The sequence below is a fragment of the Acinetobacter sp. YH12201 genome (assembly GCF_013418145.1).
Classification (GTDB): Bacteria; Pseudomonadota; Gammaproteobacteria; order Pseudomonadales; family Moraxellaceae; genus Acinetobacter.
In genome coordinates this window covers 1-57,671 of sequence record NZ_VPCP01000007.1, presented here as the reverse complement: position 1 = coordinate 57,671, position 57,671 = coordinate 1, and the positions used below count along the sequence as shown (strand labels likewise).

Below are 57,671 nucleotides of genomic sequence, written 5' to 3'. Positions count from 1 at the left end.
TTAGAACAAGTGTCGCAGCAAAACGTATAAAAATGATGATTTAGAGCTTACACCATGACTTTACTCTCTGTTGTACAAATGAATTCCCAGGATGATATTGAAGCCAATTTCATCGTGATCGAGTCATTGGTACAACAAAGTAAAGCCGATGGTGCAGAGCTGATTGTTTTCCCGGAAAACTTCGTCTGTTTTGCAGGTGTAAAACAACGCGATACCGCAGCACAGTTTGAAAGCCTTCAGCAACGTCTGGAAAAACTGGCACATCAATATCAAATCTGGATTGTAGCAGGAACACTTCCCTGCCCATTCCGCCCAGATGGTTCCATCATTAGTGATGGCCGTGTACGTACCGTCAGTTTATGTATTAGTCCTGAAGGGACTGAAGCACGTTATGACAAGATTCACCTGTTTGATGTACAAGTGGGTGATGTTGTGGGTGGCTATCAGGAATCTCGATTCTTTGAACCGGGTACTGATGTAGTGATTGCCAAAACCCCGTTTGGTAATATTGGCTTAATGGTGTGTTATGACTTGCGTTTTCCAGAACTGGCTTTAACCTTACGCAGTCAAGGTGCAAACATACTTACCGCACCATCAGCCTTTACCTACACTACCGGCCAAATGCACTGGCAATTACTGCTACAAGCCCGTGCGATAGACAGCCAATGCCAGGTTTTAGGTGCAGCTCAACAAGGCTGGCATGGTGAAAAACGCCAAACTTGGGGGCATGCAGGCGCTGCTAACTCACGCGGGCAGTTGTTGGCAATAGTAGAGAATGAAGGCACTCAACTAATTACCGTACCGTTTGATTTAGCCGAACAAACCAAAATCCGTGAGTCAATGCCTTTGATGCAGCACCGTCGTTTGCTGCAATTCTAAACTTAGATTTTTTAATACCCATAAAAAAGGTTGATCAACAAATACGATCAACCTTTTTAATTTTAAGCTCCGTGCCGCAAAGCTTTACAGATAGTTTTTACTATTACAGATGATCAGTCATGATCCCACTTATTCGGCAGCTTCATTGGTCACACGAAGTACTTCTTCTAAAGTGGTTTTTCCTGCCAGCACTTTACGCAAGCCATCATCGCGGATTGAACCGGACTGTTTACGCGCATAACTTTCCAGCTCATATTCCGCAGCATTGCCATGAATCAAACGGCGCATCGGCTCATCCACAGGGACAATTTCATAAATCGCTGTACGCCCCATAAAACCGCTATGTGAACAGTGATCACAACCTTTCGGTTTCGGTAACTTCAGTTCAGCTCCAACATCCAAATGCCTGAAAATTTCGGTTTCAAACGCATCTGCATCATGCCATGTGGCACAGCGTGGACATAAGGTTCGAACCAAACGCTGGGCAATCACTCCAATTAGGGAGCTGGCCAGCAAGAACGGTTCGATGCCCATATCTTTTAAACGGGTGACTGCACCAATTGCGGTATTGGTATGTAGTGTCGATAAAACCAAGTGACCGGTTAAGGATGCCTGAACGGCAATTTCGGCGGTTTCCAGATCACGAATCTCCCCGACCATCACCACATCCGGGTCTTGTCGCAGCATGGCTTTTAAAGCACGGGCAAAGGTCATGTCTACTTTACTGTTGACCTGGGTTTGTCCGATACCTTCCAGTTGATATTCAATTGGATCTTCAGCCGTCAGAATATTTTTTGAGCCATCATTCAGGTCAGACAAAGCTGCATATAAAGTCGTGGTTTTACCCGAACCGGTTGGTCCGGTCACCAAGATAATACCGTGCGGACGATGTACCAGATGGGTTAGGCGCTCATAATCCGGTTGCATTAAACCCAGATGGGTCATATTCAGACGTCCGGCCTGCTTGTCGAGTAAACGCATGACCACACGTTCCCCATGTGATGAAGGCAGCGTCGAAACCCGCACATCCACTTCACGTCCAGCCAGTCTTAAAGAAATACGGCCATCTTGTGGAATACGCTTTTCAGCAATATCCAGTTTGGCCATAACCTTGATTCGTGATACCAACAACGGTGCCAGTTCACGGCGTGGCTGCACAATTTCACGCAGCTGCCCATCGACACGCAAGCGTACTGACAGTTTTTTCTCAAAGGATTCAATATGAATATCAGAAGCCCCCACGCGGATGGCTTCCGACAGCAAGGCATTAATCAGCCGGACAATCGGTGCATCATCTTCCTGATCCATTAAATCTTCAGCTTCGGGTACCGAATCTGCCAGACTGAGTAAATCGGGATGATCCTCCAGACCAGCCGCTACCTGTTGCGACTCACCGGTATCACCAGCAAAACTGGAACTGAGTAACTGATGAAATTCCTGCTCAGAACACAACTGGTGCTGTGCCGGATGCCCCAAATAGCGACGTGCTTCCTGTATCGCCAGCAAGGGCGTATTTTCACGGCGTACAATAAAAGCCTGATTGCCCTCGTAGCGCAGCAATACGCCATGACGCTTGGCAAAACTATATGGTATTTGTAATTGTTTAAGTACTTGCATCAAAGTTTATAATGATGAATAAATTGATTTGAGTGTACTCTAAGCATAAGACAGCGTGAAGTCTGTTTTTAATGATTAAGCTATAAAGGAAATATGCCGTTGTCTAAAAACGATAAACTGATAGATGCAGAGCAGCCCAATTTAATCAAATGGTGGGGCGAACAAAGCTTTGAATTGAATCAGCCTAAGGCCTGGCAGTTTGGTTCACTGTTATTTCGTCTGACTCGTGGTCTGCAAGAATGGCGCATGGAATATCATCGTCCACAGGTGCAGTACGACTATGAACAGAAGTGGCATGCGATTGAAGATCCGAATTTTGCTTTTCCGCAACCGCTGAAAGTTGAACGTTATATGTTCAAGTCCACTCACAATAAATTACAGCTGATGCCGCGTCTGGCCGATCGTTCTGTGGTGATTAAACCGGTCGATCCGATTTATATTCCGGCAGGACAGCGCGGTACGCTGTATATCAGCACCCCTTTATGGATTGCAGGCTTTGTCGAAAGCCAAAAAGACCCGCTGTTTGATATTCCGGTGATTCTGCCCAAAGATACCTGGTTCGGACCCAATCATCGTATCGGTGAAATTTGTTATGCCACCGCGGTTGATGGCCGTACTGAACTGCATCAGCTCAAGCCACGTGCCTTTCGCGCGGTGACTCCAATTGAATTTCATAATACCAGCCATCAGCAGTTACGTTTTGACCGGATGAATGTGCCGGTTTCTGCACTTCCCCTATTCTATAGTGAAAGTACCGGTCGCTTATGGACTTCACAGATTAAAGTCTTGCATGAAGGGTTGGATAAACCGCCACGAATTCGAATTGAAAACCGTACCCCTCCTCATGCAGGTGAAGTGATGTATGTACATCCACCACGTGAACAGGCAAGTGCTTTGTTCAACATGTTTGATTCATTTTTCTAGGACGGCAATATGGCAGATTCGAATATCCCGAAAGAAATTACCAGCAGCCTCAAAAGTATTTTTACCAATATCAATACAGAACGCCTGACTGAAATTATCGTTGCAGTGGTACTGTGTCTTATTGGTTTTTTAATTGCACGTTTTGTCTCCAACACCTTTATCCGCACTGTTGGCTCACGCTTTAATGCTCATCAAAGTCTGGTTTGGCGCCGTGGTATTTTTTATTTCATCTTCCTGATTTTTGTGATGGCCAGCCTGAAAGAAGCCGGTTTTAAACTGAGTGTATTTTTGGGTGCGGCCGGTATTTTAACCGTGGCGCTGGGTTTTGCTTCGCAAACCTCTGCTTCCAACCTGATCAGCGGTTTATTCCTGATTGGGGAAGGTTCTTTTGAAATTGGCGATACCGTGCAAATGACTCTGATTCGCGGACATACCATTGAAGGTGAAGTGATTTCAATTGATCTGCTTTCAGTGAAACTGCTGACTCAGGACAATGTCTATGTCCGTGTGCCGAATGAACAGCTGATTCGTGCACCGGTCTACAACCTGTCCAAATTCCCAATTCGGCGGATTCCCATCACTTTAGCGATTAACTTCCATGAGGACATCATTAAGGTTCGGGAAGTATTATTGGATGTAGCCAATAAATACCCGCTCGTGTTAGCCGATCCAAAACCTGCAGTGACTGTAACTGCCTTCCGTGAATCATCGATTGAACTGTTATTTGCCGTCTGGTGTAACCGTGAAAACTTTTTAAAAGTGCGTGACGAAATGCAGGAACGTATCCGCAACGGTTTTGTCGCCAATCAGATTGAAATTCCAGTACCGAAAATGGGCTTTGTTGATCGCCCTACAGCTGTTCAGCCTTTAAATGAGGAAGATATTGATCAGTATGCGAATGCCAAAGAAGTGAAACGTGAGGCGGGGTTAAAATAATTCTCTTAATCATTTAATCCTCCCCATCCCTCCTTTTAAAAAGGAGGGATGGGGAGGATTAAATTGTAGACTTCATTCATAAATCATTTTTCAATGACTACAAGTTGTTTGTCATACCAAAATAAAAAAATAGATTTTCGCAGGTATTTAATTTATGAGTGTGGCATGGATGCCACACGTTACCCATCACAACAAGGACGTTGTGTATGGGTAACAAAGGCTTTTGCTTACTTTTGGCCTTTCAAAAGTAAGACTTCGCCTACACAAATGCATTTCAACTTTATTTAAAAATTGTGGCAGTGAAAACTTCTAACTTAAATAAGATAATTTTAAACATTCGTATAAGCAAAGAATCACGGGATATAACTGCTATTTGATTTGAGAAAAGATCCTTTACCTAAAAGAAATTTAGGGGAATTTTTTAACCAAAGAACCCTCTGGAATCGGTGCAATATAGGCAATCAGCAACATCACAAAACCAGCCCCCAGAAATGAAATCACCCGGGTTAAAGTGCCGATGTGGGATAAGTCAAACAGCACCAGTTTCAAGGTCACAATTACCAGAATACTGCCGCCTAAAATCCAGACTGAACGCAACTGTTTTCGGCTGGCGAAGCTCATGGTCATAAAAGCCAAACTTACCCACAGGAAAGTCAGACTCAGTTGAACGGTCGCATTGCCCCACAAAGCCAGTTGATTAAATGGCGTACCTAAATAAATATGCAATGCTCTTAGCACGATATAACTGCTGAGCCAGAGCAAACTCAGCACCATCAGCACGGCAACCATGCCTTTATCCAGTCCCAATTTCAGCTGCAAGGACAACATCCAGATAAAACCTGCCAGCATGGCAATACTGACCAGATCAAAAGGATTGATGATCGGTAGAATATAGCCCTGAAAAGCTTGCTGGGTAAACAATTGCGAACAGACAATCCAGGTTGCCATCAGCACCAAACTGCTGCGGGCTTGCCAGAACATTTTCCAGTCTGGATTATCTAGCTGCCAATAACACCAGGCACAGAACAGTAAAGGCAGAACCACCACACTGATATAAGGCATGCCCGGAAGCAGGGTTAAGCTGGTCATGGCCAGACTGGTCAGGGTGCCAAAACTGACCCACTCTTTTTCAGTTCGCACACCCAACATCGGGCGCAGCCACAATGCAGTCAACATCAATCCGGAAAGTGCAAAACCCAGACGGTCAAACATGGTCGGCCAAATAATGATGCCCTGCTGACTTTGATCAATCACAATAATCAGGGCAAAAACAAACACCGGAATCAGCCCCAGCCATTTAGGAAATAACCACGACCACGTGGCTTTGCAACGCAGCATCAACTCATTCATCAGCAGATAGAAGCCACTGACAATCAACAGACTCATCACCTGCTGTTGAGGGCCGTCAATTTCATCCAGCAACAATACAATCAACATCGTAGTTGCAGACAGCATTTGCAAACAGTGAAAGGCTATCGTGGAACTGCTCAGTTGCTGCCTAAAGGACTCCCGGCTATTTGCTACCACAACCACGGCAAAATAGCTCAAGCATAAGCCCCAATACATTTCACGTGGAAATTCATTCAGCTCTACCAAGTAATACAAACTAGACAAGCCGGCAACAATCATCAGCCCCATGGCAAGATAGCGACTGATCTCTGACTGGCGATACAAGGCATAAATAAAAATGATCAGTCCTTCCACAGCCCAGCCGATCACACTCCATTGCTCGGTTAAAAGAATGGGTGGGATCAGGACCAGGAAAATCAGCATTAAACTGAAATAACTTTGTGAAATCAGCTGCACTGCCTGATGGCATTTTGACAGTTGATACAAGCCTGCATACACGGCAGCAAAGGCCAGACTCGCTCCAGCTTGCCAGCGCGTTTCTTCAAAATGCATTAAATAAATAAAAATATAACCGACCAGAGGCGCACCAAAAATCAGGGCAATATCCAAAGCAGGTTTCAGCTTGAACTGAGCCAGATCTTCTTTGGCCAGCAGCTGACTAAAACGAAAACTCAGCCAGACAAAAATTGCCGTATGCACCGCCACCAATAAGGTTAAAGCATTTAGTTCAGATTCCTCTCCACGATAAAAAGCATAACCACCGCCAACTATGACTGTCATTAAAAATGCGATTTGATTCAGCATTTTCCAGGGACGTAAGGTACTTAAGATAGCAACGGCGAGATTGATCACCACATAATAAGCAGTCAGTTCAATCGCTGTCGCATTGCGGACTGGCAAGGTAAAAGGGGCAATATAGGCAATGATCATCGCCATCAGGGCCAGTTCAATGGATTGCTGTTTTAGGCTGAGAATCAGGGTCACACCCATGATCAGGGCAAAACATAATCCAGCGATGGCGAGTGTCGGAATCACCGCATTGTAATAGGCAAAGAATAAGGTCAAAAATAAAGCTGCTAAGCCCAAGCCTTCTAAGGCCAGTGCAAAACTGCGGTTTTTAGCCTGCAACCAGTAACCGAGTCCGGTCACTGCGGCACTAACACTGGCAACAATCGCCAGTTTCATCGCCAAACTGAGTTGCCAATGTTCGGTGGCAAAACGTAGCAACAAGATGATGCCAATGACCAGCACCAAGATGGCCACTTTTAAAACTGGATTACCTTGAAAAATCCACTGCTTTAACTGATCAATCAGCTCTAAAGAAGGTGAGGCAGTTTGAGATTCAGGAAGTTGAGGGGGTGGATTTTCAACAGTAGAAGATAGGTTTATTGGCGTCTGATGTAATCGCGTTTGTACTTGGTTTAACAAACCTTCTAAACGGCGCAACCATCTCAGAAAGAAAAAAATCCACGCCGTGATGCCCAGTCCCACGACAAAATGCCATTCCATTACCCCACCGACAAGGGCAATAATTGAACAAATATATAAAGGAACTTTAGAGCTTTCTTGAATCGAAGAATTTGTTTCTGCAGCAATTTTTACTGCCGGTGTCTGAATGGCATCGACATATTGCATCACGCTCATGACAAAGGCTAAGCTACATAAATAGGTGAATATGCGTACCTCTAAAAACCAAGACCCCACCCCGACAATAATCAATCCCATCAGCCAAATCATCCGGATTTCGCTCTGCCCTTTGTGCATCTTTTCTTTATCTCAATCCTTTTGACCTGATCATACAACAGCTCGGACTTTGATTTTTAAGCATTCATCAGATATTCGGTAACATGCTTGTTTGATGATGTGTCTATGTTCATGGGCAAAATCACGTACAATAAGGCCGATATTTGAATTAGGAATCCTTCAATGCCACCATTTGTTTTGGTCGATGGCTCATATTTTTTATTTCGTGCATACCATGCACTGCCACCACTAACCACTTCGACTGGTTTACAGACCAACGCAATTCGTGGTGCCATTTCTGCGATTCAAAAGTTGATGCGTCGTATTCAACCGACCCATATGGCGGTGATTTTTGATACCCCTGAACCGACTTTCCGTCATCAGCTTTCACCGATTTATAAAGGTGACCGCCCAAGCATGCCGGATGAACTGTCGCAGCAGATTCCCTATCTCCACAACCTGATTCGTGCTTTGGGCATTCCTTTACACACCCTTCCCGGTGCTGAAGCAGATGATGTGATTGGAACTTTGGCTAAACGTGCCGAAGCCAAAGGCTATCAAGTGCTGATCTCGACTGGTGATAAAGACATGGCGCAGCTGGTCACCGACAAAGTGACTTTGGAAGACAGCTTTAAAGACAAGCCGATGGATGTAAACGCTGTCTTTGAAAAATTTGGCGTATGGCCGAATCAGATTATCGACTATTTAACCTTGATGGGCGATGCGTCGGATGGCATCCGTGGCGTACCCGGCGTCGGTGCAAAAACCGCGGCCAAACTGTTGACAGAATACGGCTCCATTGGCGGCATTCTGGAAAATGTCGATAAAATTAAAGGCAAAGTCGGTCAAAGTATTAAAGACAATGTCGAAGGTATTACCCTGGATCATCAGCTGGCCAGTATCGTTTGCGACCTGGATATGGGTCTTTGTTATGAAGACCTGAAACTCGGTGATCCGAATGTGGAAGAATTACGTCACCTATATACCGAACTTGAGTTCCGTAACCAGTTACAATCCCTTGATCATCCGAATAATCCAAACAATTCAGTTTATAAACAGGCGGCTAAGAGTATTGAAACTGAGATCAATACCACTGCTGTCATTAATACTGAAGATGAGGCAGAACTGACCAGTGTGGATGATCAACTAGGCAAAGCCACTTATCATACCATTTTAACTCAAGCGGACTGGGACAACCTGTTCCAGCGTTTAAGCACTGAAAAACGCTTTGCCTTTGACACCGAAACCACCAGTCTGGATTATCGCGTAGCGGAAATGGTTGGCTTTTCACTGGCTTTTGATGCCAACGATGCCTATTACATTCCGCTGACCCACGACTATGAAGGTGCACCGGAACAGCTGAATCGTGAAACTATCCTGGCGCAAATCAAACCGATTTTAGAAAATCCTGCGGTTGAAAAAATTGGTCATCATTTAAAATATGATGCCCATATTCTGCAAAATCACGGCATCGAACTGCAAGGCTGGTATTTCGATACTATGCTGGCATCCTATGTTTTAAATTCTGTGGCGACCCGTCATGGCATGGATGATGTTGCTCGTGTGTATTTGAGTCATTTGACCACCACCTTTGAACAAATTGCAGGCAAAGGCGTTAAACAGAAGACCTTTAACCAGATCGACATTGAAACAGCGGCGCATTATGCGGCGGAAGATGCACATGTCACCTATCGTCTATACGAGGTATTGTCGAAAAAATTGCAGGCCATTCCTGAGCTGAACAATATTTTGCACAATATTGAAATGCCGGTAGCGCGTGTGCTGACCATCATGGAAGAAAACGGCATCGAGCTGGACCTGAAATTTTTAGATCAGTTGAGTGTCGATTTCTCCAATACCATTCAAGACCTGGAAAACCAGATTGTTGAAATGGCCGGTCAGCCGTTTAATGTCAGCTCGCCGAAACAGGTCGGTGAAATCCTGTTTGACAAACTCGGTCTGAAAGGCGGCAAAAAAACAGCAACCGGTCAATACAGCACCAGTGAAAGTATTCTGGAAAAAATCGACCACCCGATTACTGATTTAATTTTGCAGTATCGCGGTCTTTCCAAACTGAAAAGCACCTATACCGATGGCTTGCAAAAACAGGCCAACAATGACAGCAGGCGTGTGCATACCAGCTACCATCAGGCTTTAACGGCAACAGGTCGTTTGTCCTCAACCGATCCCAACCTGCAAAACATTCCGGTACGTGAAGAAATTGGCCGTCAGATTCGTAAAGCCTTTATTGCACCTGAAGGTCGGGTTTTGCTAGCTGCCGATTATTCACAGATTGAACTGCGTTTAATGGCGCATCTTTCCCAGGATGAAGCTTTGGTTGATGCTTTTAAGCATGGTCAGGATGTACACCGCCGTACTGCGGCTGAAGTTCTGGGTATTGCACTGGAAGACGTCACCAATGACCAGCGTCGTCAGGCCAAAGCCGTTAACTTCGGTCTCTTATATGGCATGTCCGAATTTGGTCTGATTCGTCAATTGGGCTTTACCCGTGAAGAATCGCAAAACTATATCAAGCAATATTTCCATCGTTATCCGGGCATTTATGAGTACATGCAACGTACGCGTCAGGTGGCTTTGGAACAAGGTTTTGTGGAAACCATTCTAGGTCGCCGTTTATATACGCCGGATATTGATGCCCGTAACATGATGGTACGTAAAGGTGCCGAACGTGCGGCCATCAATGCTCCGCTTCAAGGCAGCGCTGCTGACATTATTAAAATAGCCATGATTGAAGTGGATAAAATGTTGCCTAAAGATCAAGCTAAAATGCTGTTACAAGTACACGATGAATTGGTGTTTGAAGTCGATGCCGACATTGCCGATGAACTGGCACCGAAACTGGCAGAAGTGATGCAATCGGTGATCCAGCTTTCAGTACCGCTAATTGTCGAAGTGGGTAAAGGCAATAACTGGGATGAGGCGCACTAATCCAGAAATTTCCCCTCTTTTATAAAGAGGGGTTAGGGGAGATTCATTTTTCATCTTTATAGATGATGAGCCTCATCAAAATGTATTTTCAATCCAAAAGAGAGAAGTTCTTTAATCAACTTGAAGAACTTTTCCATTTAAACTACATAAACGATATAGCGTAAAAAATCCTTTTTATTCAATCCAATATATTTTATTTCATCATAGAAAAAGATTATAAATCAATAAATCGGGTTACTCCTACACGCTGATCAAACTCTACCTGCTGTTCTGCAGAAAGCTTGGAACGCTGATGGCGTAATGAATATCCTCCTATCATTTCCCCATTCTGCTTTAAAATATACCAATCCAAAAGATCAAACTCACTGAATTTCAGCCACTGTCCAATCTGAATCCATGTAAATTCTTCTGGCAATTCAAAAGGACGTGCAAAGCAAAAGTGATCTTCAAAAAATGGCGTCATCAGCCAGATATTCGCACCCTCTTCGGAATCAAGGCTAACTGGAATATAAAATTTGACGCATGCAAAATCACCTTCAGATACTTTTTCTAAATTTTCTTTAAAAATATCCAATAATTCTCTTGCGATTTTTATCGTTGCCAAATATGCATCAGCTTCATGATCAATAAGCATAAATTGAGGTTCAAGTTCGCTATTCATCCACTAATATCCTGATTTAAAATTATTTTATTTCACAATAAAAAAAGGACTCAAAGAGAGTCCTTTTTTACTACCTGAATGTTATAGCCCAGTCAGAAGTACAATCGCCACTTCATTCATAATAATTTCGGCAATATACAATGCCAAGAAGGCAACAATTGGCGACAGGTCAATCATACCCATATTCGGCAAAATACGGCGGAACGGAGCCAACAATGGTTCTGCCAGCTCTTGAATGACTTCAATATACGGTGAGCGAGATTGAGTAAACATCACCACCCAGCTTAAAATAATCGTTGCAAAAATCAGGTAACGACAGAAGCGGATCAGATCCTGAATCATGGTGACAAAGGTCAAAATCACCAGATGTACCGGACTGTTCGGCATAGCACCTGAAAGGTACATTACCCCAAAAATCTTGAGTAAATATAAAAGCACCACCAAAGCCAAGGCTGCCGAATTGACACGACCTTTTGCCAAGGTGGGAAAAATACGCCCAAACAGATCGACGATTTTTGTCGCTTTCACAGTAGACATGACGACAGGATTATAAGCATTCACCGCTGCAAGCTGCATCAGAAAACGAAAGAATACGAGCAAAATCGCTACGTTAATAATAATGCCAAAAATCAGCGCAGAATTTGCACCCATACTGGAACTTTCCTAAATAAAAACGAGTTATTTGCTACTTTCACTTAGCTCTTGAGCAAGTTCTTGACTGCGCTTTTGCGCGGCAGCCAAAGCGGCCTGAATATTTTGAGAGATTTGCGCACGATCGAATATTTCCAGTGCAGCTTGAGTCGTACCATTTGGAGAGGTCACATTTTTGCGCAATTCTGCAGGTGTATTTGAACTGGTAATCGCCATTTGTGCGGCACCCAATGCTGTTTGCAATGTCAATGCAGTCGCCACTTTTTCATCCAGACCCAGGTTTTTGCCTGCACGAATCATGCTTTCCATCATATAGAAGAAATAAGCCGGACCAGAGCCAGATACTGCCGTTACAGCATCAATTTGTGCTTCTGAATTGACCCAAATGGTTAAACCGGTTGCAGCCAAAACCTGACTGGCCAATTCACGATCCTGTGCATTCACCGCTTCCGTTGCATACAGGCCATGTGCTCCTGTTTGCACCAAAGCAGGTGTATTGGGCATAACACGAACAATTCGATTGGTTTCTAGCAGGTTGGCAATAGTCGCGATTTCAGCCCCAGCCACAATCGACATCACCAGTTTGCCTTCAAACAAACCTTTAAGCGGTTTTAATACGCTGGCCAGTACTTGCGGTTTCACTGCAAAAAGTACGATATCGGCATCACGAATGGCAGCAATATTGTCATCCGTCACATGTACATCTTTTTCTGTTAATAAAAGACGGACTTTTTCGACCGGATCAGAAACTGTAATACGTGTTGGCGGCAAGCCACGCGAAATCAGCCCGCCAATCAAGGCTTGGGCCATATTACCGCCACCAATAAAACTAATATTACAATTTAAAGCTGCACTCATGGATTCATACTCGACTTAGAATTTTTTAACTAAGAGATCAAATTTGGTTGCCATCCACCGATTTCACAATATTCAGATTGGGCTAACCAAAACCCTTTTGGTGTAAAAACACCAAGCATAACATTATCTATGCTTAATATTTGAATTCTATAACGCTGCCAGGGAAAAATTTGTGCTTCCTGAATGGCTTTTTTTAATGGCCAGGCACCGACTCGCCCATATAAATGAATTTTTTCTCCACCTTTGCGCATCACCAGATCCAGTTTTTTGCCCAGCAATGCTGCTGACAGACCTATTTTTGCAGTTTCAGCAAGATAATCTCCTGAAAGAGTTTCTATCTTTTGCCCTAACGCTACACAGATGGTTTGTTCGGAACTATTCGATTGATTTTTTTCAGCCAGATATTCTGCGGCACTTAAGCGGAAAATTTTTTGCTGATAACGCACATAATAATATTGATTCCAGTGCAATGCCGCCTGTGCATCAGATTTGGAGCCAATCACTTCAAGCAACAAGCGTTGCACCATTTCAAAACTCGGGCGATAAGTATCCTGCCCTTTCATCCAGGCAGAGAGCAATTGCTTTTGCCGTGCACTTGATAATTGGGATAACTTTTCTAAATCTAGTTCAGTTGCCGATCCGCAATGGTTTAAATCCTGCTGTAATACGTCCAGCAAAATATCTTCCGCATCCTGCATGAGATAACTGGTGCGGCTGAGTGCCTGTTGCATTTTTGGATAACGTTGTTGCAACAGCGGCCACAATTCATGACGGCACCAAGCCCGATCGTAATGGGTATCTAAATTGGTGGGATCTTCAATATTTTGCACATTCAGCTGAGTGGCCCATTGGCCAATCTGCTCACGGGAAATATCGAGCAGTGGTCGCCAAATGGTGAATTGCTTTCGTACATCGACCTGCTTCATGGCGGATAAACCATGTACGCCGGCACCCGAAAGCAAGCGTAGCATCAAGGTTTCGGCCTGATCTTGCTGATGATGCGCCAAGACCAAGATATCATTGGCTTTTAAATGTTTTGAATAAGCTTGATAACGCGCGTTACGTGCCTGATGTTCCAGGTTGCCATCTTGCACTTCAACGGCTTCAACAATACACGGTACATTCAGCGCTGCACATTGATCAGATACAAATTCCCCCCAGTCTGCACTATTTTTTTGCAACTGGTGATCGACATAGATCGCACGGATTTTTTCAGGAAATAAATCAGACATTAAACGCAATAGCAGCATGGAATCCATGCCGCCACTACATCCAATCAAGAAAGTGCTTTCAGGAGAAAAGCACTGGATTTGTTTTAAGATGCCAGACCGGAATTGTCGCTGCCAAACTTCATTAAGCGCTGGTAACGTGCTTCGCATCTCTCATTCGCATCCATCGATTGCAATTCTTCTAAAGCCTGTTGTAACACATCTTTAAGATCTTGCATCACTTTTTCAGGCTGCAAATGTGCGCCTTCACCTTCATCCACCACATATTCAACAATACCAAGTTGTTTTAATTTCTCTGCAGTTAATGCCAAGGCTTCGCTGGCTTGTTCCGCTTTCTCTGCTGTTTTCCATAAAATGGATGCACAACCTTCAGGAGAAATCACCGAATAGATACTGTGAGACAACATCACCACGCGATCCGCCACACCAATACCGAGTGCGCCACCTGAACCGCCTTCACCTAAAACGGTCGCAACTACCGGAACTTTCAGGCTTGAAAGCTGTGCAAGGCTAGTGGCAATCGCTTCTGCCTGACCACGTTCTTCCGCACCGACCCCAGGATATGCACCCATGGTATCGATAAAAGTGAATACTGGCAGTTTAAAACGTTCAGCCATGTCGAGTAAACGCTGTGCTTTACGGTAACCTTCGGGATTACTCATACCGAAGTTGTGTTGCAATTTTTCACGAGTGCTGCGACCACGATGTTGCCCAACAATCATCACTGGCTGACCATTAAAACGTGCCAAGCCACCGATCATCGCACCATCATCACCAAATACCCGATCTCCATGTAAAGCATCGAATTCAGTGAAGATTTCACCAACATAATCCAGGAATTGCGGACGTTCTGGATGACGCGCAATTTGAACCGTTGTCCATGCTTTAGATTGAGCAGCTTTATTTTTCATAGGTCGACCATTATCCCTAAATTAACAATACCTTGTTAACCAATCACTTGTTAATAGATAAATTGTTCCGACTGAATATTCAATTCAATATCCCAATGCTTAAACTGCATCTGTTCATCATGCAAGTCTGCTACAAGCAAAGGCCATTGTTTGGCATCGCCAGAAACGCTGAGCTGCCATTGTTGCTCATTGATGATACTTAATTCAATGGCAGGAAGCATCTCATCACTACGACTATGATTCAGTAAAACTGCTAAACGCAGCAATAGACATAAGTACACAAGTTTGCTACCACCGACCTTAGCAACATCAACCCGTGCATCGCCACGAAGTTTACGACGGTGATGAGCGACCAAATGTGACAAATGGTTTTGGTCAATTTGCGAGAAACCCGGAATATCCGAATGCTGCAATAAATAAGCCCCATGGCGATGGTAACCACTGTGACTAATCGCCAGGCCAATCTCATGCAAATATGCAGCACGACGCAGTAAGTCACTGTCATCATTAGTTAAATTTAATGATTGTGCAACGCCATTAAACAATTGCTGTGCCGTATTGACTACACGCTCAGCCTGTTTGCTATCTGCGTTATAGCGTCCCATTAAAGCATGCACAGAACGGTCGCGAACGTCTTCATGCTGGAAACGACCAAGCAGGTCATACATGACACCTTCACGTAACGCACCATCTGAATAAACCAGTTTGTCCAGCCCCAGCACATCAAATACCGCATATAAAATGGCAATCCCTGCTGGCAAAACTGCTCGGCGGTCTTCTTTCAGGCCATCAAATTCCATTTCGGTCACGTGCTTGTATTTGAGCAGCTTGTCTTTGAGTTTTTCCAGACCTTCACGGGTGAGCTCTTCTTTTTCATTGCTCCAGCCCATATTCACGGTAATCTGACGACAAGCTTTAATTGTTCCGCTTGAACCCACCACAGTATCCCAACCGGCGGCTTTATAGGTATTGGCAATGCCTGAAATTTCCTTACGGGCAGCGGTCACCGCTTTATCGAAACTTTTCTGATTGATCTCACCCTCCATAAAATAGGCTTTGGTGAAGGCCACACATCCCATTTGTACAGATTCAGTATGGATCGGCTCGAATGCCTCGCCGATAATCAGTTCAGTTGATCCACCACCAATGTCAATCACCAGGCGGCGGCCACTATTGGCCATGGTATGCGATACACCTAAATAAATCAGACGAGCTTCTTCACGACCGGCAATAATTTCGATCGGTTTAGGTAAAATCTCTGCTGCTTTTTGAATAAATTCATGACCATTCTTGGCCTGACGTAAAGCATTGGTGGCGACAATACGCAACCGGTTGGCCTGTACAGAACTTAAACGCCCGACAAAACGTGCCAGACAGGCTAGACCTCGTTGCTGTGCCGCCTCAGTCAAATTTTTGTTTTCATCTAAACCCGCGGCCAATTGTACTTTTTCTGACATTGAAGCCACTTTTTTTACTTCGCCATGATCTACACGTGCAATCGCCAAGTGAAAGCTGTTCGACCCCATATCGATGGCAGCAAGTAACTCTTCATCAATCAAAAAATCAGACATTATTCAAACAAACCTATAAGAATTGTGCTTAGAGTAATTCACATGCATGCAATTTAAAAGCCATTTATCAGTTCAACTGAAGCAGTTTTTAATTTTTTTAATCGCTTAAACAATTGTAGGACACGATAATCAATATCGTGAGCATCAATTAGACAAACTCAATATAATGATTGAAAATTTACATATCCCTCTACATAGTTAAACGAGGCTATGTAATACTTATAGTTATAGAACTAACTTAAAATTTATTTGGAGCATTCCATGTCTGGCAATATCGTAAACACAACTGATGCGAACTTCGAAGCTGACGTTTTACAATCTGACATTCCTGTACTTGTCGATTTCTGGGCAGGCTGGTGTGCACCTTGTAAAGCTATTGCACCTGTACTTGAAGTATTATCTACAGAATTCGAAGGCAAAGTAAAAGTTGTTAAAGTTGACGTAACTGCTTGTGAAGCGACTGCCGTAAACTACAATATCCGCAACATTCCTGCACTATTGATGTTTAAAAATGGTGAAGTTGTCGCTCAACAAGTCGGTGCTGCGCCAAAATCTAAATTAACTGCTTTTATTGAAGAAAATATCTAATTTAAAAACAGTGTAATTGAATCCAATGCGCTATCACCAGATAGCGTATTTTTTTCGTCTATAAATTGACAAAAACTTGATTAGCTCTTATATTGCTTGTTCAAGGAATAAAGGATTTCTAATCCGTCATTTTCTTACAAGACACAACACATAAGATCGCCGCTCGGCAACAGAAATTGTTTTTACACTTTTCTCTTCGAAACAATGAATCAGACCTCTGGATTGTTATTGTGCAAATACAATTGCGTTACGTTTATTGCGTGTAAGCGGCTGAATGTTGCTCCCTTTTCTCATCTCTATCCCAGAATTTTAATTCTATCTGACCCCCTATGAATTTAACTGAACTCAAGAAAAAACCGATTGGCGAACTCATCAAAATTGCCGAGTTTATGGGCCTGGAAGGAATGGCTCGTAACCGCAAGCAAGACATCATTTTTGCCATCTTAAAACGCCATGCAATGAATGGCGAAGAGATTTTTGGTGATGGTGTTCTGGAAATTCTGTCTGATGGTTTTGGTTTCCTCCGCTCAGCAGCGGGCTCTTATCTTGCAGGCCCAGATGACATTTATGTCAGCCCATCGCAAATTCGCCGTTTCAACTTACGCACCGGTGATACCATTACTGGCACAATTCGCCCACCCAAAGAAGGCGAACGCTATTTTGCGCTTTTAAAAGTTAATCAAATTAACTACGACACGCCTGAAAACTCGCGCAACAAAATCCTGTTTGAAAACTTGACCCCATTGTTCCCGACTGAACAATTGGTGATGGAACTGGGTAACGGTACGACTGAAGATTTGACTGCACGTGTAGTGGACTTGGTGGCCCCGATTGGTAAAGGCCAACGTTCTATTATCGTTGCGCCACCAAAAGCGGGTAAAACCATGTTGTTACAAAACATCGCACAGTCGATTGTCCGTAACAATCCTGAATGTTTCCTGATCGTGCTGCTGATTGACGAACGTCCTGAAGAAGTAACCGAAATGGAACGTACCGTTCGTGGTGAAGTGATTGCTTCAACTTTTGATGAATCCCCAGCACGTCACGTACAAGTGGCTGAAATGGTCATTGAAAAAGCAAAACGTCTGGTAGAACACAAGAAAGATGTGGTAATTCTACTGGACTCGATTACTCGTTTAGCGCGTGCCTATAACACTGTCATCCCTTCTTCAGGCAAGGTGTTGACTGGTGGTGTGGATGCGCATGCCTTAGAGCGCCCAAAACGTTTCTTCGGTGCTGCACGTAACATTGAAGAAGGCGGCTCATTGACCATCATCTCTACTGCCCTGATTGAAACCGGTAGTAAAATGGATGAAGTGATTTACGAAGAATTCAAAGGAACCGGTAACCAGGAAATTACGCTTGATCGCCGCATTGCCGAAAAACGTGTATTCCCTGCAATGAATATCAAAAAATCCGGTACTCGCCGTGAAGAACGCCTGATGTCTGAAGACAACTTACGTAAAGTATGGATTTTGCGTAAATTGTTGCATACTCAAGATGAACTGGCTGCCATGGAATTCTTGCTGGATCGTATGAAAGAAACCAAAACCAATGATGATTTCTTCGATCAAATGAAGCGTAAAGCGACCAACTAAACACAGCATTATTCTTTTTTTCTATAAAAGGCTATCTCTAACGATAGCCTTTTTATTTGGTTGACTTTATTTACATAAAGCTACAATCAAGTCTTTTCTTTGTAAACTTAAGGGAAAATTTCATACCTGTTAAAAATATTAACTTTAAAAAACCATAATTTTTAGCGAGTTATTTAGTATTTATCCAATATAAACTCTCCGATTGATTGTTATTTTCTGTTAAAAAAACGCTCATTTTTTATCTTTTTTTGCATTTTTTACTAGCCCCCTAGTAGCAATTCAAAATGCGCAGTGATAGCATATTCGCAGACCAGTTAGACTGCCTCTGCATTGTTACTGCCTAACAGATTTTAGGAAGAATAAAAGCACTCAACAGGCTAACATAGGTTTTTTTTAATCTCATATTTTAGAGAGTGATGCCATGTTATTCAAAAAAATCGCTATTGCTGCTGCAGTTGCTACTACTTTAGCTTTCGTTGGTTGTGCTAAAAAAACTGAAGAAGCTCCTGCTGCTGATGCTGCTGCATCTCAAGCTACTGTAGCCGCTTCTGAAGCTACTGCTGCTGCTTCTGCTGCTACTGTTGAAGCTTCTGCTGCTACTGAAGCTGCTGCTTCTGCTGTTGACGCTGCTCCAGCTTCTGAAGCTGCTGCTTCTGCTGCTAAATAATCTTTACGATTATTCAGTACAAAAAAGAGAGCCATTGGCTCTCTTTTTTTATGACTAAAATAAAGTTCAATTCTATAAAAACAATTGTACCTCTCCCTATTCTAAGTACAGAATTGATTTCTAATCCCGATTGTCAATTAAATTACAAAGGGCTGAATCTCTCAAATACTTAGGCTCTACTCCACAAATAACGCTTTTATATACAAATCTTATAGCAAAAAAAGAGCAGATCAATCGATCTGCTCATTTCCTACACGCTGGCGGAATTTCTGCCCTGCGCGGAATGTGACTACACGGCGTGCTGAAATTGGAATTTCCTCGCCAGTTTTCGGGTTACGGCCTGGACGTTCACGCTTGTCACGCAACTCAAAGTTACCGAACCCCGAAAGTTTAACCTGTTCGCCCGAGATTAGCGCTTGGCTAATCTCATCAAAGAACAATTCGACCATTTGTTTAGCTTCACGACGGTTTAAACTCGTGAGCTCACTTAAATGATCAGCCATTTCTGCTTTTGTTAGTGCTGTCATGAAGCCCTCAATGTCGCTTGGTAAGTGTTTTCCAACACTTGAAGGATATTATCCATACCTGATTTAATTTCAGCATCTTCCAATGTACGGCTTGGATGCTGCCAGAGAAGGGCAAATGCCAGTGAGCGTTTCCCTTCTTCTACCCCTTGTCCAGTATACACATCGAATAACCATGTCGAGTCTAGCAGCTCCCCACCTGTTTTTTCGATAAGTCCCTGAATTTCGCTGACATTAATCTTATCACTAATTAAAAGCGCAATATCACGTCTTACTGATGGAAAACGTGATAATTCTGTAAAATTAGATACATAAGTTTGCAAAACAGCCTTTTGATCAAGTTCGGCAACCCAAGTCATGCCCAAATCAAGTTCGTCTTCCAAAGAGGGATGTAAACGACCCAGATAACCAACAGACTGACCATCAACCAGAATTTCAGCTGATTGTCCAGGATGCAACCAGCTACGCTCTGAACGAACATATTCCACTTGAACCCGTCCAGCTGCCAGAATTTCCTCAACTTCACCTTTTAAGTCAAAGAAATCCATCGGTAGAGCCTTACCATGCCAAGATTCAGTTGTTTTAGCACCGACTGCAATTAAAGCCAAAGTCGGAATCTGTTTTAGATCATGAATGCTTTGTGCATCCTGATAATCAAAACGTAAACCCAGTTCAAAGAAACGTACGCGGTTTTGCTGACGGTTAATATTGTATTGCACACATGGAATCAAGCTGGATAACAAAGTCGAACGCATTGCCGCCAGTTCGCTTGAAATCGGGTTGGCCAACATCAACGGATTGACCGCAGGATTCAACTGTTTTTCAAGTTTAGCATCGGCAAAGCTGAAACTGATCGCTTCCTGATAACCTAAAGTCACCAGGGTTTGACGAAGTTGTGGCAATTCAAACTGATCTTGATGTTTGGCAAGTTTTACATCAATCACTGGCAAGCTGATCTGAATGTTGTCATAACCATGAATACGGGCAACTTCTTCAATCAGGTCTTGGTAAATCGCCATATCGTAGCGATGTGATGGAGGAACTACAGTCCACTCACCTTGTGCTTTTACAGTCACCACACAACCTAAGCGTTGCAGTGCATCGGTAATAAAGTCAGATTCAACTTTGTAACCCAATAACTGATCCACTTGAGCTTGATTCAGCTCAATCGCTTCACGTTTTGGTAAAAGCTCCGTTTTTTCTGCAACAGTAATTGGACCAAACTCACCACCAGCAAGATCAGCAATCAGCTGTGATGCGCGGTGCATGGCAATAAGTGGTAATTCAAAATCTACGCCACGTTCATAGCGCTGAGATGCATCGGTATGTAAACCAAAGCTACGTGCACGACCCGCAATATGTAAAGGCGCAAAGAAAGCAGATTCCAGGAAGATTTCCGTGGTTTCATCGGTAACAGAAGAAGATAAACCACCCATGATGCCGGCAATTGCCAATGCTTTCACATCATCAGCAATCACCATTACATCATCAGATAACTCAACTTCTTGTTCATTGAGCAACACCAGTTTTTCAGCAGTAGTGGCTTGACGTACATGCACTGAACCTTGAACCTTGCCACCATCAAATGCGTGTAATGGTTGACCCAATTCAATTAAGACATAGTTGGTGATATCGACCAAAATGCTGTGCTGACGGATACCTGAACGAGCAAGTGCACGTTCCATCCATACCGGGGTCGCTGCTTTGGTATTGACGTTTTTAATCACACGACCCAAGTAACGTGGGCAGCCTTCTGTCGATACTACAACTTTCTTTTCATCTACGATGGTTGCAGCGACTTCCTTGATTTCAGGTGCAGTCACAGCAAGCTGGTTAATGACACCAATTTCACGTGCGATACCACGAATACTGAAACAGTCACCACGGTTAGGCGTGATACTGATATCAATGACATTGTCATCAAGGTCTAGATATTCACGGATATTCATGCCAACGGGTGCATCCGCAGGTAGTTCTAGAAGGCCATCAATTTTATCTTCAAGATCAATTTCAGAAGCACCACACAGCATACCTTGGGATTCGATACCACGAAGCTTACCTTTCTTGATTTTGAAATCACCCGGTAAAACTGCACCAATGGTGGCTACAGGTGCTTTCATGCCAGCTCGTACATTCGGTGCACCGCAGACAATCTGTAAAGGCTCACCTGAACCGATGTTGACTGTAGTCACACGTAAACGGTCTGCATCCGGATGCTGTTCTACAGTGAGTACTTCACCCACAACCACACCCGTAAATGGTTTTGCCGCTGGCGCCAGTTCATCCACTTCCAAACCGAGCATGGTGAGTTGGTCAGATAAGGTATCGCTGTCAATTGCTGGGTTGACCCAGGTGCGTAACCAATTTTCGCTAATTTTCATTTCTATAAAAACCTATAAATCTAATTTTTTGAATCCCTCTCTAACTCCAATCATTTCACGGAGTTCTCTCCTTTTTTAAAGGAGATGAGAAGCACTGCTTCGCAAGAGAGGTTAATAAATTCGTTTAAGCAAATTGGCGTAAGAAACGCACATCATTCTGGTAGAACATACGCAAATCATTAATGCCATAACGCAGCATGGCAAAACGCTCTACACCTAAACCAAACGCAAAACCTTTATATTTTTCAGGATCAATGCCTGCTGCCTGAAGCACATTCGGATGCACCATACCGCAGCCTAAAACTTCTAGCCAACGACCGCGTTCATCCATGATATCCACTTCAGCACTTGGTTCAGTGAATGGAAAATAAGATGGACGGAAACGGACAGTTAAATCTTTTTCAAAGAATTCGTTCAGCAAGTTCACCAGCAAACCTTTCAGTTCTGCAAAGCTGGTGTTCTCAGCCACGTATAAACCTTCAATTTGATGGAACATTGGCGAATGCGTCTGGTCAGAGTCACAGCGATATACACGACCCGGGCAGACAATACGAATTGGCGGCTGATTCTTTTCCATAGTACGCACTTGCACACCTGAAGTGTGGGTACGAAGCAAGTGGTTGGCATCAAAATAGAAAGTATCATGCATTGCACGTGCAGGGTGATGACCCGGAATATTCAACGCTTCAAAGTTGTGATAATCATCTTCAACTTCAGGGCCTGTCGCAACAGTGAAACCGGCTTTGGTAAAGAACTGGCAAATACGTTCTTGCACTTGAGTCACAGGATGAATACTGCCTACGCTTTGACCACGACCCGGCAAGGTAATATCAATCGTTTCGCTGGCAAGTTTTTGTTCTAGTGCAGCTTTTTGTAATTCGGCCTGGCGTGTGGTTAATGCACCAGTGATGGCTTCACGCACAGCATGAATTTTTGCCCCGAAAACTTTACGTTCTTCAGGGTTCATTTTACCCAGTGCCTTGGATTGTTCCGCGAGCTGGCTTTTCTTCCCTGTAAATTGCACTCGTACTTGATCGAGTGTAGCAAGGTCCTCTGCTGCTGCAATCGCAGCGAGCGCTTCAGTGGTCAGGGCTTCCAGTGACATAGTAACTCTCAAAGCAACAATTTAAAAATATAATAAAACCCCATATTCTAACAGTTTTTAAGCGCATTGATGAAGTTCCCTGTAGAGGAAAAATTAGATTGGCAACCATATTTAGAAAAAGTATAAGATAAAGCCAATATTTATGAGATCAATAACAATGGCACTCGATCAGATTTGGAAACAGCAGCTTACTTTGGTGACCTATGGCAATGAATATCTCAGCCAGAATCTGAGCTTTAATCATTGGGTACAACATGCCATTTTTAACCAGCACAATTTGCGTTTCCGAGATCTGCTGTCACAACATTTATTGGCACAACATTTTCAAATCTGGTTGGAAGGTCTAAAAAAACAGGGAACGCTGCGCATCAGCCTGCACAGTTCCAGCCTGCTCAATGATGAACAGAATCCAAATGCCAATGTTGAACTGCTAGCCATTCCACATTTTATTGTCAGCCATGAACAAAATAAGAAAACGGCCTGGATTTTCGGCAAGGAATTGGCGGAGTGGTATAACGCAGATCATGACTATGCAGCGCCCAAGCCACAACAGGAACAGTGTCGTCAGGAAACCTTCTGGCGTTTCGAGCTGAATTCAAAACTGGCAAAGCGTATCGATGCCGATCTGCAGCAGCCGAAGTGGGATGACATTCAGATTTATACCAACAACGAATTATTTGACAGCAAGTTTGCACAGGGCTTTATCGAGCCTGCCAATCGTGATTTTCCATATTATGGAATGCCGCAAACTGCAACGGAAAATGCCGATGGCTCCCCATTATCCGAGAGTAAATATCTGCCTTTACTGCCAAGCGATTATCAGGCGGATTATGCACATACCACACTGCATCGCCTGGAAGCATTATCCAGTTATATTCAGCAAAAACAGCAACATCCCTATCATGCGGATGGCAGTGAACTGACAGCAGAAGAGCAGCTAAATCTACGCCATTTCTCGCAAAAACTGGATGATTTAACCGCAAAATTTATAGTTAAAGTTGCCAATCATTATCAATCCGCACGATTGACCAAAGTTGAAGTGGCCAATCCACTAGATGGTGCGCCAAGCACTCCGCATACTGCCCCACAGGTGAAAAGCCATCCTGCTCATACCTCGCACAAGGTCGGTACATCGGGCGTGATTAAACTGATTCTGCTGACTATTGTGATTTGTGTATTGGCTTATTATTTTGGACTTTAATTTTTATAAGCTTTCAAAATCTGGATGAACCCGATCCAATCGCATCGAGTTCATCTTTTTATGGGCTTCTAATTTTTATCGTGATTGAGTCATTGCAATTTTTTAGGCTTTTTTAGTGCCAGTTTTTTTAACACTTCTGATACTGCTACCATAGCAAAACTTGAAGTGACCACCACTGCCGAGCCATAACCACCACAGCGCAAGCCGGCACTGGCACAAACTTCTGCGCTAGAGAACGGATTATCTATAGAATAAACGCAGGTAATGCCGAATTTTTCTTTCGGCTTTTTACAAATACCTTTGGCACGTAACTGACTGCGCAGTTTCGCCAGCATCGGGTCCTGTTCCGTCTTAGACAAATCGGCAACCCGAATTTTTAACGGATCCAGCTTTCCGCCAGCCCCACCCGATACAATCAGCGGAATTTTATTAAAACGGCAATGCAGCATTAAAGCCAGTTTGGCTTTGACATCATCAATACAGTCCAGAACCACATCAGGTTTATTTGCTAATAGTTCTTTGACATTGTCCGGGGTTAGATAATCATCCACCACGTTAATTTTGATCCGTGGATTAATTGAATAACAGCGCTCGGCCATCACTTCTATTTTTTCCCGACCCAAGGTCGAACTCATGGCGGGCAATTGACGATTAATATTCGATGCCGCGACTACATCCATATCAATCAGGGTCAGCTCAGCAATGCCGGTACGTGCCAAGGCTTCAACCGCCCAGGAACCCACGCCGCCAATCCCGATCACCATCACATGGCTGTGTTCGTACTGACGAAAAGCTTCATCTCCATAAATTTTTTCTACCCCGGCAAAGCGGCGCTCATATTCATCATCTTCAGGAAGATCAGTCATTCGTCATCTAACAGCTAAAAAACACCGACGCATTTTATCAAATTCCGGCTCAATTCGATAATCTATCTCTTTCGCATCATTCAATAACTGTAGCAGACATAAAAAAAGAGGCTTTCGCCTCTTTTTCTTTGAACCCTGTTCAGTCCTCTTTCATCACTGTTTATACCCTCTTTATTTTTCTCCCAGAGGGAGAAATAAAAAGCGTGATGAAAGAATCCTGTTACTTATTCATGATAAAGAAATATTCACGGTAATATTTGAGCTCTGCAATGGAATCACGGATGTCATCCATTGCCAGGTGTGAGGCATTCTTTTTCAAGCCACTCATAATTTCCGGGCGCCAGCGTTTTGCCAGCTCTTTTACTGAAGAGACGTCTAGGTTACGGTAATGGAAATACTGTTCCATTTCCGGCATTAAACGGTGCAAGAAACGGCGATCCTGGCAAATCGAGTTACCACACATCGGGGATGATTTTGGATTGACCCATTTTTTCAAGAATTCGAGGGTTTGCTGTTCGGCATCTTGTGCAGTCAATTTACTGCGGCGTACCCGTTCGATCAGACCTGATTGTCCATGTTGACGCGTATTCCATTCATCCATCGCATTTAGTACGCGATCCGACTGATGCACAGCCAGCACCGGCCCTTCCGCCAGAATATTCAGGTTATCGTCAGTCACAATCGTTGCAACTTCAATAATTTGATCGTTATCCGTATCCAGACCTGTCATTTCCAGGTCAATCCAAATCAGGCGGGTATCAGGGGTGCTGCTCATAAATGTGCAATCTTATTGGGCTTAAAAACGACTATAGTAGCAAATTTATTGCAACTTGGCTGTAACTCCGACCCCGCTTCATGCTATTTTTGCCATTCTTAGTCCATGCTTTTTTTAGGATATGAATGGCTTTAATTCGTAAACGTCGTTTAACTGAACAGCAGCAACGTCGCATTCAGAAACAGCATCAAACACGTCAAGAAGAACCCGACACTTCAAATGATTTAGAAGGCCTGGTGGTTCAACATTATGGCCGTCAACTTGAAGTGCAAGCCTTATCAACACCCGAAAACCACCCGAGTAAACCTGTCGTTGCAGCAGGTGAACCCGAACCGTTCTGGAAGCCGATCGAAGTCGGCAGTGTATGGCGCTGTCATACCCGAACCAATCTGGAAGCACTGGTCACAGGTGACCGGGTCAAATGGCAGGCCGATCCGAATACCGGACTCGGTATTATTACCGCCATTCATCCACGTAAATCACTGCTAACCCGCCCTGACCGTTATCACAAGGTTAAACCTGTTGCGGCCAATGTCAGCCTGATTGTGATTGTGTTTGCCTCTTTTCCGGAAGTTGCCCCCAGCCTGATTGACCGCTATCTGGTGGCCTGTGCCGATGCCGAAATTCCAGCTTTACTGGTACTAAATAAAGCAGATTTAATTCAGGAAAATGACCCGATTTTAGACTTGGTCAAAGAATATCAGGCCTTGGGTTATGAAGTGATGCAAACTCAATCTGATGGCGATTTAACTGAACTGGCAAAACGCCTAGCCGGTGAAACGGTCGCCTTTGTCGGTCAGTCCGGTGTCGGCAAAAGCTCGCTGATTAATGCCATGGTTCCCGAAGCGGCGCAAAAAACCAATATCATTTCGGAAAACTCGGCGCTGGGTCAGCACACCACCACCTCTACCCGTTTAATTGCCTTTGGTGAAGGTGCAGCACTGATTGACTCTCCGGGAATCCGTGAATTTGGTTTATGGCATCTGGACCTGGCCAAAGTGCAGCATGGCTTTCCTGAAATTGAAAATTTGCTGGGACATTGCCAGTTCCGTAACTGTACCCATAAACATGAAAAGCAATGTGCTTTGCGTCAGGCCGCTCAATCTGGTGAAATCTTGCAACGCCGTTTAGACAGTTATTTGCGTTTAATGGATGAAATTACTGAAGCGCAGCAAAAAAATTAATTTTTCTTAACCCTTAGCCCTTGAAGCGGTGATTTTGATCGCCATATTTATAGGCTATACTCTACGCAATTTTGAAATTGTAATTAGGTGACTTGTGGAACGTTGGTTCGAATTTATGGGGAATCACCCCTTCTTGTTTGGAACACTCGGGGTGTTGGTTGTTTTGTTCTTTATTTTAGAAGGACAACGCAATGGCCGTAAAATTTCACCACAATCTTTAGGTATTTTAGTCAAAGCTAAAAATGCCATGCTGATTGATTTACGTGATGCCAAAGATTTCCGTGAAGGTCATATCAGCGGTAGCCGTAATATTCCCTATAGCCAGATTAGTAGTCATATTGAAGAGTTAAAATCTGCCGATCGACCACTGGTGTTCATTTGTAACCTGGGTCAAATCGCAGGCTCAGCATTACAACAAGTGGGGCATGCTGACAGTTACCGCCTGGATGGTGGAATCAATAACTGGAAAGTTCAAGGCTTACCCCTGATTAAAAGCAAATAATACGCTTGGAGATTTTGAATGGCTGAAGTAATTATTTATTCCACCACCGTATGCCCTTATTGCATTCGCGCAAAGCAACTTCTTGAGCGTAAAGGCGTGGCTTATAAAGAAATTAACTTATCTAACGAAGCGCCTGAAGTACGTGTGGAACTAATGCAACGCACTAACCATCGTACTGTTCCACAAATTTTTATTAACGACCAGTTTATTGGTGGTTTTGATCAACTTTATGCTTTAGAGCGTGAAGGAAAACTAAACGAACTATTGGCTTAACCCTATATTAAGTCAGCTCTTCATATTAAGGATTAAAGAATGAGTGAACAACAAGCTCAACCACAATTAGCACTAGAACGTATTTATACTAAAGATATTTCTTTTGAAGTACCTGGGGCACAAGTATTTACCAAAGAATGGCAGCCTGAATTAAATATCAACCTGTCTTCTTCTGCAGAAAAAATTGATGCAACGCATTACGAAGTGGCATTACAGGTGGTTGTTCAGGCGAACAACGCAGGTGATACTGCATTTATCGTAGACGTGACTCAAGCAGGTATTTTCCTTATTGATGGCGTTGAAGAAGAACGCCTTCCATATATTCTTGGCGCTTATTGCCCAAATATCCTGTTCCCGTTCTTACGCGAAGCAGTGAATGATATGGTCACTAAAGGCAGCTTCCCGCAATTGCTGCTTACACCAATTAACTTCGATGCTGAATTTGAAGCAAACATGCAACGTGCGCAAGCGGCCGCTGCTGAAGGCCAGGCTTAATCGCTTAAGCTTCAATATAAAAAAGACCGCATTTGCGGTCTTTTTTATTGGTTTTTTTAAAGCCTCCCCCTTTACCAAAGGGGGAGTGAGGGGGATTTTCTTACTATCCCTCTTTATGAGAACAGTACCCTTCATTTCCCTGTGGAAGAGGGGTTGGGGGAGATTACAGAATCCCTCCCAACCTCCCTTTAAAAAAGAGAGGAGCTTTTAGATGAATTTATTCACCATCCATCATTAAATCGGCGCTCATACCCACAGTATTAAAGCCGGCATCAACATACATAATTTCGCCAGTAATACCATTAGCCCAAGGTGAGCACAGGAATAATGCCGCATTACCGACATCTTCAATGGTCACATTACGTTTCAGTGGCGCAACTTTTTCATTCAGGTCGAGCATTTTACGGAAAGACTTGATACCTGAAGCTGCAAGAGTACGGATTGGACCTGCCGAAATGGCATTTACGCGAATGCCTTCTGCGCCAAGGCTTGATGCCAAATAACGCACACCCGCTTCCAATGATGCCTTCGCCATACCCATAACGTTGTAATTTGGCATTACACGTTCAGAACCTTGATAAGTCAAAGTCAACAAACAGCCTTGGCGAACTTTTAATAAAGGTTTTGCAGCACGTGCCATGGCAATAAAACTGTATGCACTGATGTCGTGGGCAATGTTAAAACCTTCGCGGTCGGTAACATCGGTAAAGTCACCATCTAAAGTATGTGCTGGTGCAAAACCGATTGAATGAACCACGCCATCCAGACCATCCCAATGTTTTGCCAATTCTGCAAAAGCCTGGTCAATTTCAGCATCTACTGCCACGTCACAAGGGAAAACCAGTGTTGAACCGAATTGTGCAGCAAACTCATCAACACGTTTTTTTAATTTTTCATTCGGATAGGTAAATGCCAGTTCAGCACCTTCACGATGCAAGGCTTGAGCAATACCAAATGCAATGGATAATTTACTTGCAATACCCGCGATGAGAAAACGCTTACCCGCCAATAGTCCTTGTGCCATGTGAATCTCACTCAAAATAATTTAGCAGCATAATGCCAAGTCTGAAGCATTTGCGAAATTGCATAATGCGCCTTTTTTTAACATGTTGTGTAAAAATCAAAAAAAATGCTCCACCATTGCGGAGCATTTCTGAACTGATCGTACTATCTAGCTCGCTTTCATGGATAAAAGGATTAATCATCCCCTTGTAATAAACCCAGCAAGCGCAGGAAGGAATAATACATCCAGACCAAGGTCGCCAATAAGGCAATACCACACAACCATTCCATCGCTTTTGGCGCATACTGTGCAGCAGATGATTCGATCAGGTCAAAATCGAGTATCAGGTTTAAAGAAGCAATGACTGCGACAAATGCAGCAAAACCAATCCCCAGCCAGTTGCTTTCAAAAATATAGGGAATACTGGAACCAAAAGCCAGCCCCATAACCATTTGCACCACAAATACAATGGCAATGGCAATCGAAGCGGACATCACTACAGCTTTAAATTTTTCTGTGGCACGAATAATCTGGAAGCGGTATAACCCAAACATGACCAGTGTGGTAACAAAGGTTGCAAGCAAGGCTTGTAAAGGTACACCTGGAAATTTCAGCTGAAATACAACCGAAATTCCCCCTAAAAATGCCCCTTCAAACAGTGCATAAGGAATGGCTAATGTTGGGGCGGTATTCGGCTTGAATGTGACGATGAGTGCCAGGATAAATCCACCAATCGCTCCCACCATTGCGGCAGCATAAGCAATGGATATATTCAGGGTCAGAAAGCTATATAAAAAGAGTGATATACCGACTACAGCAGCAATTACTGTCAATATCACCGACTTCTGGATGGCACCTTGCACCGTCATGGCATGGTTAAAATCACTCTGGGTTTCGACCCGGGTTAAAATAGGATTATTACTTTGCATAATTCCCTCATTATTGTCATTTAGATTTTTGAATTAGTATAAAACGCATTTAAGAACAGAAAATGAATCTTTGCAACTTTGCATAAAATATCGCTCAGACAAGCAAGCCAATTCATGGCGCAACATGTCATTAAAAACCCATACTGATGGATAAAACCTGCTTTTACAATATTTTTCAAGATGCCAACTTTAAAGCATCCAGGGAGTTTTGCCAGAGTTTTGCCGCAAGCATGGTCTGGTCCAGATTCAGCGATTGTGCCAATCCATCCAGAACATAAGGTAAATTGACTGGCGTATTGCGGGTTCGATGTTCAGTGGAATTTTGACAGCATAAGGGAGTCATATCCGGACAGTCAGTTTCCAGAACCAGGTGTTCAGCACCAATCGCCTGAACCACCCGATGCAGTTTTTTGGCATTGGGATTGGTAATTTGCCCAGTGACGCCAATTTTAAAGCCCAGTTGAATAAAGGCCTTGGCTTCTTCTATTCCGCCACTAAAGGCATGGGCAATTCCACCCAAGCTAAATTGCTGCTGTTTTAATATCGCCAGAGTTTCTGCATGTGATTTGCGGATATGCAATAACACCGGCTTATCAAACTGTTGCGCCAATTCCAATTGTGCAGCAAAAAAATCTTTTTGTTTCTGAAACATGGCTGGCTGCTTGTGCTGTGCTAAAAAGGTATCTAAACCAATTTCTCCCACTGCAACACAATCTTCATTTTTCAACAATGATTCTAAATCGGCCAGATGCGAAGTGTGATGCCGTTCAATATAAACAGGATGTAAACCCGGTGCTAAATAACTTTGTGGAGCATCCTTTAATTGATTTAGAAAATGCTGCGTGTAAAGCAGATCCTGAAAACGCGACTGAACAAAACCTATCAGAATCAAGCGTTCTACCCCAACTGCTTTGGCCGCATGCGCCAGTTGCTCCCGATCGGCATCGAAATCGGGAACATCAAAATGGGTATGGGTATCAAACAGTGAATAAGACATTAAGATTGGGCTTTATTTGCAATAGGTGTACTTGCCGATGCAGCATCATTTTTGACTTCAGCCTGAGGCAAGTACTCTTTCTTCAGTACGGTTTGCAACTGCTCATAAGGAATGGTCAAACGTGGCAATCCCACCACATAAGGCCCAATTTCATATTCGCCATATTGCAAAATCAGACCTTGAGTGGATAGGTAGAAATTGTCCGATAAAGTAAATTTCCACGCCTGTTCGTATTCTTCAACGCTATTTGCCAACTTGGAATCAATAACCCAACGTTTAAACTCTTCATGGGCTTTCTGTTCCAGTACAGCTTTCTGCTTGGGCGCCAGAATATCATCCAACTCGACCAACTTTTTCTTTTTCAAATCAAAGTTATAATAATACTGTGAGGATGAACCATGTGCGCCGCCCAGATAACTGCTGGAATTTAACACCACAGTTGCCAAAGGTTGGCCTGCATTGAGAATCTTCGGCTTGATCATCAGGCTAATCTGATGATTGGCACTTAACGCTTTCAGTTCTTTATCCAGCGATAAAAAGGTCTGTAGATAAGGCGCCACCTGTTTTTCCAGTTTCTGTTTCGGCGTTTCAATAGTTTCTGATGCAGCAGCTTCAGATGCCTGAGCTGGATTTAAATCTTTCGAATTTCCGCTTGCTGTAGTCGCCTGCTGCTCTGACTTCAACGATTTCGGCGAAATATCTAAAATTTGATCCAGCTGCTTTAAAACTTGTTGATCAATAAATTCATCAATAAATGCCTGGTTACTGGAAAGACGCTCGACATTTATTTCAGGACAACTATTTCCATCACATTCAGGCAAATTTAAAGTCAGCTTTTCCGTGTCGCCTGCCAATGTTAAAACTTCGGCTTGAGCAGCTTGCGATTGGGCTACTTTGTCCTCTTTTTTAGGCTCAGGCTGTTTAGGTTGGCATGCACTCAAGGCAATTGCCGCCGCAACAACACTGAGGGTAAAGATCGTTTTATTTTTTAGCATCATCTAACCTATAAACTTAAATCTGGTAAATGGACGTTCACTCAATGTCTGAATTGATTACCGATAACTAAAACATATGCTGATAAGCGTCAGCTTTCAATATCTGCTTGGTTTGTTCTTTGGTTAAATAAATATCCAGCTGGGCACCATCTTTAACAATTTCATGGGTGCGATAATGCAAACCGATACCTTCCTGATCAAAAAACCAGTCTGCCTGTCCCCAGTACAGTTTCTTTGGCGCTTTCTGTTTGACTTCAGCCTTTTGTTGCTTTAACCATTTTTGATAAGCCTGCTGCACAATGCTATTCATGGCACTTTGCTGTTTCGGCTCAATCACATCTAATACAGTCAGCGCTTTCTGTGTTTTACGGTCAGCCACAAAGAAGTAATATCGCTCTTTTACTTTTACTTCTTCTTGCATCGTGTCAACGCCTAATTGCATCAGCACATATTGATTACGCTGATAGGCAATTCGGGTATACATTGACAGTTCATAGGGCTTATTTTTGGCAAATTCGGTCTGCCAGGCATCCGACTTTTTCACATAGGCATTTACGGCCTGCTGCAGGCTCATGTCCTGTTTTAAGCCAATTTGATCTTGAATAACCTTGGCTTGACTCTTGGCAATCCAGTCATTTAACCAGGCATCTTCGGTATGTACCGTTTGAATACTCAGGTCTATACAGTTCTTGGTTTCGCAAAAAGGCAAGGCAATTTTTGCCGGCTGTTCCTGAATATTTAAATACGGCAAGACATCCGCCTGCTCGGTTTTAAATACCGAAGTTGGCGACTGTTCCTGATCTGGTTGTTTGGATTCTTGTTTTGAAGCATCACAGGCACTGAGCATCAGCCCCATGACGATTACCGATGCAGCCCCGAGTTTCCCGTTCATGCTGACCACTCTTTTTCTCAAGTAATTCATCTATCTTTATGATTCTAATAGGGCAGTTGACACTTCATCTATGTTTGCGACGATACATATTGATGAAATGTCATCAACTCCCTAAAAAAACAGCTTCATAAAGAAGCTGTTTTATTGGTTGTCTTAGTGTTCACGGGTATTACGGAACACGATATCCGGATAACGCTCCTGCATCAGCTGCAAATTCACCCGGCTTGGTGCAAGATAGGTCAAGTGCCCCCCCCCATCCACTGACAACTGATCATGGGCTTTTTTCTTGAATTCGTTGAATTTCTTCTCATCTTCACAAGACACCCAACGAACGGTATTGATGCTGACCGGCTCGTAGACACAGTCCACTTTATACTCTTCTTTCAGCCGGTACGCGACCACTTCAAACTGCAGCACACCGACTGCACCCACAATCAGGTCATTGCTGTTTTGCGGCATGAACACCTGGGTTGCACCTTCTTCTGAAAGCTCTTTCAGACCTTTTTGCAGCTGTTTCGACTTCAATGGATCTTTCAGACGCACACGGCGGAACATTTCCGGCGCAAAGTGTGGAATACCTGTGAAGTGCAGATCTTCACCTGAAGTAAACGTATCACCAATCTGGATGGTACCGTGGTTATGCAGACCGATAATATCGCCAGGCCATGCTTCTTCCAGATGCTGACGGTCGCCTGCCAGGAAGGTTAAGGCATCACTAATACGCACATCTTTACCCAGACGCACATGCTTCATTTTCAGGCCTTTTTCATATTTACCTGAACAGATCCGCATGAAAGCAATACGGTCACGGTGCTTCGGATCCATATTGGCCTGAATCTTGAAGACGAAACCACTAAAAGCTTCTTCAGTGGCGTCTACTTTACGGTTTTGTGTTGGATGCGCTTTCGGCTCCGGTGCATATTCACTGAATGCATTCAGGACATGATCCACACCAAAGTTACCCAATGCCGTACCAAACAATACCGGAGTTTGGCGACCTGCCAGGAATGCTTCACGGTCTAATGGTTCATTGGCCATTTGAACAAGTTCAAGAGACTCTTCAAATGCTGCCCATGCCAGTTCCCCGACTTTTTCACGCAGGTCCGCATGGTCATAACCATCACGCACTTCAATGTCGGTAATCACTGAACCGAAACCGGCTTTATAAACGTAGAATTTTTCTTCGATCAGGTTATATACGCCAGCGAAATCACGGCCGGTACCGAGTGGCCAGGTAAGTGGCACACATTTAATTTTCAGAACGTTTTCAATCTCATCCAGCAGCTCTAAAGGCTCACGGATTTCACGGTCCATTTTGTTGACGAAAGAGATGATCGGCGTATCACGCATACGACACACTTCCATCAATTTAATGGTCCGTTCCTCGACACCTTTTGCCCCATCGATCACCATCAGCGCTGAATCCACAGCAGTCAGGGTTCGGTAAGTATCTTCCGAAAAGTCTTCGTGCCCCGGGGTATCCAGCAGGTTGATCATCTTGTCTTTAAACGGGAACTGCATTACCGAGGTGGTGATCGAAATACCACGTTCCTTTTCCATTTCCATCCAGTCCGAAGTCGCCGCACGGTCAGACTTACGGCTTTTCACCATACCAGCAACCTGGATCGCCTGACCCCATAACAGCAGTTTTTCTGTCATGGTGGTTTTACCGGCATCGGGGTGGGAAATAATCGCGAACGTCCTGCGAGTCGCGACTTCTCTAGCGAGTTGCTCTTTAAACATAGGAAAAATCTTCAATATGTACACTGTTTTGTACACACGTATCAATGTGTATCAAGCCAGTGAAGTGATAACTTAAAATTGGCGCAATTGTAGCAGATTTATAGTTATTGTATCGGGCTGTTGTGATTAAAGCACTTTGATCACCACTGATAGACGGTTCATATCTCTAGATGGCATCATTCTATCCCCTAGCGATCTATTCAGTGAAAATTAAGAAAAATTGCTGTAGGAATAAAACTGCTGTTCATACATGAACATCATCAGCATGAGGGAATGATTCTACACAACAATAAAAGCTGTAGATAAACAAAAGCCCGGATGATTTCACCCGGGCCCAATTAACACTTAAACTATTCTGCTTTCTTCACACCAGTGACATCAACTTCTACCCGGCGATCCGGCTGCAAACAGGCAATCAGTGTTGCAGTTGCCTTATTGCCCACACAACTGGTGGTTTTAGGCTGACTTTCACCGGCACTTGCCACTTCCATCGCCACATTCACACCTTGGCTCATCAGATAATCCTTGACCGTGGTTGCCCGGGCTAGGCCCAGACGCTGGTTGTAGCTTTCCGAACCAAGACGGTCAGTATGACCAGTAATACGAATCTGTTCAATCCGTACATAACCATTACTGATGCGGCTCGCCAGTTCATCCAGCTGACGGCGTCCTTCAGGTAACAGATCCGCAACAGTGGAACGGTCGAACTTAAATAGGGCATCCGCAGACAGTTCCACACGCTCCATCTGTACAGGTGCTGGTGGAACCACAACTGGTGCAGGAGCCGCTTCTACCGGTGGACACCATTTATTATCAACATTCTGCAAGCTGGCACACGCTGTCAAACTAAGCAAAGCTGAAGCCACACATGTCATTATCAGTTTTTGTTTCATCACGATTTCCTTCTATTTCATGCTTGAATGATCATCCCCGGCATGGCATCTACCGGGAATGACCTGCTTCTGAATTACCAGCTGTGTTTCAGACCAATCGTGCCGGTGTAACCATTACGGTCTTCACCAGACAGCTCTTGCTGATAGCGTGCATCTGCATAAACATAGGCAGATGTGGCAATCGGCAACTGCATCCCTAAACCAAACTCACCCCAAGTACGGCTATAGTCTTCATTCAACTTGTCACGGCCAATATTGACATCGGTCGGTTCAATAAAGTCGCTCAGTACATTGGCAACTGCATAGAAAGTTTTGGTACGGTAGTCTGCAGTCGGTGCGTTATACGCCAAACGCGTACCGATACGGCCTCTCAGGCTGTGTTGATCATCCTGATCTACATGTGCACTGCCATCATTGAAGTCTTCCAGGCTAACAAACTGATAAGACAATTGAGCCTGTGGTTCAATCAGCCAGTGGCTGTTGCCCAATTTGTACGGACGACCTACCTCAGCGGATAAACCAGCACCCCAACCGTCCTGATCAGCATTATGACCATCACGAGCTTTATATTCGTTTTGCAAATAAGACACTTGACCAACTAAATCCAGATAGCTGCCATTTTTGTCGTAATAAGTCGAGTACAATCCTACACTTGCTGCATCGGTAGTGCCTTCACCGGTAAATTTATCTGCAACGATCTGTGCATTTTCGGCGCGGTATTGGTCAAAGAAGTCGATCTTGCTTTGGCCATAGCCCAGCATGAAACCAGTATGACGACGTGAACCATTGTCCGGATTGTAGTTGACTGAAAAATCATAGCCCAGTTGCGCTACGAAGTTATCCATTTCCATATCCAGACGATTATCACCCGTTAACTCGGTATTGCCGCCACGTACTCGTGCCCATACCTGGTTGCCCTGAGTTTCCTGGCATTCACCACACTTGTCCCAAGCCCAGGTCTGCTGCTCACCGACACGATCATGCAAGGTGCCCAGCATGTCATAGCCCAGCAAGGTGTTGGCATATGGCATTTGGGTATAGCCCGATACTTCCGCTTTATAGATTGGAGTACCTTCTGCATTCAAGGCATTCAGTGTCCAGCTATATTCCGTCCCTAGTTCATTTGATATTAGTTGACCTTCACCAGCATTTGACGTTCCTGCCATTCCAGTAAATGTACCACCACCTGTTGGATCTGTAACAATGACCGTCGGAAGTTGAGTGATCTGATCTGCCGCAGTGACATCGCCTAAACCGTTAATCGCGGTCACATGGGTATTCCCTGTTGCAGTCCCATTAATCACAAGTTGATCTGATGCGCCTGTAGCCAGATTCACATCTACGATTAAATCTGAACCAGCAGCATAATTCCCTTCAACGGTTAACGTGTTGACAGGTGCTGCATCACCACGATGCAAGTCGATAGTACCAAAATTGTTCACATTCGCAGTTACTGTCGATGCAAGGGTGCCTGGTGCCAACGCGAGCGTACTACCCTCTTCAATATTCAATGTACCTGTTGTAGTTGGCGCGAGCATCATGATTGTTGGCACAGGCTCAGAATCACCTGATAAATTAAGATCACCACTCAGACTAAAGACTGCACCATTCTGCACATTAACGGTTTCCCATCCTACCAGTGCGACATTACCCGCTGCACCTGGCAAGATAGGCTTATCAGGATAAGTCACTTCGGCTGGCTCTTCGGCTGAAAAACCCGTCAAATCCACACCGATATTTAAGGTATCCGCTTGCGAACCACCGTCCAGATAGCTAAGTTCTGAAACATCAGTTCCTGCTTTCAGGCTCAGGGTATCTGAACCAGCTTCCATCCAGATATCACCGACTATTTTACCGCCAGTTGCAATCAGCGTATCGTCACCTGCTTTCAGATTAATACCACCGATTAGCGTACCACCTTGCTGATTAACCGTTTCGTCACCAGCGCCACCTAAAATGGCGTACATATCTGCCAACTCCCAATTCGCAGGATTTTCTGGTTCGTTAGGGAAAGGTAAATCACCTTCAACTGGGACATAATCTCTAAAAGCAGCCGTAATATTTGCAGTATTGGTAATTTCAGCAGCACCCGCGGTATTGACGCGAATACCATTACCAATAGCACTGATTATATTTCCAGATGTATTGACGACAATTTTGTTGGCATTCACAAACTCGGTGCCATCATCATTATGACCACCTGAGTGAGCATAGATTCCATCTTCATAGGCCAACAAATCACCTGAAGAATTTACTGTAACGGTTCCACCGCCAGAATGGGCATGAATCGCACGTCCACCATTGCTAATATCCTGCATGGCGGTTGAACTATTGGCATAAACCACTTCATTATTGATAGGCTCAAGCGTTGCAGCCACAATATTAGCAGCATTATTGACAATCACGTTACCACCACCGGAATGGGCATGAATGCCGGATTCAGCAGCTTGAATCGAGCTACCATCAGCGGTCGCGACAGTTACAACACTTTTATTTCCCGATGCTAATCCATCTTCGCCTTTATAGTTGCTAGTATGGGCATGAATACCACTTTCACCAGCAACAATTTGCGCAGTTGAAGCCAAATTCACTGTTACATCGCCTGCGCCAGCATGCGCATGAATACCGTTACCGCCAGAATTAATCGTGCCAGCCATCGCTACAGTGACATCACCGGCTTCACCTTCCGCAGCGATACCACCATCACCAGCACCAATGACTGCACCCGCATCCTGACTAATACTTACGGTTCCCAAGCCACCTGCAACTCCCTTAATTCCAGCACCGCCAGCCGCAATGGTACTCGTAGACAGCTGTGTGATAGAAATGGCTTGTGGCGTTTCAGGATAAATTCCTGTTGGTGATAGAGTATCGACATAAACACCATGACCACCACCGGCGGTCACTACAGCTACTTCGCGGGTATCCCCGGTGGGCTCCATGACCTGAAGATAAACAGGATCACCATTTTCATCAAATACAGGTTTGTCGTGTTCAATTAACTGGACATAGACAGGATTATTGAACTCATCAACAACCAATTCACCATTTCCATCGGTTTGCTGAACATAGAGAGGATTGCCGCTTCCATCCACAGCAGGGCCTAATACATTTCCGGTATACGTGGCACCAAACACACGATCTGGAGTATTGATATCTCCCGCAATGGTTACGTTCACATTACCGGTCTGGTTGGCTGCATAAATACCATGTGCAGTACCTGTAGCAGTCAAACTACTTTCAGCACCTAAATGAATTAAAGTATTGCCTGCATCGGCAGCTTGCCCGACAGTTCCAAATGTACCATTGCCAACAATCTGTACAACACCGGCAGGAACAGCGGCGAGCTCTAATTCACCATGCTTGCCTTTGGTGGTCTTGGCCATATCGGTGGCATTCTTATCCAAATAGGCCTGCTGTGCTTGCGTTAATGTACCGCTTCCATCTCCCAATAAATTGAAAGCAGTTGATGCATAGTTATTGGTAGCTTCCAGCGATGAATAATTAAACTGCGCGCCATTGGCCACGACAATGGTTGAATCTGGTTGAGGATCTGGCAAAATTTCAGGATAAGATCCAATTTCAGCATCAATCGGCCCTACAACAACAGGCGTTGTTGCAGAAGTCAGAGTAACGCTCGCATCACTTCCATCTACAATAATTTGTGAATAACTGGCTGCTGGTAAATCAACTGCAAAAGCTGCAGAGCTGCCTACGGTTCCCGCCACAGCAAGGCTGGTCGCCAAAATGGTTTTTGCTAAACGTCCCCGGCTGCGCTTGCCCTTTGCCTGTGCTAGCTCACTAACAGCCACCCATGTACCTAATGCTTCATTATATATACAACGATAAATCTTATTCATAATCTAGTCCTCTCAACAAAATGAGGTGGAAATTAGATGCCTTTGACCAGCATCCTTTTTTTCTTAAATTGAAACGTTTTATTTAAAAGTTAATGATTTCGTGAAAATACATTTAAAGATTACTAAAGTGTTTCCTTCACTTTTTATTCATAATGTTTACAATTTAGAGCTTTTCCAACAACACAAATATGGCTTTTTGTATCATTTTTAGACAAAATCATCTAAGTCACCTAAATCGGAAACAATACTTTAATTTTTTGTAAAATGTATAAATTTCAACCATATACATTATCTCCGACTAAAGTTGCACAAAAAAGTCCATTGAATAAAAAATAATTATATTTATTTATATCAACAACTTAGTTAAAAAATAACTTTTTAAAGATGATTGGAACTGGTAAAAGCAATCATTATTATTTTTATCTTATATTTGTAATGCTGACATTTTATTCCATTGTAACTAGACCAAATCAAAAGCAGCTGAATATAGTTGAAATATAAAGTGGATTTTCAAACTACTCTTCAGCCAGACTATGAATTTATCAAATAAACTTAATGATATTATTCACCCTAGGTGGGAAATAATGGCAAATGTACGTCGCTGAGCGACCTGCACCGCTAACTCATCTTTAAAACTTATGGAAAATACTTACTGCAGAACCAGAGTGCTCAAGATCAAATACGATCAATATGAAAAATTGACCATATTGCAACAGATCATAAAACTTTTGAAATAAACTAAACCTGTTCAACCCGCATCAATTTTAAGTAAATAGTGCCTTGTCCATTGTTTCCAGACGGTTCACATCCATTGGCATTCCCAACAGAAAACCCTGCAATTGCTGACAGCCTAAACGGGTCAGGATGTCTGCCTGCAAAGGTGTTTCAACCCCTTCTGCAGTGACCACCAAACCCAGTTTTATGGCCAGCTGGATAATACTTGCCAGAATGATTTCATCTTTTGAGCCGACTGCCAGATCCCGGATAAATTCCCGGTCTATCTTCAACTCATCCACAGGCAGGTTCTTCAAATATAAAAAGCTGGAATGCCCGGTTCCAAAATCATCAATCGCCAGTTTAATTCCCATCTGACGTAAGCGCTCAAAACTCCGAATGGTAGAGTCCACGTGATGCATAGCTGTCGATTCTGTAATTTCGATGGCTAAATGATTAGGATTAATCTGATATTGAGCAAATAATTTTTCTAGTGTTGTAAACAGATGTTTATGTTCAAATTGTACGGCGGATAAATTCACTGCGACTGGAAAATAGTTGGAATCGGTCTGTTCCCAGATTTGAATTTGCTTACAGGCTTGCTCGAGTGCCCAATAGCCCATTTGAATAATCAGCCCGGTTTTTTCAGCCCCCGCGATAAACATGTTTGGCGTCAACATTCCCAAGCTTGGATGATTCCAGCGGATCAGGGCTTCTACGCCGCAAATGGCATAATCCCCAGTGGTAAATTTGGGCTGATAAAACAGAACAAATTGTTGTTCTTCAACTGCTTTATATAAATCATTAATCAGCTTGGTCTGACTTTTGGTCTCCTGCTGATCAGCACTGTAACTAAACAGCGAATAGGTATTTCTCCCTTGATATTTCGACGTCAACATGGCTGCATCCGCATTAATCAGTAGATCCTGCAAATTATTACCATGATCGGGATACAGGGCGATGCCAATGCTGCTGGAAATATTGATCTCTTTACCGGCAATCAAAAAGCTGTCCTGGATTTGTTCCAATAACTGCTCGGCCTTTTCAACTGCATGTTCGAGGGTAGCCTGTTCCAGCACCATCAAAAACTCATCTCCCCCTAGACGAAGCAGTTTTTCGTTTGGTTTCAGATTCTGCTGAATGCGGGTCGCCAATTGCACCAGCAACTGATCACCGATATGATGCCCAAATACATCATTGACCGCTTTAAAACGATCTAAGTCGATATAGAGAAAGGCAATTTTATCATCCCTGTAACGATGATCGGTAAATAAAAAATGTGAATATTCCGCCAGGAATAAACGATTGGGCAACTTAGTTAAATTGTCCTGCACAGCCTGATTGGCCAGTTCACGATTGGCTTTAGAAAGCTGTATATTTCGGATTTCCAGTCTTTGTTCCAGCACAGCGACACAAAATGCAGCGAGAAAAATTAAACTGGTGACTAAAATCACACTTAATAAAATTAATCCCTGGCCAGTTTGATAAGGTGCAATCTGTTGATCTGCAGAAACTTCATAAAAAGCGATTGCCCACATACCGACATAGTGCATCGCGACAATGGTTAGCGCCATCATCAATACCAGAAAAATCTTGATCATCAGCTTTTGCTGTACTGCATTTTTATATTTAAAAATAAGCCAGAACGTTAAACCTGAACCTGCAATTGCAATTAAAACAGAAAAAATTGTCAGCAAAGGATCATAATAAATCCGATGCTGATTGATGATCAGCGCCATCATGCCAGTATAGTGCATTCCGGCACTACCTATTCCCATCAGTACCGCACCTAAAACAAGCCGGCCGAAGGGTAAGGTTTCTCGTGTAGTCAACCAAATGGCAAAAGTAGATGCAATGAACGCAATAATATAGGAAACAAAAGTAAGACTATAATCAAAAGAGTAATCTGCTGGTAAATGACAAGCGAGCACACCAGCAAAGTGCATACACCAAATTGCAGCTCCAAGCATCAGACCACTGATGATGAGAAGCATTTTTTCATATTTCTGACGCAGGCCACGGAATAATAATTGTTCGAATGAAACAGTAAAATAACAGACCAAAATAGTAACAACTATCGAAGCAATCACCAGACTAAAATCATAATGTATATGAACCATATTCAGTTCCGTATAAGGTATCTTTCTTGTTTTAATCCACGTGATTGATACTTTTCATACAAGCAAGAAAATTTTTATCTTTAAAGAGTGGTTATAAAAACAATCAATTAAAACAAGAATCTAATACTATTCCATTTTGGTCAAGTGATAATTGCTCTATTCTTTTTTATTTCTAATGTATTCATTTTACAATAGAAACATAGTTCAACATTTTTATCATTATCCTCACACCGTTCATATTTTTAAAATCATTTTAAAACTAATGCCTCTGTTTGCTCATGCATCAATAAAAAGCCAGTCAGATCAACTAACTGGCTTTTTCGGAAAATTTAAATGAAAAATACCAAATTACAGCGCCTACTGGCCAGCAGCCTTAGTGGATTGTAATTTTGCATAATCTAATAAAATATTGGCAGATTCCATAACAAAGCTTTCTTCTTCGGGTAAAGCAGGTCGTTGTGTTGCTTTCATTTTCGCACGCGACTCGATTAAAGCATCCATTGAGGCTTGATAACTTTCCCAATTAGCATAAGGCTTTTGCCCCGTCAGGCTGCGGCGCTGATTTTCCGCCTCTAAAGTTTTCTGCTCAAGTGCGTTCAGCTCGGCTTTGCGCTGATCAATATCCAGCACTACACGCTTTTGCTCATCGGTTTTTTTTGCAATCGCTTTACGTTGCTCCAGATATTTAAATTGCGGATCAACACTTACACGCTGTTGTGACATTTGTGCCAGATTTTGCACATAAGGTTGTACCGAACCTTCACGCTTAAATGGTGCAGTTGGAATGGTATCCCATTTCAAGGCATTCTTCGCCTTACGCTCGCCAAACTCTTCATTGTAGATATCAACCAGCTTGATATCAGGTACTACCCCTTTATTTTGGGTACTTCCACCCGTAACACGATAGAACTTACGCTGGGTCAAGGTTGCCTGACCATAGGCCAAAGTATCCAGTTGAACCTGGGCTGTACCTTTACCTGTGGTGGTACTGCCAATCACGATACCACGCTCATAATCCTGAATAGCAGCAGAATAAATTTCACTGGCCGATGCTGAAGCCAGATTAACCATGACCGCCAGTGGACCGGCATAGGTTTGTGCACCACCGTCATCGTCCTCAAATACGCTGACATTGCCATTACCGTCGCGAATTTGCACCACTGGACCAGATTTGATGACTTGTCCCAGCATACGTGCAACTTCTTCCAGCGAGCCGCCCGGGTTATTACGCAAATCGATAATAATCCCTTCTACATTCTTGGCTGCCAGGCTTTTTAAAGCATTGTTGGTGTCTTCAGAAACCGAACGATAATCCGCACCTGCACGGCGCGCACGATAATTCAAATAAAATGACGGAATTTCAATTACACCAAAGGTATGGTTTTTGCCATCCCGTTTGATCTCAACTGTACGTGAACGAACACCCGCATCTTCTTCCTGAATGACATCACGCACCAGGCTGACTGTACGTGCCTGCCCCATTGATGCACCCGCACCCAACAAACGTAGACTCACCTTGGTTCCACGCTTGCCACGGATCAGGCCGACCACTTCATTACTAGCCCAACCGATCACATCGACCATTTTATCGCCGTCTTGTGCTACACCAATAATACGGTCTCCCGGTTTAATCTGACCTGATTTGCTGGCCGGACCACCTTCAACAATCGTTTCAATCTTGGTGTAATCTTCATTACCGCGTTCAGGACGAATCGAAACCCCGATCCCCTCTAGCTGCAAGGTGGTTTGACGGTTCAATTCCATCGCATCAACCGGCGGGAAATAATTGCTATGCGGATCATAGGTCAGCATCATCGCATTCAACGTCTTGTCGAGAACATCATCACTTTTAACACGGGTAATGCGTTCAAGTTGACGGGTATAACGCTTGGTCAAGGTTTGAACTGGAGTTAAATCTTCAGGGCTAGCCAGATCCTGACCATTGGCCAGTGTCGGATCATCTTTTAAGGCTTTTTGCTTCGCAGACTCTTCTTCTTTACTAATGTTTAAGTTGATGAGTTGCGATACCAGCATTTTTTGCCAATGTGCGCGCTGCTCTGCTGCGGACTTGAAATAAGGCGCTTTTTCGCGATCAGTATCAATATAGACATTGGTTTGTTTCAGGTTTTGCGGCTTTTTCAATTCCGCCAACATGAACTCATAAAACTGTTTCAAGCGGTCACGATATTGGGCATGAATCAAGTAAGGGCCTGATAAATCGCCTGCTTTTAATGCTGCACCAAAATTTGCACCATACTTTTTCTTATATTGTTCAACTTCAGATGCCAAAAATAATGAATGGTCTGCATCCAGACTATCTAGATAAAAGTCAAGAATACGATTGGAAGTCGCCGCGTCTAAACGCTGATTTAAATAATGCTGACGGTCAACCAAAGTCGCCAATTGGCGTGATACAAGGGCTTGTTCCTGCGTTGGCTGAATGCTTTGAGAAACTGCAATGGTATTGTTTGCAGCAATTGCCTCATTTACTACATGAGTAAAGAAAAACCCTCCAGTCGCAATTGCAACTGCACAAGCTAATGATTGAAGTTTCATAAATAATTCGTACTTCCTTGGTCTTTGACCAATATTACAACGTCGTTTTTCGACATGAACGCAGTATATTCAAAATCTTAAACAACTTAATATGTGTATGTCGTGTAGTTTTATCATATTCTGTACTGTCAAAATGTAGCAAATCATTGCAGAATTCGGGTATTGTTTTTCTTTATAAAATTCCAACACGGACACCGATATGATTGGCGCATTGATGCTAGACATCGCTGGCACAGAACTTACTCAAGAAGATATTGAACTATTACAGGCACCGCAAGTAGGCGGCATGATTTTATTTTCACGAAATATACAATCACCTGAGCAGGTTCGTGCTTTAACCGATCATATGCGTCATATCAGACCCGATATTTTAATTGCCGTCGATCAGGAAGGCGGTCGGGTGCAGCGTTTAAAACAGGGCTTTACCTTGCTGCCTGCCATGGGTCGCTTAGGCGAACTTTATCTGACTGAACCTGAACGTGCTGTGGAATTGGCTGAACAATGTGGCTGGCTGATGGCCACCGAAGTGCTTGCTGTTGGGATTGATTTCAGTTTTGCCCCGGTACTGGATTTGAATGATGTCAGTGATGTGATTGGTGATCGCGGTTTTGCCAAAAATATTGATGATATTGTTCCCCTTGCCCGTGCTTTCATCAAGGGTATGAAACGTGCGGGCATGGCCAATACCGGTAAACATTTCCCGGGCCATGGTTCGGTTAAGGCCGATTCACATATAGCCGCACCAGTAGATTCACGTTCCTATGAAGAAATCTATCATAAGGACATGCAAACCTTTATCCAGCTGATGCCGCAACTGGATGCCTTGATGCCCGCACATGTGATTTATGACCAGGTTGATCCGAATCCTGCTGGTTTCTCACCCTACTGGATTCAAAATATTTTGCGTCAGCAACTCAACTTTGATGGCGTGCTGTTCTCCGATGACTTAACCATGCAGGCAGCCTGTGTTGCCGGTGGTGCCGATGCCCGTATTCAGGCTGCACTCAAAGCTGGTTGTGATATGGGTCTGGTCTGTAATGACCGCTCAGCAGCATGTACGGCATTAGAAGGGATTCGTGATTTGCCTTTACCGAATCAAACACGTCTGGAGCGTATGCGTGGTAAAATTCCAGAGATTAGTGTTGGGCAAGCGCTGGACTTGGGAGCAGAATGGCAAAAAGTTCGCGATAGCATCGAAAACTTTAAAAAATCATTGAATTAATACGACAAAAGGAACACGACAAGGTGTTCCTTTTTCTTTATGATAAACAAAAATAAAAGTATGCTTAATTCAGCTCATTTTGCTTTGCATCAAAACTAAAAATAAGCAAAACTGGCAACGTAAGATAATCGACCAATAAACAACCAAAGTTAAAAACTAAAAAAAAGATAAGGTCAAGATGACATGACACAACAACTTTCAGAACATCGACATATTTCATTTACTGCCCATTACACTGGTTACATCTGGTATACCATGGGAATTTCTCATCCAGTTTTTGCGACCTCTAAAGGGAAAATGCTGGCCAAACTGGTGCATCCTTTAGAAAGCTGGGCTGAAAAATTTGTCGGCGGCAGTATGCGTACCACCTTAAAACAACGCCACTGCATGATTGATCAGCATCTGGCCCAACTGATCGAACAGCATCCAGATTTACAGGTGCTTGAAATTGCCAGCGGGCTTTCTCCGCGTGGCTGGAGTTTCCGGCAGAAATTTCCTGATATTGATTATCGTGAACTGGATTTACCCGATATGGCAAAAATCAAAACCCAAGCTTTAAAACAGATTGATGCCCATAGTCCGGAAGTTTTATCGGTAGACTTATTCACTGCGGATTTTGAACAGGCTTTTCATGTATTTGATCCCAAGCGCCCCTTGGTGGTGATTAGTGAAGGCCTGATCAACTATTTTAACCAAGACATGTTATTACAATTGCTTAAAGCAATTCATCATTATGGGCAAAACTTTAAAGAACTGCATTACCTTACCGACATCTATCCAGAACCGGTGAAAAATAAACTGGCCAATTTTATTTGGGCCAGCAGTAAATTACTGAAATGGATGTCCAAGAGTGCATTTAGTTTCCATTTTATTAATCCCCAGCAAGCCCAGGCATTTTTCCAGCAAGCCAGTTTTGAACAGGTCAGTATTGTACAGCCACAGCAGTATTTTCAAAATTCAGCTGTACCCCTCACCTCTAACGAAGAACACTTAGGTGATCTGGTCTGGATGATTCATGCAAGCAAAAAAAACAGCGTTATATAACGCTGTTTTTTTGGGATGGATCACAAATTAACTGACCGATTCTAAAACCGTCATCACTTCTTTTTGTCGTTGCACATAACGCAATAAACGTTCCGCCACATCAAAACTGCCATGCTTGAATAAAGCCCGAACTCGTGTTGGATAAACTTCAAAAATTAAGCACTCAATTTTAAATTGACCTTCTTCATCTTCCAGATGCAAGGCCAAATCACGTGGATACTGTGCAACTTTGTCAGTCACCCCAAGAGTAAACTCAAGTAAAACGCCAAAAAAGTTTAAATCGACAATATGCGTGGAAAAATGCAAATCTGAATGACGATGAGTTAATACGGTCATCGGTTTTTGTACGGCAATTCGTTCTTCGCCACGGCGCTCCAGGGTCAGCAACTGGGCACGTGTCATCGGGATAATCCCTTCTACAGTCTGAATAGATTGTCCCTGCAGGAAGGTTGCAAACAGGCTCATGGTTTCTTTACGGCGCTGTAATTGCGGTACATGGTCGGCATTTGCAATCATTGCAAATTCCATATCTGGACATTGCAAAGCAAAATTGGCATTTTCATGTGGCAAGGTAAAACTGTCATATTGCCCACATGCCACCAGTACTTTACATTGCGGAATAGGGACATCGGTTAAACGCAATAAGCGGCTACAGTTAATTTCATAGCGGTCTTGCTCGGTGGCGGTAAATTCGGCCATTTGCCTAAAGAACAGACGTTTAGCTGTCGGTGACATACGGGTTTGGTCGATTTTGGCATGATTGACCAGATACAGAATCACCGCCTGACCAAACTCATCCATGCGCTGTTCATTCATTAAATGCAAAGATTCTTCCAGCAACATACGCCAGCTTTTACGCGTTTTTTGCATCACGCCCATCAGAATCATGCGATCGACCAGTTCCGGACGTTGCACGGCAAAACTTGAAGCCACAACCGAACCGAGCGACATGCCCATCACTGAAACTTTGGGTAAATTTTCAATATCGACCCACTCACCCAACATTCGAGCCAAATCAGGTAATTCCAGTGTTCCCGCAGAAATACCGGTATCGCGATTGGTAATTTGCTGATTGGCACCCATGGAAGGCAGGTCAATTAGAATGATCGGGCCTGCACTGAGCAATTGTTCCACACAATATTTATAAGAATTAAAATTTTGAAAAGCCCCCCCAATAATGACAATGGGAGTGTTATGGATGGTTTCTGGCTGAGCAATAGCCATATATTCAATTTTCCAGCCATCAATCCAGGTGGTACGTGCCGGTTGTTTAAAACTGTTCCTATGGTAAAGATCAAAAAAACCAGAATTTGAGTTTGATTCTTCTACTTCCGAGTCCATTTGGATCATGGAATTCATATCCCTTCCTCCATTCTTGCCTTATTGTTATTTTGCAAGAAAATAAATATAGAATTTCTGCGTCATGCTGCGTCCATTCTTCGCTGTAATTATCAGACTTCACTGTCTTTATCTTTTCATAATATACAGAGGACGCTTGCTCAAGCAACTGATTCCATAACCACTTATCTAAATTTAGCTAGAAAAGGATTTCAAAATATTAACAGTCCGAAAGTTTCAGGGACTTTTTTCTGAGCAGGTGCTTCATTGTCGGGTTCCAGACTGTTACTATCGAAGATGTAATTTCTAAGTGATCAAACCGCTATGCAAGATTCGATTGAACAATATATGCAAACGGTAGGACAACAGGCACGCCAGGCTTCTCGCGTGTTAGCAAGCGCTTCTACCCAAACCAAAAACAATGCCTTATCTGCAATTTACACTGCATTACAAGACAGTGAAGCTGCAATTCTGGCTGCCAACCAAATCGATATGACCAATGGTCGTAACAATCATTTGGACAGTGCATTACTTGATCGTTTAGAACTTACCCCCAGCCGCTTTAAAGACATGCTGCATGGCTTGAAAGATGTGATGAACCTGGTTGACCCGATTGGCGAAATCACTGACCTTGCCTATCGTCCTTCAGGCATTCAGCTCGGAAAAATGCGCGTACCTTTAGGTGTGGTGGGCATGATTTATGAATCGCGTCCGAACGTGACTCTGGAAGCCGCCTCACTTGCCTTGAAATCAGGCAATGCCATTATTTTGCGTGGCGGTTCGGAAGCGTTGCAATCGAACAAGGCGATTGCTGAAGCAATTCAGCACGGTTTAAAGGCTTCAGGCTTGCCTGAAACTTCGGTACAGGTCATTAATACAGCTGATCGTGCCGCAGTCGGCCATCTGATTACCATGTCTGAATATGTGGATGTGATTGTTCCACGTGGAGGCAAAGGGCTGATTGAACGGATCAGCAATGAAGCACGTATTCCGGTGATCAAGCATCTGGATGGAAATTGCCATGTCTTTGTTGAAGCACAGGCCGATTTGCAAAAAGCCCTGCCCATTGCACTCAATGCCAAGACCCATCGTTATGGCGTATGTAATGCCATGGAAACCTTGCTGGTGGATGAGAAAATTGCAGAAGATTTCTTGCCAAGCATTGCTGAACTGTATGCAGAAAAGCAGGTCGAGCTGCGTGGCTGCCGTGAAACCCAGCGCATTCTCGGTTCAAGCGTCAAACCGGCCAGCGAAGAAGATTGGTACACTGAATATTTAGGTCCAATTTTGGCAGTTAAAGTGGTGAGCGGAATTGATGAAGCCATTGATCATATTAACAAATATGGTTCACACCATACCGATGCCATCATTACCGAGAACTTTAGTCTTGCGCGTCAGTTCCTGGCCCGTGTCGACTCAAGCTCAGTGATGATCAATGCCTCTACCCGTTTTGCCGACGGTTTTGAATATGGTCTGGGTGCTGAAATCGGCATTTCCACCGACAAGATTCATGCACGTGGCCCAGTCGGTCTAGAAGGTCTGACTTCGCAAAAATGGGTGGTATTTGGGGATGGTCAAATTCGCCAATAATTCCTCTATCTAAAGTATCTTTAAGTGTTCAGTTTCAACCCTGAAGCTGGACACAGCGACTACACTATCCCTGCCCTAAATTTTGTAACATGATAAAAAAACTGAAAAAGATAAAAGGGAAATCACATGTTTTATTATTTGATCATTTGTACCTTTTTACTGGCATTACTGGTTTCTTTTACAGTGATGAAAATTTTTTCCAATTCGATTAATGCCATTCTGGCACGCATTATTCACGATCCGATTCATGAAGCCTGGGCAAAATACACCAAATTTGCCGGCATGGTGGTCGGAACATCTTCAGGCATTCGTATTTACGATATGGAAAAATATATCACGCCGCTGACGTATACCGAGAATGACAAGAAAATTGTGATTGAACTGACTCAAGAGCGCTGGGTACTGGAAATTTACCGGACAATTATTGAAACCTTGCAAGGTCTGGCCTGGATGATGCTGGTGTTTTTTATGGTGGCATTGATTGCCTATGTTATTGTACGCTGGTCAGAAATCAAGTATCAAAACTAAGCATAAAAACAACACTTAGCTCCTGCTCAAAATTCATTTCTCATGCTAGGGTTAAAGGCGTACAGGAAAGAGCGTTTATGCTTGAGTACTATTTTATTAATAAATGAAAACCATCAACCAATAAATTCTATTTATTATTATTTCACTGGTCGATAGTGCTTAAGTCTAATCTCCTAAAGTCTATCTAGGACAGAAAATCAACACATGATACAACATGCAGACTGATCTGAATTGCATTGAAATGTACTGCATAAAGATCACTTTAGGGACGACTTATTTCAATTAAAATTCGGGTATTAAAACGTGTCTACATCAGTATTAGTTATTAACTGCGGCTCATCTTCTATTAAATATGCACTCGTTTCAGAACGTCGTGAAGATCGTATTTTTGGTTTAGCAGAAAATTTAGGTTCTGCTGAAGCACGCATTAAGGGTGTCACTGTTGGTGGCGCGCCACTCGAACTGTCTATTCCACATGCCGATCATGAAAAGGCTTTGGAAACCATTTTAGAACGTCTTTCTCATTATAATCCTCAAGCGATTGGGCACCGTGTCGTACATGGTGGCACATTGACCAAAGCTGAGTTATTAACACCAGAAATCATTGATCGTATTCGTGAAGCGACGCCACTTGCCCCGCTTCACAACCCTGCTCACCTTGTAGGAATTGACGCGACCATGCGTTTGTTCCCGGACCTTCCACAAGTGGCAGTATTCGATACAGCATTCCACCAAACCATGCCAGCGCATGCTTACCGTTATGCTGTACCAAAATTCTTATATACAGAGCACAACGTGCGTCGTTATGGCTTCCACGGTACCAGCCATGCTTACGTGTCTGAACGCGGTTCAGAATTGGCAGGCAGCTTAAAACAAGGTGGCTGGTTAACTGCACATTTAGGCAATGGTAGCTCGACCTGTGCCATCTGGAATGGTCAAAGTGTAGATACGTCAATGGGCCTGACCCCGCTTGAAGGCATTGTGATGGGTACCCGTAGCGGTGATGTCGATCCAAGTTTGCACAGCTTCCTGGCTGCCAACTTGGGCTGGGATGTGTATAAAATTGACAGAATGCTGAACAAAGAAAGTGGTTTGCTCGGTCTATCAGACAATCTTTCAAATGACATGCGTACCTTGATTGAAGCATCAGAACAAGGCAATGAAGATGCAACGCTGGCCATTGAAGTATTCTGCTACCGTTTGGCTAAATCTCTGGCTGCTTTAAGCTGTGGCCTGCCACGTCTTGATGGTCTGTTCTTTACCGGCGGTATTGGCGAAAACTCGGCTTATATCCGTGAAAAGACCATGGCTTACTTACCTCACTTCGGTTTCAACTTAAGCAAAGAACAAAACAATAATTTAAAACGCGGTACAGAAGGTCGTATTGATGCTGGCACAGGTCCTCAAATCTGGGTCATTCCAACCGATGAAGAAGGCCGTATTGCCAAAGAAACAGCACACGTTGTAGAAGGCGAGGTAAATCAGTCAGCTGCAAAAAAGCCTGAATGTGAGACTACGATTGCTTAAGCAATCGTAGCCTACTTATGCTTTCAATAAATCCCTTTATGATTTAGAAAAAATTATGAAAACAATACTTTTGGTTCCTACAGAAATTGGTGTTGGCTTAACGTCTGCATGTCTTGGTTTAATTTATGCATTGGAATGCCAAGGTGTAAAAGCAGGTTTTCTAAAGCCTTTCTCTCAAGAATTACAGCCTGAAGTAGATCGCACCACTGCACTGTATCGTCACCTGTTCAAGCATGAAACCGTTGAACCGATTTCCTATGCGGCCCTGACTGAACGTTTAAAAAATGATGAAAATGACGAGCTGCTTGAAGATGCAGTACGTTTACACCGTGAAATTTCCAAACATCACGATGTCATTATTGTAGAAGGCGTGCTACCAAACGGACGTGATCCTTTTGCGACAGAACTCAATGCCACTCTGGCGAAAGCGCTTGATGCCAAAGTGATTATTGTCAGCAATGCCGACATTAACAATGCGGCAAAAACCGCGGCAAAAGTTGACAATCAATTACGCTTCTTTGGTGGTGCGACTTGCGAGCGTACTGCAGGCGTATTGTTCATGCGTACCAAAGGCTTGCCGGAAGATTCTGCACAGATTCCTGTGACGCTTGATCCAAACCTGCGTTTAATTAGCGATACCAACCGATTTGTGAGTGCAATTCAAAGCACGCACCCAATGATTGGTAAAGACTGTATGCCAGTCATTGGCTTAGTTCCATTTAGCAACACTTTAAGTGTGCCACGCATGTCTGACTTGGCTGTGCATATTTCTGCAGAATGGATTAACCAAGGTGAAGCAGCACAACGCCGTGTATTACACAGCAGCTTAATTGCATCAAATATTGAACACGAAATGCATAAATTCGTGGCAGGTGAACTCATCATCAGCGGTTCTGATCGTGTTGATGTCTTGCTTGCAAGTAGCTTGGCAAGCAGTAATGGCATTCCACTGGCAGGTTTGGTTTTAACTGAACATCAGGCACCAAGCACTCAAGCTTTAGAATTCTGTCAAACAGCAATCAAAAATGGCTTGCCAATTTTACACACCAAATTGAGCACTTTTGACACAGCACAACAATTGCTGAATTTAAGCAATGAAATTCCGGTAGATGATACCGAGCGTGCTGAGCAGGTGACCCGTTTCGTGGCCAGCCACATCAATGCAGACTGGTTAACACAGTTAATCAGCGATACACATAAACCACGTTTATCTCCTTCTGCATTCCGTCATGAACTGGTGCAAAAATCAATTGCAGCGAAAAAGCGCATTGTTCTTCCTGAAGGGGATGAACCACGTACCATTCAGGCCGCAGCAATTTGTCAATCTCGTGGAATTGCCCACTGTATTCTGCTGGCAAAACCTGAAGCTGTGGTTGAAGTAGCAAAAGCACGTGGAATTGAATTACCGCATGATTTAGAAATTCTTGACCCAGACCTGATTCGCGAGAATTATGTCGGAAAAATGGTTGATTTACGTAAAGGCAAACTCAACGAGTTACAAGCGCGTGAACAGCTACAAGACACGGTAGTTTTAGGCACCATGATGCTGGCTCTTGATCAGGTTGATGGCTTGGTATCTGGCGCAGTCCACACGACAGCCAATACGGTTCGTCCTGCATTCCAGTTAATCAAGACTGCACCGGATTACTCACTGGTATCTTCAGTATTCTTTATGCTGTTGCCGGATGAAGTTTATGTTTATGGTGACTGTGCGATTAATCCTGATCCAGATGCAGAACAACTGGCTGAAATTGCTATTCAATCTGCAGACTCTGCTAAAGCGTTTGGTATTGATCCGCGCATCGCGATGATTTCTTATTCAACCGGTACTTCAGGTGCAGGGGCGGATGTAGAAAAAGTAGCCAAAGCGACTGAAATTGCCAAGCAACGCCGTCCAGACTTACTGATTGATGGTCCATTGCAATATGACGCAGCTTCGGTTGAAAGCGTAGGTCAGTCTAAAGCACCAGGCTCGCCAGTTGCAGGTCGCGCGAATGTATTTATTTTCCCTGACTTGAACACAGGTAACACTACCTATAAAGCAGTGCAACGTTCTGCCAATGTGGTGAGTGTTGGTCCAATGTTACAAGGCCTGAACAAACCTGTGAATGACTTATCACGTGGTGCATTGGTCGATGACATCGTGTTCACTATTGCATTGACTGCCATTCAGGCAGAGCAACAAGCGGCTCAATAATTCGTAAATTTAAGTTTTCCAAACCATCTGATTGAAAAATTGGGTGGTTTTTTTTGATATTTTAAAATTTAACTTATCTATTCACCGACATTTTATTAAGCATGGCTTAATCAAAACTTTTGCGCCAACCACACCGTATGCCCTGTACAGTCCTGATCTTCCGCGACCATCTTTACCACTTCAAAACCGTGATCTTTCAATAATTGGCGATATTCATCTTGCGACAAACTGGCATGATACAGTACATCACCAAACAGATCTCCAAGAGTCTCTCCATGACTTGGCCCACTGGTGAACATCAAAGCTGCCCCTGTTTCAGCCAACTTAGAAAACTGAGCAAACATCTTGCGCTGATCATCTTGAGTCAAATGAAAAAAACTGTCCCACGCTAAAATCCCCTGAAACTTTTGCCCTAAATCCAGCTGACGCATGTCTGCCTGAATCCAGTGCTGTTCAGGAGAGTTGTGCTTTGCCATTTCAATCATCGTATCTGAGCTATCCACACCCGTCACGGCATGACCTTGTTCAATTAAATAAGCCGCAACTGGTTTTCCCGAGCCACAGCCCAAATCCAGTATTTGAGCATGTTCAGGAATCAACGAAAGAAAATGATCGAGCCAGGTTTTTTCATACAGAAACTGGCCGCGTAATTCTGTCCATGCACGTGCATGCTTCTTATAAATTTTAATAATATTTTTGGCAAACTCAGACTGATCTTTCATAAGCAGTTTTTCTAAATGTTACTCTCTAGAGTATAGGCAGATTTAGATCTAGATTTGAAGATTTGAAGATTTGAAGATTTGAAGATTTGAAGATTTGAAGATTTGAAGATTTGAAGATTTGAAGATTTGAAGATTTGAAGATTTGAAGATTTGAAGATTTGAAGATTTGAAGATTTGAAGATTTAGAATGTTTTTATTTTTGAGAAAATTTAAAGCAAAAAAAGAAGATAAAGCCTGTGCCTAATCTTCTTGCTGACCGCAACCCTCTCACTGCACGATATAAAGAAAAATTCATGACGGGAGCAATTGAAGGACGTCTGTATTTATCAGATAAGATTTGATGCACTTATGATGTAAAAATTTTAGGACAAATTTATGACAACTTGACCACCTTCAACCCTACTAAGAAAACAGAAAAATTAAATTTTACTTTTCAATAATCCCAGATAAGAAATAAATTAAAACCATTTCAATCAATATTTTAAATGTCATTTTTACCCGAAACAAGGATTACCCTTGTCACCTCTATGACAAAAATCACTAAAAAACGACCATTCATTTGTGCTGAAATTCACCATTAAACTTTCGGCCAAAAAGCACGCAAAATGCCCACAAAACCTGCTTTTTATCTTATAATTTAGCCCGCTAGCTAACAGCCCGCTCAAGAGATATTTGATATGACAACTATTATCAAGCAAGATGACTTGATCACATCGGTAAAAGATGCGCTTCAGTTTATTTCTTACTATCATCCACAAGACTTCATCCAAGCGATGAGCCGTGCCTATGATCGTGAAGAGAACAAAGCCGCAAAAGATGCTATTGCACAAATCTTAATTAACTCCCGTATGTGTGCAGAAGGCCACCGTCCTATCTGTCAAGATACCGGGATTGTGAACGTATTTCTTGAAGTGGGTTTAGACGTTAAATTTGATTTAACCATGAGCCTGGACGATGCAATCAATGAAGGTGTGCGTCAAGGTTACCTGGAAAGCTCTAACGTACTTCGCGCATCAGTTTTAGCTGATCCTGCATTTGGCCGTAAAAACACCAAAGACAACACGCCTGCAGTCATCCATTACAAACTCGTACCGGGCAACAAAGTCGACATTACTGTTGCTGCTAAAGGTGGCGGTTCAGAAAACAAATCTAAACTTGCCATGTTAAACCCATCTGACTCAATCGTGGACTGGGTACTGAAAACTGTTCCAACTATGGGTGCAGGCTGGTGTCCTCCAGGTATGCTCGGTATCGGTATTGGTGGTACTGCGGAAAAAGCCATGATGCTTGCCAAAGAAGCATTGATGGAAGAGATCAACATGGACGAATTACTTCGTCGTGGTCCACAAAGCAAAATGGAAGAACTCCGTATTGAGATCTTCGAAAAAGTAAATGCTTTAGGTATTGGCGCGCAAGGTCTTGGCGGTTTAACTACTGTTCTTGATATTAAAATTAAAGATTACCCATGTCACGCTGCAGGCAAACCAGTCGGTATGATTCCGAACTGTGCTGCAACTCGTCACGCACATTTCCAATTAGATGGTTCAGGTGTTGCTCACATTCAAGCACCTAAACTTGAAGACTACCCGGCTGTAACCTGGGATTCTTCATCTTCTAAACGTGTTGACCTAGACAACATCACACAAGAAGAAATGAACTCTTGGAAACCAGGCGATACTTTATTGCTTAACGGTACAATCTATACCGGTCGTGACGCTGCGCACAAACGTATGGTTGATATGTTGAATAATGGTGAAGAACTTCCTGTAGACCTTAAAGGCAAGTTCATTTATTACGTTGGCCCTGTCGATCCAGTAGGTGATGAAGTGGTTGGTCCTGCTGGTCCAACGACTGCAACACGTATGGACAAATTCACTCGTCAAGTGCTTGAAGCTACTGGCTTGTACGGCATGATTGGTAAAGCGGATCGTGGTTCTGCTGCTGTTGAAGCGATTAAAGACAACAAAGCAACTTACTTGATGGCTGTCGGTGGTGCTGCTTACTTAGTATCAAAAGCAATTCGCGAAGCTGAAGTTGTGGCCTTTGCTGACTTGGGTATGGAAGCAATCTACAAATTTGTCGTTAAAGACATGCCTGTTTCTGTAGCTGTAGATGTGAACGGTACTTCAATTCACGCAACTGCACCTAAAATCTGGCAAGCAAAAATTGGTAAAATTCCAGTCGTTGACGCTGCTGCAAACTAATTTGCCAAAGCTAAAAAAAGCACCCATTAGGTCACTGCTGTCCCACAAATATCACAAGAAGAACCTCAATTGAGGTTCTTCTTGTTTTCGCCATTTTTTATCAGGCACAAAGAGTGACCTTAAAAGTTTCCTTTCAAATAAATTGACCTGAATAATTCG

At 43.4% G+C, this 57,671-nt stretch carries 45 protein-coding genes (1 of these 45 running past the window's edge); 20 read left to right on the top strand and 25 right to left on the bottom strand.

What is annotated here, in order from left to right:
• Both gigB and FTU91_RS03070 read left to right on the top strand, forming a co-directional pair.
• Positions 1-30, top strand: partial view of an anti-anti-sigma factor GigB gene (gene gigB / locus FTU91_RS03075; RefSeq protein WP_086197450.1) — the 3' end only. 489 nt of this gene lie to the left of the window's left edge; only the last 30 of its 519 coding nucleotides appear in the window; the start codon falls outside the window, past its left edge; it ends in the stop codon at positions 28-30.
• 24 nt (positions 31-54) lie between these two features.
• The gene (locus FTU91_RS03070) at positions 55-879 is read left to right on the top strand and encodes a carbon-nitrogen hydrolase family protein (RefSeq protein WP_180044355.1); all 825 of its coding nucleotides are present in this window, start codon (positions 55-57) and stop codon (positions 877-879) included.
• Between the two features lie 129 nt (positions 880-1,008).
• On the opposite strand, the gene gspE is transcribed toward FTU91_RS03070, so the two are convergent.
• The gene (gene gspE / locus FTU91_RS03065; protein WP_180044353.1) at positions 1,009-2,496 is read right to left on the bottom strand and encodes a type II secretion system ATPase GspE; all 1,488 of its coding nucleotides are present in this window, start codon (positions 2,494-2,496) and stop codon (positions 1,009-1,011) included.
• Between the two features lie 93 nt (positions 2,497-2,589).
• Between gspE and FTU91_RS03060 the strand changes: the two genes are divergently transcribed.
• Positions 2,590-3,420 (top strand): hypothetical protein, encoded by an 831-nt coding sequence (locus tag FTU91_RS03060; protein ID WP_180044351.1) that lies wholly within the window; start codon positions 2,590-2,592, stop codon positions 3,418-3,420.
• A 9-nt stretch (positions 3,421-3,429) separates the two neighbouring features.
• Entirely contained in the window at positions 3,430-4,356 is a 927-nt protein-coding gene (locus FTU91_RS03055; protein ID WP_180080922.1) for a mechanosensitive ion channel family protein, read from the top strand.
• Between the two features lie 408 nt (positions 4,357-4,764).
• Here FTU91_RS03055 and FTU91_RS03050 read toward each other — a convergent pair whose 3' ends face one another.
• The gene (locus FTU91_RS03050; RefSeq protein ID WP_180080920.1) at positions 4,765-7,470 is read right to left on the bottom strand and encodes a DUF2339 domain-containing protein; all 2,706 of its coding nucleotides are present in this window, start codon (positions 7,468-7,470) and stop codon (positions 4,765-4,767) included.
• A 162-nt stretch (positions 7,471-7,632) separates the two neighbouring features.
• On the opposite strand from FTU91_RS03050, the gene polA reads away from it, so the two are divergent.
• Positions 7,633-10,398, top strand: coding sequence for a DNA polymerase I (gene polA, locus FTU91_RS03045; RefSeq protein WP_086197456.1), 2,766 nt, complete (start codon positions 7,633-7,635; stop codon positions 10,396-10,398).
• A gap of 214 nt (positions 10,399-10,612) precedes the next feature.
• Here the strand turns inward: polA and FTU91_RS03040 are convergent, their stop codons facing one another.
• From FTU91_RS03040 to ppx, 6 genes are all read right to left on the bottom strand, one after another.
• Complete coding sequence (locus FTU91_RS03040; RefSeq protein WP_180080917.1) at positions 10,613-11,059, bottom strand: DUF2314 domain-containing protein; 447 nt, start codon at positions 11,057-11,059, stop codon at positions 10,613-10,615.
• 81 nt (positions 11,060-11,140) lie between these two features.
• On the bottom strand, positions 11,141-11,710 hold the full coding sequence (locus FTU91_RS03035) for a YggT family protein (protein WP_086197458.1): 570 nt from the start codon (positions 11,708-11,710) through the stop codon (positions 11,141-11,143).
• 27 nt (positions 11,711-11,737) lie between these two features.
• On the bottom strand, positions 11,738-12,568 hold the full coding sequence (gene proC / locus FTU91_RS03030; RefSeq protein WP_086197459.1) for a pyrroline-5-carboxylate reductase: 831 nt from the start codon (positions 12,566-12,568) through the stop codon (positions 11,738-11,740).
• 29 nt (positions 12,569-12,597) lie between these two features.
• Positions 12,598-13,947, bottom strand: a complete 1,350-nt coding sequence (gene tilS / locus FTU91_RS03025) for a tRNA lysidine(34) synthetase TilS (RefSeq protein ID WP_180080915.1) — start codon at positions 13,945-13,947, stop codon at positions 12,598-12,600.
• Entirely contained in the window at positions 13,884-14,708 is an 825-nt protein-coding gene (locus FTU91_RS03020; RefSeq protein WP_086197461.1) for an acetyl-CoA carboxylase carboxyltransferase subunit alpha, read from the bottom strand. The genes tilS and FTU91_RS03020 overlap by 64 nt, the downstream gene beginning before the upstream one ends.
• A gap of 50 nt (positions 14,709-14,758) precedes the next feature.
• Complete coding sequence (gene ppx / locus FTU91_RS03015; protein WP_086197462.1) at positions 14,759-16,279, bottom strand: exopolyphosphatase; 1,521 nt, start codon at positions 16,277-16,279, stop codon at positions 14,759-14,761.
• A gap of 261 nt (positions 16,280-16,540) precedes the next feature.
• Here ppx and trxA point away from each other — a divergent pair, with 261 nt between their 5' ends.
• The 3 genes from trxA (at position 16,541) to FTU91_RS03000 (ending at position 19,132) form a co-directional block, all read left to right on the top strand.
• The gene (gene trxA / locus FTU91_RS03010; RefSeq protein WP_092820879.1) at positions 16,541-16,867 is read left to right on the top strand and encodes a thioredoxin; all 327 of its coding nucleotides are present in this window, start codon (positions 16,541-16,543) and stop codon (positions 16,865-16,867) included.
• A 329-nt stretch (positions 16,868-17,196) separates the two neighbouring features.
• Complete coding sequence (gene rho / locus FTU91_RS03005; protein ID WP_005007569.1) at positions 17,197-18,465, top strand: transcription termination factor Rho; 1,269 nt, start codon at positions 17,197-17,199, stop codon at positions 18,463-18,465.
• Positions 18,466-18,886: 421 nt separating this feature from the next.
• On the top strand, positions 18,887-19,132 hold the full coding sequence (locus FTU91_RS03000; protein ID WP_086197464.1) for a hypothetical protein: 246 nt from the start codon (positions 18,887-18,889) through the stop codon (positions 19,130-19,132).
• A 230-nt stretch (positions 19,133-19,362) separates the two neighbouring features.
• On the opposite strand, the gene FTU91_RS02995 is transcribed toward FTU91_RS03000, so the two are convergent.
• The 3 genes from FTU91_RS02995 to pheS all read right to left on the bottom strand — a co-directional run bounded on the left by FTU91_RS02995 (position 19,363) and on the right by pheS (position 23,142).
• Entirely contained in the window at positions 19,363-19,659 is a 297-nt protein-coding gene (locus FTU91_RS02995) for an integration host factor subunit alpha (protein WP_086197465.1), read from the bottom strand.
• Positions 19,656-22,037 (bottom strand): phenylalanine--tRNA ligase subunit beta, encoded by a 2,382-nt coding sequence (pheT, locus tag FTU91_RS02990; protein ID WP_180080913.1) that lies wholly within the window; start codon positions 22,035-22,037, stop codon positions 19,656-19,658. The genes FTU91_RS02995 and pheT overlap by 4 nt, the downstream gene beginning before the upstream one ends.
• Before the next feature lie 124 nt (positions 22,038-22,161).
• On the bottom strand, positions 22,162-23,142 hold the full coding sequence (pheS, locus tag FTU91_RS02985) for a phenylalanine--tRNA ligase subunit alpha (RefSeq protein WP_180080911.1): 981 nt from the start codon (positions 23,140-23,142) through the stop codon (positions 22,162-22,164).
• 157 nt (positions 23,143-23,299) lie between these two features.
• Between pheS and FTU91_RS02980 the strand changes: the two genes are divergently transcribed.
• Positions 23,300-24,343 carry a hypothetical protein gene (locus tag FTU91_RS02980; RefSeq protein WP_180080909.1) on the top strand — a complete coding sequence of 348 codons (1,044 nt, stop codon included), beginning with the start codon at positions 23,300-23,302 and terminating at the stop codon, positions 24,341-24,343.
• 89 nt (positions 24,344-24,432) lie between these two features.
• Here FTU91_RS02980 and FTU91_RS02975 read toward each other — a convergent pair whose 3' ends face one another.
• Positions 24,433-25,209 carry a ThiF family adenylyltransferase gene (locus FTU91_RS02975; protein ID WP_180080907.1) on the bottom strand — a complete coding sequence of 259 codons (777 nt, stop codon included), beginning with the start codon at positions 25,207-25,209 and terminating at the stop codon, positions 24,433-24,435.
• 220 nt (positions 25,210-25,429) lie between these two features.
• Complete coding sequence (orn, locus tag FTU91_RS02970; protein ID WP_086197470.1) at positions 25,430-25,984, bottom strand: oligoribonuclease; 555 nt, start codon at positions 25,982-25,984, stop codon at positions 25,430-25,432.
• Between the two features lie 125 nt (positions 25,985-26,109).
• Here orn and rsgA point away from each other — a divergent pair, with 125 nt between their 5' ends.
• The 4 genes from rsgA to secB all read left to right on the top strand — a co-directional run bounded on the left by rsgA (position 26,110) and on the right by secB (position 28,438).
• A complete protein-coding gene (gene rsgA, locus FTU91_RS02965) occupies positions 26,110-27,168 on the top strand; it encodes a small ribosomal subunit biogenesis GTPase RsgA (RefSeq protein ID WP_180080905.1) in 1,059 nt (352 codons plus the stop codon).
• Positions 27,169-27,262: 94 nt separating this feature from the next.
• Positions 27,263-27,670: a rhodanese-like domain-containing protein gene (locus FTU91_RS02960; RefSeq protein WP_092820866.1), complete on the top strand. Its 408-nt coding sequence runs from the start codon at positions 27,263-27,265 to the stop codon at positions 27,668-27,670.
• An 18-nt stretch (positions 27,671-27,688) separates the two neighbouring features.
• Entirely contained in the window at positions 27,689-27,943 is a 255-nt protein-coding gene (gene grxC, locus FTU91_RS02955; protein ID WP_086197473.1) for a glutaredoxin 3, read from the top strand.
• 39 nt (positions 27,944-27,982) lie between these two features.
• On the top strand, positions 27,983-28,438 hold the full coding sequence (secB, locus tag FTU91_RS02950) for a protein-export chaperone SecB (protein ID WP_180080903.1): 456 nt from the start codon (positions 27,983-27,985) through the stop codon (positions 28,436-28,438).
• Between the two features lie 217 nt (positions 28,439-28,655).
• Here secB and FTU91_RS02945 read toward each other — a convergent pair whose 3' ends face one another.
• The 10 genes from FTU91_RS02945 to FTU91_RS02900 all read right to left on the bottom strand — a co-directional run bounded on the left by FTU91_RS02945 (position 28,656) and on the right by FTU91_RS02900 (position 45,140).
• Positions 28,656-29,462 carry an enoyl-ACP reductase gene (locus FTU91_RS02945; RefSeq protein ID WP_086197475.1) on the bottom strand — a complete coding sequence of 269 codons (807 nt, stop codon included), beginning with the start codon at positions 29,460-29,462 and terminating at the stop codon, positions 28,656-28,658.
• A gap of 173 nt (positions 29,463-29,635) precedes the next feature.
• Entirely contained in the window at positions 29,636-30,370 is a 735-nt protein-coding gene (locus FTU91_RS02940; RefSeq protein WP_180080901.1) for a Bax inhibitor-1/YccA family protein, read from the bottom strand.
• A gap of 175 nt (positions 30,371-30,545) precedes the next feature.
• On the bottom strand, positions 30,546-31,367 hold the full coding sequence (locus tag FTU91_RS02935) for a TatD family hydrolase (RefSeq protein ID WP_180080900.1): 822 nt from the start codon (positions 31,365-31,367) through the stop codon (positions 30,546-30,548).
• Complete coding sequence (locus FTU91_RS02930) at positions 31,367-32,362, bottom strand: RsiV family protein (RefSeq protein WP_180080897.1); 996 nt, start codon at positions 32,360-32,362, stop codon at positions 31,367-31,369. Before FTU91_RS02930 ends, FTU91_RS02935 begins: the two co-directional genes overlap by 1 nt.
• A 67-nt stretch (positions 32,363-32,429) precedes the next feature.
• The gene (locus FTU91_RS02925; RefSeq protein ID WP_180080895.1) at positions 32,430-33,254 is read right to left on the bottom strand and encodes a hypothetical protein; all 825 of its coding nucleotides are present in this window, start codon (positions 33,252-33,254) and stop codon (positions 32,430-32,432) included.
• A gap of 153 nt (positions 33,255-33,407) precedes the next feature.
• Positions 33,408-34,997: a peptide chain release factor 3 gene (locus FTU91_RS02920; protein WP_180080893.1), complete on the bottom strand. Its 1,590-nt coding sequence runs from the start codon at positions 34,995-34,997 to the stop codon at positions 33,408-33,410.
• Positions 34,998-35,347: 350 nt separating this feature from the next.
• Positions 35,348-35,890, bottom strand: coding sequence for an OmpA family protein (locus FTU91_RS02915; RefSeq protein WP_086197481.1), 543 nt, complete (start codon positions 35,888-35,890; stop codon positions 35,348-35,350).
• A gap of 74 nt (positions 35,891-35,964) precedes the next feature.
• Positions 35,965-39,750 carry an autotransporter outer membrane beta-barrel domain-containing protein gene (locus FTU91_RS02910; protein ID WP_180080891.1) on the bottom strand — a complete coding sequence of 1,262 codons (3,786 nt, stop codon included), beginning with the start codon at positions 39,748-39,750 and terminating at the stop codon, positions 35,965-35,967.
• A 764-nt stretch (positions 39,751-40,514) separates the two neighbouring features.
• Positions 40,515-42,584, bottom strand: coding sequence for a bifunctional diguanylate cyclase/phosphodiesterase (locus FTU91_RS02905; protein ID WP_086197483.1), 2,070 nt, complete (start codon positions 42,582-42,584; stop codon positions 40,515-40,517).
• Positions 42,585-42,941: 357 nt separating this feature from the next.
• Positions 42,942-45,140 (bottom strand): carboxy terminal-processing peptidase, encoded by a 2,199-nt coding sequence (locus FTU91_RS02900; protein WP_180080889.1) that lies wholly within the window; start codon positions 45,138-45,140, stop codon positions 42,942-42,944.
• Between the two features lie 199 nt (positions 45,141-45,339).
• Here FTU91_RS02900 and nagZ point away from each other — a divergent pair, with 199 nt between their 5' ends.
• Positions 45,340-46,362 carry a beta-N-acetylhexosaminidase gene (gene nagZ, locus FTU91_RS02895; protein WP_180080887.1) on the top strand — a complete coding sequence of 341 codons (1,023 nt, stop codon included), beginning with the start codon at positions 45,340-45,342 and terminating at the stop codon, positions 46,360-46,362.
• A gap of 183 nt (positions 46,363-46,545) precedes the next feature.
• Entirely contained in the window at positions 46,546-47,406 is an 861-nt protein-coding gene (locus FTU91_RS02890; RefSeq protein ID WP_086197486.1) for a class I SAM-dependent methyltransferase, read from the top strand.
• Positions 47,407-47,433: 27 nt separating this feature from the next.
• Here FTU91_RS02890 and FTU91_RS02885 read toward each other — a convergent pair whose 3' ends face one another.
• Complete coding sequence (locus FTU91_RS02885) at positions 47,434-48,765, bottom strand: alpha/beta fold hydrolase (RefSeq protein ID WP_180080885.1); 1,332 nt, start codon at positions 48,763-48,765, stop codon at positions 47,434-47,436.
• A gap of 303 nt (positions 48,766-49,068) precedes the next feature.
• Here FTU91_RS02885 and FTU91_RS02880 point away from each other — a divergent pair, with 303 nt between their 5' ends.
• From FTU91_RS02880 to pta, 4 genes are all read left to right on the top strand, one after another.
• On the top strand, positions 49,069-50,334 hold the full coding sequence (locus tag FTU91_RS02880) for a glutamate-5-semialdehyde dehydrogenase (RefSeq protein ID WP_086197488.1): 1,266 nt from the start codon (positions 49,069-49,071) through the stop codon (positions 50,332-50,334).
• A 126-nt stretch (positions 50,335-50,460) separates the two neighbouring features.
• The gene (locus FTU91_RS02875; protein WP_016168218.1) at positions 50,461-50,862 is read left to right on the top strand and encodes a hypothetical protein; all 402 of its coding nucleotides are present in this window, start codon (positions 50,461-50,463) and stop codon (positions 50,860-50,862) included.
• A 303-nt stretch (positions 50,863-51,165) separates the two neighbouring features.
• Complete coding sequence (locus FTU91_RS02870; RefSeq protein WP_086197489.1) at positions 51,166-52,389, top strand: acetate/propionate family kinase; 1,224 nt, start codon at positions 51,166-51,168, stop codon at positions 52,387-52,389.
• A gap of 55 nt (positions 52,390-52,444) precedes the next feature.
• The gene (gene pta / locus FTU91_RS02865) at positions 52,445-54,586 is read left to right on the top strand and encodes a phosphate acetyltransferase (RefSeq protein WP_180080883.1); all 2,142 of its coding nucleotides are present in this window, start codon (positions 52,445-52,447) and stop codon (positions 54,584-54,586) included.
• A 110-nt stretch (positions 54,587-54,696) separates the two neighbouring features.
• Here pta and FTU91_RS02860 read toward each other — a convergent pair whose 3' ends face one another.
• Positions 54,697-55,308, bottom strand: a complete 612-nt coding sequence (locus FTU91_RS02860; protein ID WP_086197491.1) for a class I SAM-dependent methyltransferase — start codon at positions 55,306-55,308, stop codon at positions 54,697-54,699.
• A 677-nt stretch (positions 55,309-55,985) separates the two neighbouring features.
• On the opposite strand from FTU91_RS02860, the gene FTU91_RS02855 reads away from it, so the two are divergent.
• Positions 55,986-57,512, top strand: coding sequence for a fumarate hydratase (locus FTU91_RS02855; RefSeq protein ID WP_086197492.1), 1,527 nt, complete (start codon positions 55,986-55,988; stop codon positions 57,510-57,512).
• Positions 57,513-57,671 lie beyond the last annotated feature (159 nt).

Coding starts and splice junctions, on each gene's coding strand:
- FTU91_RS03070 (WP_180044355.1), top strand. CDS start 55: ATGACTTTACTCTCTGTTGTACAAATGAATTCCCAGGATGATATTGAA.
- gspE (WP_180044353.1), bottom strand. CDS start 2,496: ATGCAAGTACTTAAACAATTACAAATACCATATAGTTTTGCCAAGCGT.
- FTU91_RS03060 (WP_180044351.1), top strand. CDS start 2,590: ATGCCGTTGTCTAAAAACGATAAACTGATAGATGCAGAGCAGCCCAAT.
- FTU91_RS03055 (WP_180080922.1), top strand. CDS start 3,430: ATGGCAGATTCGAATATCCCGAAAGAAATTACCAGCAGCCTCAAAAGT.
- FTU91_RS03050 (WP_180080920.1), bottom strand. CDS start 7,470: ATGCACAAAGGGCAGAGCGAAATCCGGATGATTTGGCTGATGGGATTG.
- polA (WP_086197456.1), top strand. CDS start 7,633: ATGCCACCATTTGTTTTGGTCGATGGCTCATATTTTTTATTTCGTGCA.
- FTU91_RS03040 (WP_180080917.1), bottom strand. CDS start 11,059: ATGAATAGCGAACTTGAACCTCAATTTATGCTTATTGATCATGAAGCT.
- FTU91_RS03035 (WP_086197458.1), bottom strand. CDS start 11,710: ATGGGTGCAAATTCTGCGCTGATTTTTGGCATTATTATTAACGTAGCG.
- proC (WP_086197459.1), bottom strand. CDS start 12,568: ATGAGTGCAGCTTTAAATTGTAATATTAGTTTTATTGGTGGCGGTAAT.
- tilS (WP_180080915.1), bottom strand. CDS start 13,947: ATGCGAAGCACGTTACCAGCGCTTAATGAAGTTTGGCAGCGACAATTC.
- FTU91_RS03020 (WP_086197461.1), bottom strand. CDS start 14,708: ATGAAAAATAAAGCTGCTCAATCTAAAGCATGGACAACGGTTCAAATT.
- ppx (WP_086197462.1), bottom strand. CDS start 16,279: ATGTCTGATTTTTTGATTGATGAAGAGTTACTTGCTGCCATCGATATG.
- trxA (WP_092820879.1), top strand. CDS start 16,541: ATGTCTGGCAATATCGTAAACACAACTGATGCGAACTTCGAAGCTGAC.
- rho (WP_005007569.1), top strand. CDS start 17,197: ATGAATTTAACTGAACTCAAGAAAAAACCGATTGGCGAACTCATCAAA.
- FTU91_RS03000 (WP_086197464.1), top strand. CDS start 18,887: ATGTTATTCAAAAAAATCGCTATTGCTGCTGCAGTTGCTACTACTTTA.
- FTU91_RS02995 (WP_086197465.1), bottom strand. CDS start 19,659: ATGACAGCACTAACAAAAGCAGAAATGGCTGATCATTTAAGTGAGCTC.
- pheT (WP_180080913.1), bottom strand. CDS start 22,037: ATGAAAATTAGCGAAAATTGGTTACGCACCTGGGTCAACCCAGCAATT.
- pheS (WP_180080911.1), bottom strand. CDS start 23,142: ATGTCACTGGAAGCCCTGACCACTGAAGCGCTCGCTGCGATTGCAGCA.
- FTU91_RS02980 (WP_180080909.1), top strand. CDS start 23,300: ATGGCACTCGATCAGATTTGGAAACAGCAGCTTACTTTGGTGACCTAT.
- FTU91_RS02975 (WP_180080907.1), bottom strand. CDS start 25,209: ATGACTGATCTTCCTGAAGATGATGAATATGAGCGCCGCTTTGCCGGG.
- orn (WP_086197470.1), bottom strand. CDS start 25,984: ATGAGCAGCACCCCTGATACCCGCCTGATTTGGATTGACCTGGAAATG.
- rsgA (WP_180080905.1), top strand. CDS start 26,110: ATGGCTTTAATTCGTAAACGTCGTTTAACTGAACAGCAGCAACGTCGC.
- grxC (WP_086197473.1), top strand. CDS start 27,689: ATGGCTGAAGTAATTATTTATTCCACCACCGTATGCCCTTATTGCATT.
- secB (WP_180080903.1), top strand. CDS start 27,983: ATGAGTGAACAACAAGCTCAACCACAATTAGCACTAGAACGTATTTAT.
- FTU91_RS02945 (WP_086197475.1), bottom strand. CDS start 29,462: ATGGCACAAGGACTATTGGCGGGTAAGCGTTTTCTCATCGCGGGTATT.
- FTU91_RS02940 (WP_180080901.1), bottom strand. CDS start 30,370: ATGCAAAGTAATAATCCTATTTTAACCCGGGTCGAAACCCAGAGTGAT.
- FTU91_RS02935 (WP_180080900.1), bottom strand. CDS start 31,367: ATGTCTTATTCACTGTTTGATACCCATACCCATTTTGATGTTCCCGAT.
- FTU91_RS02930 (WP_180080897.1), bottom strand. CDS start 32,362: ATGCTAAAAAATAAAACGATCTTTACCCTCAGTGTTGTTGCGGCGGCA.
- FTU91_RS02925 (WP_180080895.1), bottom strand. CDS start 33,254: ATGAACGGGAAACTCGGGGCTGCATCGGTAATCGTCATGGGGCTGATG.
- FTU91_RS02920 (WP_180080893.1), bottom strand. CDS start 34,997: ATGTTTAAAGAGCAACTCGCTAGAGAAGTCGCGACTCGCAGGACGTTC.
- FTU91_RS02915 (WP_086197481.1), bottom strand. CDS start 35,890: ATGAAACAAAAACTGATAATGACATGTGTGGCTTCAGCTTTGCTTAGT.
- FTU91_RS02910 (WP_180080891.1), bottom strand. CDS start 39,750: ATGAATAAGATTTATCGTTGTATATATAATGAAGCATTAGGTACATGG.
- FTU91_RS02905 (WP_086197483.1), bottom strand. CDS start 42,584: ATGGTTCATATACATTATGATTTTAGTCTGGTGATTGCTTCGATAGTT.
- FTU91_RS02900 (WP_180080889.1), bottom strand. CDS start 45,140: ATGAAACTTCAATCATTAGCTTGTGCAGTTGCAATTGCGACTGGAGGG.
- nagZ (WP_180080887.1), top strand. CDS start 45,340: ATGATTGGCGCATTGATGCTAGACATCGCTGGCACAGAACTTACTCAA.
- FTU91_RS02890 (WP_086197486.1), top strand. CDS start 46,546: ATGACACAACAACTTTCAGAACATCGACATATTTCATTTACTGCCCAT.
- FTU91_RS02885 (WP_180080885.1), bottom strand. CDS start 48,765: ATGAATTCCATGATCCAAATGGACTCGGAAGTAGAAGAATCAAACTCA.
- FTU91_RS02880 (WP_086197488.1), top strand. CDS start 49,069: ATGCAAGATTCGATTGAACAATATATGCAAACGGTAGGACAACAGGCA.
- FTU91_RS02875 (WP_016168218.1), top strand. CDS start 50,461: ATGTTTTATTATTTGATCATTTGTACCTTTTTACTGGCATTACTGGTT.
- pta (WP_180080883.1), top strand. CDS start 52,445: ATGAAAACAATACTTTTGGTTCCTACAGAAATTGGTGTTGGCTTAACG.
- FTU91_RS02860 (WP_086197491.1), bottom strand. CDS start 55,308: ATGAAAGATCAGTCTGAGTTTGCCAAAAATATTATTAAAATTTATAAG.
- FTU91_RS02855 (WP_086197492.1), top strand. CDS start 55,986: ATGACAACTATTATCAAGCAAGATGACTTGATCACATCGGTAAAAGAT.